Here is a 50,355-nt window from a genome sequence, read left to right as displayed (position 1 = left end):
TACCGGCCTAGGGGCCGCACCGCCACCATCAAACTCAACCCCAAGGCCAAATCGCCCACCAAGCACAACACACTTCGCGGTCAAAACCCCTCTGCGAGCCTGTTCTCGCTAACTGCGCAACAGGCCCACAAGGGGAGAAGGAAAACTGAAACAAACCACGCCAAAAACGAAACAATTCCGCCGTCGGCGCGGCATGCTGCCGACACAATCGGCGACCATAAAGCGCGTCAAAACAAGGGTTCGGGGACCATGACGACGGCTAACGACATTATCGAGAGCGGCACATCGGCCAGGCTGCGGCCTGCCGGCGGCTTTATGCTCAAGCCGGCCCAGCAGCCGGCCGGGCCATTCGAGGTCGCGGCCGAGGCGCGCAAGCCGACCGTGCGCGACGCGTTGGTGACTGGCCTGCTGGTGATCTACCCGGCCTTCGCAGCCGTGGCGGCGATCATTGCCGGGCTGTTCCTGGCCGGCGCCGGCAGCGTCTGACTTTCACTCAACGATCGGGGGATCATCATGCATCTGCAATTTGCGTGCGCGCTTGCCGGCGCGCTGGCTGTTGGCGCGACGAGCGCGGCCAACGCCTGCCAGGCGGGTGATGCCCGTCTTGCCGGCCATTATTACCTGAACGGCGTCATGGAGGTCGGTTCAGAACTGCTGTTGAAGAAAGACGGCAGCTTTGAATTCGCGCTCGCCTATGGCGCCAACGACCAGTACGGCAAAGGCTGCTGGGTGCGGAAGGGCTCGACTGTCGAGGTCATCCCGGCAGGCCGCAGCTCCGCCTCCACGCATCATACGCCCGACGACAGCGGCTTCAGCGGACTGGTGCTGACGGTGTCCGGCTCCAGTCTGGTCTGGGACATCAACGGCAGCGGCCATAAGGGCAGGTTCGAGAAGTAGCCTCTTCTCCTTCTCTCCCTGTGGGAGAAGGTGGATCGGCGCGTTAGCGCCGAGACTGATGAGGGGTGCTCCAGGGAAAGCCAGCGTCTCACTCCGCTGGAACACCCCTCATCCGGCCGCTTCGCGGCCACCTTCTCCCACAAGGGGAGAAGGAAGAAAGCACCCCTACTTCGGCCGCTTGAACGTCTTGCGCTCTTTCTCCACCTCTGCCCGGCAGTAGCAGCCTTCGAGATGGTCGTTGACCAGGCCCATCGCCTGCATGAAGGCATAGACCGTGGTCGGGCCGACAAAGCTCCAGCCGCGCTTCTTCAATTCCTTCGATATCCTGACCGACACCGCCGTCGTCGGGTTGGCGCGCAGATGCGCCAGGTCGACGATTTCGGGCCGCTCGCCCGGACCCGGCTCGAACTTCCAGAACCAGGCGGCAAGCGAGCCGAACTCGTCGACCATCTCGCGGGCGCGTTTGGCGTTGTTGATGGTCGACACGATCTTGCCGCGGTGGCGGATGATGCCGGCATTGCCGAGCAGACGCTCGACATCCGCGTCTGTGAACGCCGCCACCTTGTTGAAGTTGAAACCGGCGAAGGCCTCGCGGAAATTCTCGCGCTTGCGCAGGATGGTCAGCCACGACAAGCCCGATTGGAAGCCTTCGAGGCAGATCTTTTCGAACAGCCGGCGATCGTCCGTCACTGGCCGGCCCCATTCGTGATCGTGGTAGTGGAGGTAGTCCGGCAAATTGCCGTGCCAGAAGCAGCGCGCCCTGCCGTCCGGGCCATCGAGAATGCCGGTATTTTCAATCGCCATCGTCAGCAGATCCATTCGTTAATGCGCTTCAGCGCCGCTTTTACCGTGGCTTTACCAGATTCCTGAACCGGCCGGTAACCACACCAAAAGGTTTACTGACAAAGCGGCATTTTACGCATTCCGATTCATGTTTTGCTTGCCGCTCCGCGCCAAGGATCGCGAAACCGAGGGCGCCCTCGCCGCCCCGGATGAGTTCGATCAAGGTGCGTTCCCATGAAGACAGCGTTTTGTTCCCTGCTCGGCGCGGTGGCCATTCTTGCCGCCGGCGCCACGACTTCCCTTGCCAATGACCGCTATGCCGACGTGCCGCCGGTGATGGTAAGCCCCGACCTTTCGGCGCCCTGGGTGCTGCAGCTTGGCCACGCGCCGGGCATCGTGCGCCCGACGCGGCAGGCAACGCAGCAGCCGCTGCAGCGCCTGCTTCAGGCGCAGCCCGACCGGCAGAAGACGGCGGCCGTGCAGCAGCCGGCCAAGCGCATGGTGATGCGGCCGCAGATTAATCCGGTCTACCTGCCGCAGGAAGTCGCCTATGACGGCCCTGCGAAGCCCGGCACCATCGTGATCGATACGCACCAGAACTTCCTCTTCCTGATCGAGAAGAACGGCAAGGCGCGCCGCTACGGCGTCGGCACCGGCAAGCCCGGCTTCGAATGGTCGGGCACCCACAAGATCACCGACAAGAAGGTCTGGCCGGACTGGCGCCCGCCCGCGGAGATGATCAAGCGCGAGGCGGCCAAGGGCCGCTACCTGCCGACCTATCTTGCCGGCGGCATCGAGAACCCGCTCGGCGCGCGCGCGCTCTATCTCGGCACCACCGAATACCGCATACACGGCACCAACCAGCCCTGGACGATCGGCGGCGCGGTGTCTTCCGGCTGCATCCGCATGCGCAACGAAGATGTCGTCGACCTTTACGAGCGCGTGAATGTCGGAACGACGGTCGAGGTGATATAATCACAGCGAATCAGCTGGTTAGACGGCGCAGCACTTTTTGTCTGATGCTGTTGCAGCCAAGTCATAGTGCCATCCTGCGGGATGTGCTTTAACCAGCGAAGGGGTTTACGGGGGACGGGCCGTGTGGGGATACGGCCAGTCGCGAAAAGGCAGCGCAGGGAAACCGCGCTGCCTTTTTCGTTTTTGAGCCTTTCTTTTGATGCATGAGGCGGCAAGTCGCCCCGAAAGCAGGGCATTTCGTTTCCGGGGCTGATTTCCCGGCGCTCCTCTGCTATTGCAGTGCACAAATCTTGATAGTCACGCAATTCCGGACGGCAGTGCGCCTTTCCTTGAATTGCCTCAGAAGGCAGAGGTGCCAGCCATGACCCGGACCGACGACAGCCGCTACCTGAAAGGCGGCCCGGTCGCCCAGCGCATCATCGCTTCGGTGCGCGACGACGCAGCGATCGCCACGGCCGAAGGTTTTCCGCCGAAGCTGGTCTCGATCACCGTCGGCGATACCGCAGCGGTCGATGTCTATGTGCGCAACCAGCGCGCCAAGGCAGCCCTTGCCGGCATCTCCTTCGAGGAGCGGCGCTTTTCCGCCGACATCACCGCCGGCGAGCTGGAAGCGGCGATCCACGGCCTCAATGCCGACCCGCGCGTCACCGGCATCATCATCCAACGGCCGGTGCCGGCGCATATCCCGATCAAGACGCTGCAGGCGGCGGTGCATCCGCTGAAGGACGTCGAAGGCATGCATCCGGCCTCGATCGGCAACATCGTCTACAACCAGCTCGACCTGGCGCCCTGCACGGCGGCGGCCTCGGTCGAACTGCTGAAGGAGACCGGCCTCGAGCTCAAGGGGCTCGAAGTGGTCGTCGTCGGCCATTCCGAGATCGTCGGCAAGCCGATCGCCTTCCTGCTGATGAGCGAGGGCGCGACGGTGACGGTGTGCCACCACATGACGCGATCGCTGGCCGCCCATGCGCGCCGCGCCGATGCGCTGTTCGTCGCGGTCGGCAAGCCGCGGCTGATCAAAGCCGACATGGTGAAGCCGGGCGCTGCCGTCATCGACATCGGCATCAATTCCGAGGTCGGGCCCGACGGCGAAAGCCGCATCGTCGGCGACGTCGACACCGACAGCGTCAAGGAAGTGGCGTCCTGGATCACGCCGGTGCCCGGCGGCGTCGGCCCGCTCACGGTCGCGATCCTGTTGCGCAACACCATGGTGGCGCTCAACCGCCAGCGCGCACTTTATCGCGCGACCTATGGGGTAGCGGATCAGCTCGCGGCGGAGTAATTATTCGGCAGCGATCAAACCGCTGTCAGAAACACCTTCCGGCTTCGGGCCGCCATAGGCCCAGTCGAGCAGCTTGATCGTGTGCACGACCGGCAACTTCGCGGCGGACGCGATCTGGGTGATGCAGCCGATGTTGCCGGTGGCGACGACTGAAGCGCCAGTCGCCTCGATGTTTTTCACCTTGCGGTCGCGCAATTTGGCCGAAATCTCGGGTTGCAGGATGTTGTAGGTGCCGGCCGAGCCACAGCACAGATGCCCTTCGCGCGGCTCGCGCACGACGAAGCCGGCCTTGGCCAGCAGCTCCTTCGGCTGGCGCGTGATCTTCTGGCCATGCTGCATCGAGCATGCGGAGTGATACGCGACGACCGTGCCCGGTCTGCGCGCCGGCTCGGGAAGGTCGAGCGCGGCGAGGTATTCGGTGATGTCTTTGGCCAATGCCGAGACGCGCGCCGCCTTTTCGGCATAGGCGGGATCGAGGCGGAGCATGAAGCCATAATCCTTGATCGTCGTGCCGCAGCCGGATGCGGTGATGATAATGGCGTCGAGGCCGCCCTGCTCGATGGCGCGCATCCAGGCGTCGACATTCTGTCTGGCCGAGGCAAGAGCCTGATGCTCGCGGCCCATGTGATGGACGAGCGCGCCGCAGCAGCCCTCGCCCTGCGGCACCACGACCTCGACGCCGAGCCTGGTCAGCAAAGAGATGGTCGCCTCGTTGATCGCCGGATCGAGCACGGACTGCGCGCAGCCGGTGAGGATCGCGACGCGGCCGCGCCTTGTGCCTTTCCCGGCATGCGTGGCCGGCTTCGCCGTCGGCGATGCCGGCGGGATCGCCGATGGCGCGAGCTTCAGCATGGCCGCCACCGGCCTCAGCGCCGGCAGTTTCTCGAACAGGCCGATGAACGGCCGGCCGAACCCGGCGAGCTTCAGCGCGGCGCGGAAGCGGTTCGGGTAAGGCAGCACGAAGGCTAGCATGGCGCGCGTCAGCCGGTCGAGCAGCGGGCGCTTGTAGGTTTCCTGGATATGAGCGCGGGCATGGTCGACCAGATGCATGTAGTTCACGCCCGAGGGGCAGGTCGTCATGCAGGCAAGGCAAGACAGGCAGCGGTCGATATGGGTGACGATCTCCTTGTCGGCCGGCCGGCCGTTCTCCAGCATGTCCTTGATGAGGTAGATGCGGCCGCGCGGCGAATCGAGTTCGTTGCCCAACGTCACATAGGTCGGACAGGTGGCGGTGCAGAAGCCGCAATGCACGCATTTGCGCAGGATCTTTTCCGATTCCGCGACATGCGGGTCGGCAAGCTGTATGGAAGAAAAAGAGGTTTGCATTTAGTTCTTATTTGCGCGCGTATTTATTGACGAACTTGATCACGTCCACTCCCGATTGCGTCACCACCTCCGCACCGGCATCAATCAGTTGAGCCCTCTTTGATATGCCTCGCGGCCCCGCGAACACCAAAATCGGCACCTCTATGTTTCTATTTTTTACGATCCTAATAAGGTCGAGGCCAGCGCCAGGATTGTCAATCCCGTCCTCTTTTCTACCAAGGTCCGTTATTATCGCAAAAAAACTTTCGTTCTCCAGCCTCTTAACCGCGTCATCAGTGCTCAAGGAAAGAACCACATCCACACCTCCTTTCCTAAATTCATCAATCAAAAAAGCGTTATTTGAAGGAAAATCATCAACCCACAGCAATGGCTTTGATATTTCTTGGCTTGCATAAAACTCTATGTTTTCATTTCTTTCAAATATAGTCCTGCTGTCTAAATCACCATTACCTTCTATCTCTAAGATTCTCTTCTGTATATCCGATATACTTTTCCTTATGTCGTCGACAACTTGCTGGGAATTCAATTCAAACCCAGCAATTTTAACACTTACAGAATCTCTTTTAAGCAATCCATCTATTGTCGGCAAAAATTTATATAGAGCAAATAAGGCAATAATTGGCCAAGCCAAACTGGTAATAGCTGTCCAGAACTCATGCTGCGACAATAAATTTAACATCCTGAATTCCTCCCCAAGGACATTCACTGTAAGCCTGGAGTTGTAATTTTCAAGTTCTTCCTGGATTTAGGATGTTCTTCGGGTCGAACTCGGCCTTGAGCCGCGCCGAGAGCGCCGCCAGATGCGGCGGCTGCGGTTCGAACACCGGCAGCGCGGCGCGATGCGAGGGCGAGGCGCGCACCAGCGTCGCGTGGCCGCCGCCATGTTTGCGGATCAAGCCGCGCAGCAAATCAGCCTCCGGATCGTCCTCGCGCATCGACAGCCACACCAGACCGCCCTGCCAGTCGTAGAAGGCATCGACCGCCGCCTGCATGCGCAGCGCCATCACCATGTGGTGCGCCTCAGACGGCGCCATCGAGACACGCCAAACCGGTCGCGTGCCGCCATCGGCGAAAGGCACGCAGTCGCGAATGTCGCGCCAGATGGTTTTCGAGGCCTCGCCGGCGATCTCTTCCAGCGGCCCGGCCTTGCCGAGCAGCTGCTTCAGCGCTTCGATCCGATAGACGACCGAAGGGCCAAAACCTTCGACGCGCAACAGCGTCGCGGCGTCGCTGCCGTGCTTGCCGCCGGCGACCTTCGCGGCGATCCGCTCCGGCAGATGTGCGGCGCTCGACACTTCGGCGCTGGAGCCAAGTGCCAGCGCCATGGCGGCCACGGCGGCATCGTCGAGCAGGCCACGAATGGCCAAGGTCACCTCGGTTTCCGCGGCCGGCAGGACCTTGAAGGTGACGTCGGTCAGCACGGCGAGCGTGCCCCAGCTGTTGGCCATCAGCTTGGAGAGGTCATAGCCGGTGACGTTCTTGACCACGCGCCCGCCGGACTTGAAGGCTTCGCCGCGTCCGGAAATGCCGGCGACGCCGAGGATGTGGTCGCGCGCCGCACCTGCCTTGAGGCGGCGTGAGCCGGACAGGTTCGAAGCCAGCACGCCGCCAATGGTGCCGTTCTTGTCCCCTTGGCCCGGCTCGCCGCCGAGCAACGGGCCGTAGTCCATCGGCTCGAACGCGAATTGCTGGCCGTTTTCGGCAAGCAATTTTTCGATCTCGGCGAGTGGCGTGCCGGCACGGGCTGAGAGCACGAGTTCGGCCGGTTCGTAGAGGGTTACGCCGATGAGGTGCGACAAGTCGAGCGTATGCTCGGTCTGTAATGGGCGACCGATGCCGCGCTTCGAGCCATGGCCGAGGATTTCGAGCGGCGTTTCCTCGGCGGCTGCCCATTGGATGGTGGAGAGGGTTTCGGTGAGTGTGGAGGGGGTGAAGGTGGTCATGGTGCGTGGACCTGGTTCCTCGCCTCCGCAACGCGGGAGAGAGGTGGCTCCGGCGCAGCCCGAGACAGGCCGAGTTCCTTCGCGCCCCCCTCTGTCCTGCCGGACATCTCCCCCTCTAGGGGGGAGATTGGCAGCTTCTGGGGCCGCGCCTCACTTGCGACGTCGAAGGTTGGCGAAGGCCGCGATGACAGCTGATCTCCCCCCTTGAGGGGGAGATGTCCGGCAGGACAGAGAGGGGGGCGAAGGAACGCCGTCATGCGAAATTAGCCCCCATCAAAACCTCGGAATATCCGGAAACGCGACCTGCCCCCGATGCACATGCATCCTCCCAAGCTCCGCGCAGCGCCGCAGCTGCGGAAACACTTTTCCCGGGTTGAGCAGGTGGTTGGGGTCGAAGGCGCATTTCACCCGCATCTGCTGGTCGAGGTCGACCTGGTTGAACATTTCCGGCATCAGGTCGCGCTTCTCGACGCCGACGCCATGCTCGCCGGTCAAGACGCCGCCGACCTGGACGCAAAGGCGCAGGATGTCGGCGCCGAAGCTCTCGGCCTTGTCCAGCTCGCCCGGCACGTTGGCGTCGTAGAGGATCAACGGGTGCAGGTTGCCGTCGCCGGCGTGGAAGACATTGGCGACGCCGAGGCCGTATTTCTCGGAGAGATCACGCATGCCGGCAAGCACGCGCGGCAGTTCCTTGCGCGGGATGGTGCCGTCCATGCAGTAATAATCCGGCGAGATACGGCCGACCGCCGGAAAGGCCGCCTTTCGGCCGGCCCAGAAGCTCAGCCGCTCCTGCTCGGACTGCGAGATGCGGCAGGTGGTCGAGCCATTCTTGTAGGCGATCGCCTCGACGAGGCCGATCAGGTGGTCGACCTCGACACTCGGCCCATCGAGCTCGACGATGAGCAGCGCCTCGACGTCGAGCGGATAGCCGGCATGAACGAAATCCTCCGCCGCGTGGATCGCCGGGCGGTCCATCATCTCCATGCCGCCGGGGATGATGCCGGCACCGATGATGTCGGCGACGCACTGGCCGCCCTGTTCGCTGGTCGGGAAGCCGATCAAGAGTGCGCGCGCCGTCTCCGGCTTCTTCAGGATGCGCACCGTCACCTCGGTGACGACGCCGAGCAGGCCCTCGGAACCGGTCATGACGCCGAGCAGATCATAGCCTTCCTGATCAAGATGGCTGCCGCCGAGGCGCACCACCTCGCCGTTCATCAGCACCATCTCGATGCCCAGCACATTGTTGGCGGTGAGCCCGTATTTCAGGCAGTGCACACCGCCGGAATTCTCGGCGACATTGCCGCCGATCGAGCAGGCGATCTGGGAGGATGGATCGGGGGCGTAATAATAGCCCTCCTGCTCGACGGCGGTGGTGATGCCGAGATTGGTGACGCCCGGTTGGGCCATGACAACGCGATTGGGATAGTCGATTTGAAGAATGCGGTTGAAGCGGCTCATCACCAGCAGCACCGCATCCTCGAGCGGCAGCGCGCCGCCCGACAGCGAGGTGCCGGAGCCGCGCGGCACGACGCGGATGTTGCGCTCGTTGCAGTATTTCAGCACGCGCGAGACCTGGGCGACCGTTTGCGGCAACACCACGACCAGCGGCAGCTGCCGGTAGGCGGTCAGGCCGTCGCTCTCGAAGGCGCGCATTTCATTGGCCGCGTCGACGACGCCCTCGCCCGGCACGATGATGCGCATGTCGGCGACGATCTCGGCGCGCCGGCGCATCGTTTCGGCATCTGGCTTGGGCATGGCTAAGCCGGACATCGGGCAGCCTCATCCGCTCTTGACTGGTCAAAATCTTTTACCAGCCCGACGGTTTTGTTGCAAATGCTGCTTTGCTTGCATTCGGCCGCGAGCGTGACGCCAAGCTTCCGCAGCGGCAATCTGCCGCTGCGGACAGACCCGCGCATGAAGATGGTTGTCCGCTACTCGCCCGGATGCTTTGCCGGCTCGGAATGCATCTTCCGCACCCGGCGCACGCCCCACCAGACGAGCAGGATGGCGACCGGCACGGAGGCCGCGGTGATCACTTCGGGCGCGAAAGCGTGACCGAAGACCGAGGCGCCCTTGGCGACATAGCCGACGAGGCCGACGACATAATAGGATACGGCGGCGACCGACAGGCCTTCGACAGTCTGCTGCAGGCGCAGTTGCAGCCGGGCGCGGTTGTTCATCGAGGCCAGCAGGTCGCGGTTCTGCTTCTCGACATCGACATCCACCCAGGTGCGCAGCAGCGTCGTGGCGCGGGTGAGTTTTCGCGACAGGTTGGCCTGGCGCTCCTCGACCGAGCGGCAGGTACGCATGGCGGGCGCCATGCGCCGCAAGAGAAAGCCCGCCCAGGTGTCGTAGCCTTGCACCGGCTCTTCATCCAGCGCTTCCAGCCTCGCGGTGACGATGCCGTCATAGGCGCGGCTGGCGCCGAAGCGATAGAGGCTGGACGCGGCGTCGGCCTCGAGCTCGGCGGCGAGTTCGGTGAGGTCGGCGAGCAAGGTCTGGCTGTCGCGGGTCTCGACCGCTTTCATTTCCAGCGTGGTCTGCGCCAGGCGGTCCTCGATGCGACGGGCGCGGCCTGACAGCGTCAATGCCATCGGCAGGCCAAGCATGGCCAGCGTCCGATAGGTCTCGATGTCGATCAGCCGCTGCGACAGGGCGCCGGTGCTGGCCGGCGTCAGGCCGCGATCGAGCACCAGCATGCGGGTCAGGCCGTCGCCGTCCTGGCGGAAATCGGTGACGATGGCGGCAGCGCCCCGCTCGACCAGCGAATAGCACAGGCTGGTCGGGTCGAAGCCGGCGATCAGCCTTTCGCTCGCCTGCGTCCATTTGCGGATTTCCAGACGGATGCCGGAAATCACGGTGCCGGGCGGCGAGAAGCCATTGCCGAAGGGCGAATCCTCTTGCCCCCGGCCGTTTTCGGCCAGCGGCCCTTCCCAGAGATAGGTCGAGAATTCCGTATGGCGCTCCCAGCGCAGCGTGCCCTTGCCCCATTTCATCGCATGATGGCGGGCATTGCGCTCGGGCGCGGCGATGCCCAGCCGCCGCGATAGTTCCGACAGCACGGCATGATCGACCGCGGTGCCGCCCTCGGTCATGAAGGAGAGCTGGACGAGCACGCGCGGTTTCTCGATCAGCGGATGCGGGCGGGCGTGTACCTCGCCCAGCGCGCCGGGCCGTCCCTCATGCGCCGGAAAGCCCATCACGCTGCCTTGGGCGCGCGGTTGGAATTCGAGACTGGACATCTCGTCGGACACGGTTGGTCCCCCTGGTTTCGACCTTCGTGCAAACCCTGCCGTCTTGCGGCAATCGGCGGGACGCGTAAACAGCAAATATCCGCATCCAGGCCCGGCGGCACGCGGCCGGCAATGCGACGGGCTGGACGAATTGGATAAATAATTTGACCAGTTGGCGACAGAGGCTTTAATCTGCGCCACATCCGTCCCGCTTCCCAGGCACCCTTCCGTTGAGCGACATCTTCTCCAGGATCGAGCATTCGCGCACCGCCGACGAGGTGGTGCAGCAGATCGAGAGCCTGATCCTCGAAGGCGTGCTGCGCACCGGCGACCGGTTGCCCGGCGAGCGCGAGCTGGCGCGCCAGTTCGACGTGTCGCGGCCGATCCTGCGCGACGCGCTGAAGGCGCTGGAAGGCCGCGGGTTGCTGACGACCAAGGCCGGCGGCGGCACGCATGTCGCAGACGTCATCGGCCAGCTCTTCACCAAGCCGGTGACCGATCTCATTAGCACGCACCGCAAGGCGGTGACCGACTATCTGGAATACCGGCGCGAGATCGAGGCTGTGGCGGCCGAATACGCGGCGCGCCGCGCCACGCCGGAGGACCTCGCCCTGCTCGACCGCATCATGGCACGCATGGACGAGGCGCACCGGACCGGCGATTTCGACGATGAGGCGGAAATCGACGTCGAGTTCCACCACGCCGTCTGCGAATGCGCGCACAACATCATCCTTTTGCACACGCTGCGTTCCTGCTACCGGCTGCTGTCGGAAGGCGTGTTCCAGAACAGGCTTCTGGTGTTCGGCGTGCCCGGCGCGCGCGAGGCGCTGCTCGAGCAGCACAGGGCGATCCACGCCGCGATCAAAGCGGCAGACCCAATCGCGGCGCGCAAGGCTGCGATGGACCACATCACCTATGTCGAGCGCTCGATGGCTGAAGCCGAGCGCAGTGGCGACTGGCAGCGCGTATCCAGGCTGCGCCTCAGACAGCGCTCGGACGCCGGCGACATTGAACCCACACGAAAACGCTCCTAAGCAGCGGGGACAACCATGAGCGAAATCCTCACCATCGCCGACCTCAAGGACCTGGCACGCCGCAAGGTGCCGAAGATGTTCTTCGACTATGCCGATTCCGGCGCCTGGACGGAGAGCACCTACCGGGCCAACGAAGAGGATTTCGGCAAGATAAAGTTCCGCCAGCGCGTGCTGGTCGACATGAGCAACCGTTCGCTGGAATCGACCATGGTCGGCGAGAAGGTAGCGATGCCGGTGGCGCTCGCGCCGACCGGGCTTACCGGCATGCAGCATGCCGACGGCGAGATGCTGGCGGCGCAGGCGGCAGAAGCGTTCGGGGTGCCGTTCACCCTGTCCACCATGAGCATCTGCTCGATCGAAGATGTCGCCTCGGTGACCAAAAAGCCGTTCTGGTTCCAGCTCTATGTGCTGCGCGACAAGGACTTCGTGCTTAATCTGATCGACAGGGCCAAGGCGGCGAAATGCTCGGCGCTGGTGCTGACGCTCGATCTGCAGGTCTTGGGTCAGCGCCACAAGGATGTGCGCAACGGTCTCTCGGCGCCACCCAAGATGACGCTCGCCAACATCGTCGACCTTGCGCTGAAGCCGCGCTGGTGCCTGGGGATCGCGGGTACCAAGCGCCGCACCTTCCGCAACATCGTTGGCCACGCCAAGGGTGTCGGCGACGTCTCTTCGCTGTCGTCCTGGACGAACGAGCAGTTCGATCCGCATCTGTCGTGGAAGGACGTCGCCTGGATCAAGGACCGTTGGGGCGGCAAGCTCATCCTGAAAGGCATCCTCGATAAGGAGGACGCGCTTATGGCGGCTGAGACTGGCGCCGATGCGATCGTGGTCTCCAATCACGGCGGACGGCAGCTCGACGGCGCGCCGTCCTCGATCTCGGTGCTGGAAGAAATCGCCGATGCGGTCGGCGACAGGATCGAAGTCCATATGGACGGCGGCATCCGCTCCGGCCAGGACGTGCTCAAGGCGCTCTGCCTCGGCGCCAAGGGCACCTATATCGGCCGACCCTTCCTCTACGGCCTCGGTGCGATGGGCAAGGACGGCGTCACCAAGGCGCTCGAAATCATCCGCAAGGAAATGGACATCACGCTGGCGCTGTGCGGTAAGCGTTTGGTAACCGACATGGGCAAGGACCAGTTGCGGCGCTAGGCCTTATTCACCGATCCGCCCTAGTTTCCCGTGGTGAACCTCACGGGAAAGACGTACGCCTTGACCGAATCTGGCATCCATTATCTCGACGCGCGCGGGCCGGACGGCATGCGGCTTTACGCGATCGGCGACGTGCACGGACGCCACGACCTGCTCGCCGCCATGCATCGGCGCATCGAGAGCGAACTGGAACATGCGCCCGCCTCCGACTGGCGCATCATCCATCTCGGCGACTATGTCGACCGCGGACCGGATTCCAGAAGCGTCATCGATTTCCTGATCGAGACGCGCAAGCGCGATCCGCGCAACATCATGCTCGCCGGCAACCACGACATCGGCATGCTCGAATTCCTGGCCGAGGCAGAGCCGGACGGCCTGTTCGTGAATTACGGCGGCGTGCAGACGGCGCAGTCCTATGGCGTCGATCTTCTTGGCGACGGCCACTGGTACGGCAAGGCGCAAGCGATCGCCCGGGGACATATGGCCCTGGTGAAAGCGGTGCCGCACAGCCACATCGATTTCCTGCAATCGCTGACGTTTTGGGCGACCTTCGGCGACTTCTTCTTCTGCCACGCGGGGATAAGACCGGGTGTGCCGCTCGACCGTCAGAACCAGCAGGATCTGATCTGGATCCGTGACGCCTTCCATGACCATCCAGGGCTTTTTTCCAAGGTGATCGTCCACGGGCACACGCCCGTCCCGGAAGCCGAGGTGAAGGCCAACCGCGTCAATGTCGACACGCTCGCCTGGAAATCCGGAACGCTGAGCGCGCTGGCCCTCAATGGCGGCGACAAACGCATCCTCGCCATGCAGGGGAAAGCGTTTTAGGCGCGATCCCGGCGCAGGCCTGCTTGCGATTTTGATTGTGGCCTAGTTCAGCGAGGCGGTGACGCCATAGCCGTCGACCGCGCGGTGGTTGGTCGCTGCGTCGGCGGCATAAATGCCCAGGCCGCAGAGCACGATGGCAGACAGCATGACAAAAGACAGGAGAGCTGCTTTCACGGACGTCATCTCTGGTTAAGCTTTCTGCATCTGGGCACAAGGCGGTTACCAATGCGTTGAAACGATAAAATGCGTCTCAATGTTTCGACGATTTCGCGCTTCTAAGCAGATTCTGTTTCGCCGGTGTGTCGGCTGGATCACACAAAAGGTTCATGGCGGTTGCATCGACGATACAAAGCGCGCCCTCTTAGAAGAGCGGCCGGACACAAACCAAGAAAGAAGAATGTTGTCCCCAGACGGAAGCGCTGAGGCGTGCCAATTATGCCACGCTTCGCCCGATCGGGGTGGATGTTCAGATCGTCGCAACCCAGGCGCGGGCTATCGCCAGACCGGCGCTATCGGCGTCGGCGCCATTGCGGGCCAGTTCGTCGTCGAGACGATCGTTCCAGTCGGGATGACGCTCGGCGATCATAGCGGCGAAGGAGGTGCTCCAGTCGCGCACCATCGGCGTATCCGCCTCGAAGTGGAACTGGAAGCCATAGACGGCGCGGCCGAGGCGGAAGGCCTGGTTTTCGGCGATCGCGCTGCCGGCGAGCCGCACGGCGTTTTCCGGCAGGCCGAACGTGTCGTCATGCCATTCGAAGATCGGGAATTTCTCGGGCAGCGCCGCCATGACCGGATCCGATTTGGCGGCCGGCGTCAGCGACACCTTATGCCAGCCGAACTCGGTGGCCCCGCCGATCTGGTTGGTGCCGCCGAAAGCCCGCGCCAGAAGCTGACCGCCGAGACAGATGCCGAGAACCGAGCGATCCTTGTCGGCGAAATCGCGTGCCAGGTCGAGCAATGCGGGGAAATAGGGACAGATCTCGTCGTCGAGCGCGTTCTGGGCGCCGCCAAGCACCACGATGGCATCGTGCCCGGTGCTGTCGCCGGGCAGAGTTTCACCGCGATAGGGCTTGCGCAGGTCGATATCGGCGCCGGCTTCCACAAGGGCAGCGCCAATCTGGCCAAGGCCCTCATTGTCGAAATTCTGGACGACCAAAACCCGCATCGAAAACCTGCTGACATGAAAACGCTGGGGCGAGCGATATCATGCGGCCCGTGTTTCAGCCAAGATGCGTGCCGGAGAGAAAGCTATGCCACTGCAGAACCGGGTCGACCCTTTCGGCGCCATTCACGCCGTGCCGGAACGCGGCCTGTTCACCGGCAATCGCGGCATCATCCATGACCCCGAGACGAAGACGCTGCTGAGGAAGCGCTGGGCCTTGCCGGCCTGGATCATCTGCGTCTGCGAATTCGGCCACGTGCGGCGCGAGCCGATGGGCCGCAACAGGCCTGGCGGAAAGGCAGGTTGGACGGAGCTGTTCTTCCTAGATGAGGTGACGGCGCTGGCCGCCGGCCATCGGCCCTGTTTCTTCTGCCGGCGTGAACGGGCGACCGACTTCATCAGCCGTTTCGGCAAGGCGTTCGGGATTGAAGAGCCGCGCGCGCCGATGGTCGACAAACGGCTGCACAAGGAGCGGCTGGCTTCCGGCGGACGGCCGCCTCTCGTGACCGCGCCGGAGCTTAGCGGCTTGCCGGATGGAACCATGATCGCGTACGGCGACACCGCCTATGCGCTGCGCGGCGGCAAGGCACGCAAATGGTCGTTCGCGGGCTATTCGAGTCTCATCGCCTTCGATCGCCTCACCGGCGGGTCGCTGCGCCTGCTGACGCCGGCGACCACCATCGCGGTGCTGCAGCAAGGCTTTGCACCGGTCTGGCATCCAACCGCCGATGCTTGACGCCGCAGCCGGCCTCGCTCATCGCCAAGCAGATATCCGTGGGATGTCCCACGATTATCTGCTTAGATTCCCTTGTTTTTCGCAGGTTCTGATCGCAAAACCGCGGGACACTTTTGCGGAACCTGTTTGAGCCATGCGCGCCAATTACAAAATGCAGCGGCTGTTTGTGCCTGACGATCTCGGACCCGGCCTCGAATTCGACGCCGGACAGCAGCAGAGCCATTATCTCGCCCATGTGCTGCGGCTCGGCGAAGGCGCCGAGGTGCTGCTTTTCAACGGCCGCGACGGCGAATGGTCGGCGTCGGTCGCTGCAAAGTCCAAGAAGGCGGTCCGGCTGAAGGTGCTGGAACTGCAGCGGCCGCAGCCGCCGCTGCCGGACCTCGTCTATTGCTTTGCGCCGCTGAAGCAGGGCCGGCTCGATTACCTTGTGCAGAAAGCGGTCGAGATGGGCGCAGGCATACTGCAGCCTGTCATCACCCAGCACACGCAGGTGGCGAAGCCCGGCATCGAACGGCTGCGCGCTAATGTCGTCGAGGCGGCCGAGCAATGCGGCATCCTGGCAGTGCCTGAGGTGCGCGAAGCGGAGAAGCTGGAACGGCTGCTCGCCAGTTGGGACCAGGAGCGGCGGCTGATCTTCTGCGACGAGGATGCCTCGACCAACAATCCGCTGCCGGCCCTGCAGGCGGTAAACGAGAAGAAACTTGCGCTTCTGGTCGGACCTGAGGGCGGGTTTTCCGAGGACGAGCGCAAGATGCTGAGGGCCCTGCCATTCGTCACCGCCATCCCGCTCGGGCCGCGCATCCTGCGCGCCGACACCGCGGCGGTGGCGGCATTGGCCGTGACCCAGGCAACGATCGGCGACTGGTAGGACGTTGCCTTCTTCCCTTTTGCGAGAAGGTGTCGCCGAAGGCGACTGATGAGGGGTGTTCCAGAAGACACCCGCCTCTCACTCCGCTGGAACACCCCTCATCCGTCTCGGCGCTACGCGCCGATCCACCTTCTCCCACAAGGGGGAGAAGGGAAGGTAAGCCATGCAGATCAAATCCAGTTGAGCTGTGGCTCAGGATTTTTCGCTTGATCGGCTACTGACATTTCGTCCATCTAGCGCCCGGCGGCCAGTTGATGGCTGCGGAGGGCTTTTTAATGGCGCGCGACACAACCGATACCCAGCTCATCGAAGGCGTCGACGAACTTGTCGGCTATCTGGCCGACGGCAACAAGCCGCGCGACAAATGGCGCATCGGCACCGAGCATGAGAAGTTCCCCTTCTATGTCGACGGCAACGCGCCGGTGCCCTATGGCGGCGAGCGCGGCATCCGCGCCATCCTCGAGGGAATGCGCGAAAAACTCGGCTGGGATCCGATCATGGATGCCGGCCGTATCATCGGCCTGGTCGAGCCGACCGGCCAGGGCGCGATCTCGCTGGAGCCCGGCGGCCAGTTCGAGCTTTCCGGTGCGCCGTTGGAATCGATCCACCAGACCTGCCGCGAGGGCAATGCGCATCTGGCGCAGGTGCGCGAGATCGCCGAGCCGCTCGGCATCCGCTTCCTCGGCCTCGGCGGCAGCCCGAAATGGTCGCTGGCCGATACGCCGAAAATGCCGAAGTCGCGCTACGAGATCATGACGCGCTACATGCCGAAGGTCGGCACCAAGGGCCTCGACATGATGTACCGCACCTGCACGATCCAGGTGAATCTCGACTTCGAGAGCGAAGCCGACATGCGCCGCAAGATGCAGGTGTCGCTGAAGCTGCAGCCGCTGTCGACGGCGCTGTTTGCCAACTCGCCCTTCACCGAGAGCCGGCCGAACGGCCTGCAGAGCTGGCGCGGCGACATCTGGCGCGACACCGACAACCAGCGCTCCGGCATGCTCGAATTCTGCTTCTCGCCCGATTTCGGCTTCGCCGACTATGTCGAATGGGCACTCGACGTGCCGATGTATTTCGTCATCCGCGACGGCCACTATCACGACATGACGCGCTATACGTTCCGACAGTTCATGGCGGGCGCTGCCCGCAATGAACTCCCTGACGGCCTGCCGACGATGGGCGACTGGGCAAATCATCTCTCGACCCTGTTCCCCGACGTGCGCCTGAAGCGTTTCCTCGAAATGCGCGGCGCCGACGGCGGGCCATGGCGGCGCATCTGCGCCCTGCCCGCCTTCTGGGTCGGGCTGCTTTACGACGAGCAGGCGCTTGACGCCGCCGAGACGCTGACCGCGAGCTGGACCTACGAGGAAGCGCTGGCGATGCGCAACGCCGTGCCGGAACAAGGCATCGCGGCGCCGTTCCGCAACGCCACCTTGCGCGACGTCGCCCGCGACGTGCTCGCCATCTCGCGCATGGGCCTGAAGAATCGGGCCAAGAAGAACCGCGACGGCTATGACGAGACGTCGTTTCTCAATACACTCGACGAAGTGGTCGCCCGCGGCACCACCAGCGCCGAGGAGATGCTGTCGGCCTACCACACGCGCTGGGGCGGCTCGATCGAGCCGGTGTTCATGGAATATGCGTATTAACCGTCCGGCATGCGCCGAGCGGTTGGGCGCCAAAAGCCGCTTCAATCGGTGATGGAAACGAACTAGGCTCTCCGATGAGGATATTCTCGGAGGAGAACCCAAATGCCTTCCCTGTTCGACATTTTCGCCCAGGCCCAGAACGGCGCCGGCATGCAGGCGCTGGCACAGCAATATGGGCTTTCGATGCAGCAGACGCAGGCCGCGGTGCAGGCGCTGCTGCCGGCATTCTCGCAAGGGCTGCAGCGCAACACCGCCGATCCCTACGGGATGGGCGCGTTCATGACGGCAATGGCGAGCGGCCAGCACGCCAAGTATTTCGAGGACGCCACGAGGGCCTTTTCGCCGCAAGGCATCGATGAGGGCAACGGCATTCTCGGCCATCTGTTCGGCTCGAAGGATTTGTCGCGCGCCGTGGCAGCCCAGGCCGCGCAGGCGACGGGCTTGAGCCAGCAGGTGCTGCAGCAGATGCTGCCGGCCATGGCTTCGATGATGATGGGCGGGCTGTTCAAACAGACCAACAATCAATTGAGTGGGGGGCAGATGCAGGCCGCCGGCTTCGGCGGCAGCGGCAATCCGCTTGGCGAGATCATCGAGCAGATGATGCGCCAGGGCGGCCTCACGCCGGCACCGCAGCCGGCGCCCTATGGCGAGAACCCGCTCGGCAAGGTGCTGCAGGACATGTTCGGCGGCGGCACGCAGCTGCCGCAAAGTCAGCCCCAGCAGGCCCCCAGTCCGTACGGCGAAAACCCGCTCGGGAAGGTGCTGCAGGATATGTTCGGCGGCGGCGCGACGCAGCAGCCGCAGCAGACTCAACCACAGCAGCCGCAAAGTCCCTATGGCGACAACCCGCTGGGCAAGATCTTCGAGGAGATGCTGCGCCAGGGCGGCGGCGGTTTCGGCATGCCTGGGGGACAACCGGCGCCGCAGCCGCAGCAGAGCGCGCCGCAACAGCCGCAAACCAATCCGAGCGGCCGGCCGCGAAACCCGTTCGACGACATCTTCGGCAAGATGTTCGAGACCGGTGCCCGGCAGCGCGACGAATATGAGAAGAGCGTCGGGACGATCTTCGACCAGTTCAAGCGCGACATGGACCGGCGGTGAGTTATCGAACGCCCCCGGAACGACTTTCGTGAGCAAGAGACTCGAACAAATGCGCCGCAATCCCCGCGGCGACTGGTCGATGCGAGATGTTAAGGCAGTTTGCGACGAGGCCGGCATTCAATGCGTGCCGCCGAGATCGGGCGGTTCGCATTACAAAATCTACCACACGGCAATGGCTGACATTTTGACGGTGCCTTTCAAACGCCCGATCAAGCCCGTATATATTCGAAAACTCGTGTCCTTTATCGACGAGGCAAAAAAGCATGACGGACAAGCTTGAATATCCTGTCGTCATCGCACCACTCTCGATTGAGGACGGTGGCGGGTTCTCCGCTTATGTCCCGGATCTTCCCGGCTGCATGAGCGATGGCGAAACTCCCGAAGAGGCCATCGCGAATGTTCAGGAGGCCATCGCGGCTTGGATAGAAGCTGCGCATGAACTTGGCCGGTCAGTGCCAAGACCGTCGAGAAAATTGGCTTTCGCCTGATCCCCTGAGACGCCTCCCAGAGAGAGGCGCGGTCAAAAAAATGCCCGGTCCTGGGGGAGGAACCGGGCAATGTGCAGGCTGGCCGGCGGGGAACCGGCAGGGAGTGTGGGAGCCTGCATGAAACTTGGTCGCGCCGAGCCGTGAAAAGGTTCAACGCGACCGGAAATTCCGGGCAATGCGGCCGTTCAGGCCACCCGACGAGCAAGATCCTCGATCGTGTCGGCGCGCTCGCTGGCGATGGCGCGCAGCTTCACCGTCGGATCGCGCCCGAAGGGCACGGCGACGGCGACATGAAGGTCGGAGCGCGTCAGGCCGATATCGGCAAGCTCGGCGTCCGACATCTCGCCCAGGCGATAGAAGGCACGGCGGTTTTTCCAGGCGACATAGGCGTTGGCGAGAGCATTGAGCACGCGCGTCGCAACGGCCGGACGCGTGGTGATGCGCGGGGTCTCGGAAGCGAATTCAATCGTGGTCATGTCAGTCTCTCCTTCCAGGAGTCGAGCGGACGAAACCAGGCGATCGGCGCCTTGGGAGAAGCGCCGTTCCGGTTTCCATTCACATGCTGTCATGTGGACAATGCCAATTTGCCATCGCGAGATTGATTAATCCAACGAATGTTTTTAATCTGTAGCATCAACATCAATGATAGGTTGGACCGATGAAAGCGCCGCTCGACCTCGATCAGTTGCAAACCTTCATCTCGATCGCCGACACCGGCAGCTTCACCCGCGCGGCCGAGGAGGTGCATCGGACACAGTCGGCAGTGTCGATGCAGATGCGGCGGCTGGAGGAGCGGATCGGCAAGCCGTTGTTCGAAAAGGACGGCCGCACCAACAAGCTGACCGAGGAGGGCGAAAGGCTGCTTGCCTACGCGCGGCGGCTGATCCATCTCAACCGCGAGACTTTGGCCGCCTTCGACGACCAGCGGCTCGAAGGCACGATCCGTATCGGCACGCCGGACGATTATGCCGATCGCTTCCTGCCCGAGATCATGGCGCGTTTCTCGCGCTCCAACCCGCGCGTCGAACTGACGGTCGTCTGCGAGCCGACGCCGGGGCTGGTCGAGCACATCAAGCGCGGCAATCTCGACCTGGCGCTGGTGACGCATAACGATACGCGCGGCCAGTCGGAAGTGGTACGGCGCGAGCCGCTTTTGTGGGTGACGTCCGCCAACCATGCCACTCACGAACAGGAAACCCTGCCGATGGCGTTCGGCCGGCCGAACTGCATCTGGCGGCGCGCGGCGGTCGACGTGCTCGACCGGCAGAACCGCGAGTATCGCGTGCTGTTCTCCAGCTTCTCGGCCACGGTGATCACCGCGGCCGTGCTTTCCGGCCTGGCGGTCTCGGTGCTGCCGGAATGCGCGCTGCGGCCAGGCATGCGCGTGCTCGGCGAGGCCGACGGCTTCGGCCAGTTGCCGGACTGCCGCATCGGCATCATGCGCGGCCAGACCTCGCAGCCGGAGATCGTCGACGCGTTGGCCCGCCACATCGCCGAAAGCCTCGACAACATTTCCGTGCCCCTCAGCGAGGAGGCGGGAAGCTTGGACTTCGCCGCCCTCGCCTTCGCCAAGATGAAGCGGGTCAAGGCGAACCAGATCATGCCAGGCTGGTAGAGTCAGGCGCGAGCGGCGGAACGTTCCCGGTCGGCAGGTGAAACACCCGGCAGCGCAAGCAATTGGCCGGGCTCCAGCGGTGGCGACAGCAGATAGCCCTGCAACTGGCGGCAGCCCATGCCGACCAGCAAGGCCTTTTGTGCATCGGTCTCGACGCCTTCCGCGGTTACCTCGACCTTGAGCGCCTGCGCCAGCTCGATCAGTGTCTTGGCGATTGCGCGCGCGCTTTCGTCCTCGTCGAGCAGATGCACGAAAGAGCGGTCGATCTTCAACTTGTCGATCGCCTGGCGGCGCAGATAGCTCAGCGAGGAATAGCCGGTGCCGAAATCGTCGAGCACGATGCAGATGCCGGATTGACGCAGCGCGGCAATCACCGTGCCGATCGTATCATTGTGCTCGAGCAGCACGCTTTCGGTGGTCTCAAGCTGCAGGCGACAGGGATCGAGCCCGGTTTCGCTCAGGATATCGGCGACCTGTCCGGCAAAGCCGATGTCACGCAGCTGCATCGGCGAGATGTTGACCGCGATCCAGGGCAATTCGGTCCCGGCGGCAAAGCGGCAGGCTTCGCCCAGCGCCCATTTGCCCAAATCGCCGATGAGGCCGCGCTCTTCGGCGATGGCGATGAATTGCGCCGCCGGCAAAGCGCCGTGCACTTCATGGCCCCAGCGGATCAGCGCTTCGGCCCCCAGTATCGCGCGGCCGTCGGCCGCGAAAACCGGCTGATATGCGAGCTTGATGCCACCTTCGCCCTCAAGCGCCTTGCGGAGTTCCGATTCGACCTTGCGCTTGCGCAACAAGAGATCGTCCATGTCGCCGGCAAACAGCTCGTAACAGCCACGACCGTTCTTCTTGGCCTCGTAAAGCGCGATGTCGGCCTTGCGCAACAGCTCGTCCGCATCGGTGTCCGATCCAGACGACAGCGCGATGCCGACGCTCGCGCTGACGAAGACCTGGTCGTCGATCAGCCGGAACGGCTCACGCAGCTTCAAGAGCAGCCTTTCGGCGATGTCCTCGGCGCTTCCGACGTCGGGAACGTCAAGCAGGATGACGGCGAATTCGTCACCGCCGAGCCGCGCGACGGTATCGACTTCGCGGATCGTATGCTTGAGCCGCGCCGCCGTCTGGCGCACGAGCTCGTCACCGGCCGGATGGCCGAGCGTGTCGTTGATATGCTTGAAGCGGTCGAGGTCGAGATAGAGCAGCGCGACGCGCGTCTTGTCCCTGCTGGCGAACAGCAGCGTGCGCCGCAAGCGGTCCTCGAACAGCGCCCGGTTGGGGAGGCCGGTGAGCGTGTCGTGGAAGGCGAGATATTGCGCCTGGTCCTGGCTGGTCTGCAGCGCCGTCGAGGCCCGACGCAACCTGCTCAACAGGAATACCAGCACGCCGCCCGCCAACAGCAGCGCGATCGCCAAGGCAGGAGCGATCTCGCGCACCAGAGCAAGGCCGGGCCGTAGCTGGTCCCAGCCGATATAGCCGAGGATGACGCCGCGCGAATCGACCAGCGGCACCGCGGCTGGGCCAGCCGGCTGTGACAAAGGCACCAGCCGCGCGCCATCAAGCAGGTACTTTCCGGCGATCTTGCCGATCACCGCGTTATTGATGAATTCGACCGACACATGCAGATATTCGGTGCCTTGCGCCTGGCTGATCCTGTCCGAGCTCGGCAGGAGCGGCGCGACGCTGACGATCGCTGGCGCGCCATCGAGGGACACCAGATCCTCGGCCACCATCTTCGCAGGCTGGCCGTACGCATCGGTCTGCGGCGGCCCAGCCAGCATGCGACGCAGTTTTTCGATGATTGGAAGAAGCGTGGGCTGGTCCTCGCCATAGGCGGAAGCGTCGACCACCTTGCCCTCGCGCATGGCGTGGATCGCATGATTGGCGGCGTCGAGAATATAGACCCGGTTGTGACCATAATAGGTGTACATCCAGACACTGAGATTCTCTTCGATCCAGGTCTGGTTGCCTGCCCTCACATTGATGATCGCGTCATCCCAGACCGAAACGCTTTCCTGCTCCCGCTGAACAGACGCAATCTGGTCCTTCAAACCATCGGCGATGAACATCTTTTGTCGTACGAGCGAGGCATCATCGGCCTGGCTGGTCGCGTAGAAGCCGAAGCCCACGACGATGGCTAAAGCGAAAGTGGCGAGCGTCAGCACGGTCAGCGTGACCTGACGGGTCAACGGGCTGCTGTTTTGGCGTGCGCTCATCAGGTCCCCGGCCGGCTCTTCTGGGCCTGTCAAAGCAAATCGGGCTTAAGATCGCGTTATGATATTGGCGCGGTTTCGCCGCGCTTGACGCGGGCCGATAAGCGTTCCCCAATCGCGCAATGAGTGAAACAGCAACCGAATCACGCAGCAACGCCACCGAATATACGGTGAGCGAGATTTCCGGCGCGCTGAAGCGCACTGTCGAAGACGCCTTCGGCAATGTGCGGGTGCGTGGCGAGATTTCCGGCTATCGCGGCCCGCATTCGTCCGGCCACGCTTACTTCGCGTTGAAGGACGACCGCGCGCGGATCGATGCGGTGGTCTGGAAGACCACCATGGCGCGGCTGAAGTTCCGCCCCGAGGAAGGCATGGAGGTGATCGCCAGTGGCAAGCTGACCACCTATCCCGGCAAATCCAACTACCAGATCGTTATCGACAATCTGGAGCCGGCAGGCGCCGGCGCGCTGATGGCGCTGCTCGAAGAGCGCAAGCGCCGGCTGCAGGCCGAGGGCCTGTTCGATGCCGGCCGCAAGCGGCGGCTGCCCTTCATGCCTCAGGTCATCGGCGTCGTCACCTCGCCGACCGGCTCGGTGATCCGCGACATCATCCATCGCATCAAGGACCGGTTTCCGCTTCATGTGCTGGTGTGGCCGGTGAGGGTCCAGGGCGAGACGACGGCCAGGGAGGTGACCGCGGCCGTCAACGGCTTCAGTGCGCTGACATGGGACGGACCCATCCGCCAACCCGATCTGTTGATCGTGGCACGCGGCGGCGGCAGCCTTGAGGACCTCTGGGGCTTCAACGACGAAGGGCTGGCGCGTGCCGTTGCGGCGTCCTCCATCCCGGTGATCTCGGCCGTCGGCCATGAGACTGATACGACGCTGATCGACTTCGTCGCCGACATGCGCGCGCCGACGCCGACGGGCGCGGCCGAGATCGCCGTGCCGGTCAGGGCGGATCTGGAGGCTACCTTGGCCAGTCTTGCCGCGCGGCTCAACGCCTGCGCCTCGCGGCATTTGGAACGCAAGCGCCAGGCCGTGCGCGCCGCGGCGCGCGCGCTCCCCTCGCCCGACCAGTTGCTAGCGCTGCCGCGCCGCCGTTTCGACGATGCGACCAGCCGCCTCGGTCGCGGGCTGACGGTGAATATCGAACGCAAGCGGGCGACGCTGGAGCGGCAAAGGCTGACGCCGGCAACCCTGTCGCGGCGCCTCAATGAAGCGCGCACGCTGACCGGCCGCGATATTGCGCGGGCGCGAGCCGCGTTCTTCGCCATCGTGCGCGAAAGGCGCACGCGGTTCAAACGCACGGCAGCAAGGCTGTCGCCGGCGCCGATCGTGCGGCGCCAGAAGCAACAGGCCGACACGCTGGCAGCGCTGTCGCGCAGGCAAGATCAGGCGACGGCGCGGCGCCTCGACCGGCTGCGCGCGGCTCTTACCCAGGCGGACCGGCTGCTTTCAACATTGTCGCACAAGGCCGTGCTGGCGCGCGGCTTCGCGCTGGTCAAGGATGCCGAAGGCGCCGTCATCAAGCGGGTCGCGGAGCTGGCGCCGGGCGCGGCGCTGCAGCTGGAATTCGCCGACGGCACTGCCGAGGCCATCGCAACCTCCGGCGGGGCGCGGCCGAAGCTGGCCGGAAAATCGCCCGCCAAGGCCAAGGAGCCGGGCAATCAGGGTTCGTTGTTCTGAGGTCTGAATGAGCGACCACGACCCGCATCTTCGCACCCCGTCGGGCAAGCCGCGCCTGCGCTCGTTCGGTATCGCGCTCGATGGCACGCCGGGCCTTTTCAACGCCATCACCGACGTGCCGGGCGTGTCGGTGGGCTACACGACGCTCATTTCAGGCGACGGCCCGCTGCAGGTCGGAAACGGTCCGGTGCGCACCGGCGTGACCGCGATCCTGCCAAGGCCAGCTCAGGAACTCGCGACGCCGGTGTTCGCCGGCGTGTTCAGCCAGAACGGTAATGGCGAGTTGACCGGAACGCATATCATCGAGGAAACCGGTGCCTTCAATTTCCCGGTCACCATCACCAACACGCATTCCTGCGGCGTGACCCGCGATGCCACCTTGCGCTGGATGCATCGCGTCTTGCCGGCTGCGCTCGATAGCGGCTGGGGCCTGCCGGTGGCGGCAGAGACCTATGACGGCTTCCTCAACGACATCAACGGCCATCATGTGAGCGTCGACCATGTGACCACGGCACTCGACAGCGCCAGCGGCGGCGCCATCGAGGAAGGCAGCGTCGGTGGCGGAACCGGCATGATAAGCTTCGGCTTCAAGGCCGGATCCGGCACCGCCTCGCGCATCGTCGGATGGCGGGACCGGCGCTACACGCTTGGTGTTTTCGTGCAGGCGAATTTCGGCAAAAGGCACAATTTCACCATTCGCGGCCGGCGTGTCGGCCCGGAATTGGCCCAACCGGCCATCCGCGAGGGCACGCCGCGCGCCGAAAAGGGTTCCATCATTGCCGTCATCGCCACCGACGCGCCGTTGCTGCCGCATCAGATGAAGCGGCTCGCCCGGCGCGTGCCGCTCGGCATTGCCGTGACCGGGGGCTATGGCTATCACAGTTCTGGCGATATTTTTCTCGCCTTCTCGACCGCCAATGCCGAGGCCGCGCTTGCGCCTTCAGGCCGCATCGCCCGCGCGGAATTCATCCCGGACGTCGACATCGACCCGTTCTTCGACGCGGTCGTGCAAGGCGTGGAGGAAGCGATCCTCAACGCATTGGTTTCCAATGCGGATATGACGGGGCGCGACGGCAATTTCGTGCCGGCGCTGCCGAAGGAATGGCTGGAGGAAAAATTCGGCTGAGAAACGGCGCCGCCGGCCCGTGGCAGGCCGGTGTTTATTCCGGTTTGTCCGGGTTGACTTCGCTGCTGCCCTCTTCAACGGCTTCCTCGAGGCGCGACGCGATCAATTCCTGGATGTCGCCGACCTCTTCCTGGATGTCCTCCAGCAGAATGCCTGCCTCGGCGGCCTTGGCGCAGCATTCCTTCGCAAGGGTCTCGGCCTGCTTGTCGATCTTGATCGGCAAATGCTGGCATTGGACTTTCTCGCCAATCCATCCGCGCAAGAACTCGATCGCATGTTCACTCATACTGCTTTTTTCCCTAGCGGCAAAGCCGGTTGGTCGTCATGAACGTCCGCATCCCTGCAAAGGATGCATGCTCCATTCGAGCCGAGTCGGCCTCGACCGGCAAGACACCTTGTCCATGGGACAATATATCTCGCCCTAGAGACAAGAGAGCTTGCCCATGGTCCGCGGAGCCGAAGGAATGGAAGGGTTCAAGGTGCACGTTCAGATCATCGAGAGTGATGGTACCGTTGGCTGGGATCGAACCAGCGACCTCCGGATCCACAATCCGGCGCTCTAACCAGCTGAGCTACAACGGCCTGCCTGCCTGAGCTGGATCGAGGTGAAAGCTTCATTCTCCGTGATCCGCTCTGTCGTTCGGCGATGCGTCAAATACGGGCTATCGGATTCTAATTCAAGGGCCTTGATAAGGTAAACGATTGGTTTCCTCATTCGCCTTTCGTCAAGGCAAAAGAAAAGGCCGGCGGGAGGAGGTGCCGGCCTTTTCCTGTTACGAGCCAGCGGGAGGAGGTGCTGGCTGGTCACCCCGGAAATGGAGGGAGGAGGTTCCATTTCCGGGTATCTGATTGCTCAACCTATCGCACGACTATTTGTCTGACGAAATGCGACGTTTTGATGCATCGCAAGGTTGTGCGCTGAAATCAGGCGGCCTTGACGTCCTTCATCGCCTTCTCGAAGGCGCTCTTGACCGGCTTGGAGACGTCCTCGACCGCCTTGGTGGCAACGGTCTGGAACTCCTTGGCCTGCTCAACGGCCATTTCGACGCGCTTGCGCAGGAAGGAGGTCTGCAGCTCGACGACTTCCGAAAGGGTCTTCGCGCCGACCAGGGCTTCGAGGTGCGAGAAGCTGGCCTCGGCATTGGCGCGCAGCGCGGCGATGGTCTTCAGCGAAACGTCGCTGGAAACGGTCTTGGCGGTCTCGTAGGTCGACTCCAGAACCTTCTGGGTCTCCTCGGCGCCGGTCTTCAGCTTGGCATAGGCTTCCTTCGACTGCTCGACGCCCTTCTCGGCGAAGGCGCGGATCTGGTCGGTGGCCTTGGAAGCATCAAAGCTCGGGAATTCGACGTTTTCGATGGTCTCGGCGGACTTGGCAGTGGTCTTGGACATTTTCCAACCTTTCGCGGCAGCGGCTTTGACAGAAAGCCGTCTCGTTCATGTATGATGGCAATATAACGGATTTTTTGTGCATTGCAATATCTTTGCTGCACCGCACCATAAAATCTTTCCCCTGCGTCAGCCACGAGAGCCGTTAACCAAGAGCCCAGAGATTTCGACCGATGCAAGCTTAGGCTTGTGGACCTCCGGGCCGCGGGCTTTTATTAACAAAGCGTTAACTGAAAAATGCCCGCTCCGGAGGGTTGGCCAGCGCATGCCGCCTGAAAACTACTCCTTCCTCGACGTTGCCGTGCTCGACGCGGTGCGCCAGCGCTTTGCCGCGGGTGATGCTTTGGCCATTTTGTCGGTCGACCTCGAACAGGTGATCTGGGCGAACGGTCCGGGGGCGTCGGCCTTCGGCTATCCGAATATCGAGGCCATCATCGGCGCCTCGGCGCGGCTGCCGCTGATCGCCCGCCGGCAGATCATGGCGACCAGCGGTTTTCCCGACATCGGCAGCGACCGCGCCGTCACGGTGAGGCTGGCCACCGGCATGGAAAGCCGCGCCGTCGGCTTTCTGGCCAGCGCAGTGACGATGCCGGACGGCGAGGCGGCAATCATGCTGGCGGTGCCGGCGGCACAGACCACTTCGCGCAGCGCCGTCGAGATCGCCAGGCGCGCCATCGGCGGCTTTACCGAGGCCGGACATTTCATTGCCTTTGTCGACGCGCAAGGCGGGGTCGAGGCATCCTCGGACGGCTTTGCGGCGCTCGGTATCGAGCCGCGGACGTTGGCTGCCCTGGTTGCGGATGTGGCAAGCAGCGGCGACCGTATCGTCAAACGCCTCGTGCCGGGCACCGACACCGCCTACCCGGCCGGTTTTGCGCGGCTCACCGATACGCGGCATCTGCTGGTGGTGATCGACGAGGCGCAGCTCGACGACTCCGATGGCGGCCAGGACGATCGGCCGGCCGCCGGCCAAGGCGATCGGACCGGCGATCAGGGAATCGCGGCGCCAGAGGCGGTCAGCGCCCCGCCCCAAGGTGAAAGCGCGGCAATCGAGCCCGAGTCTCGGCCTGTCCAGGACAATCCAGTGCCTACCGTGGCGGCTGGCAAAGAGGACGAGCCGGCGCCAGAGGCTCCCGACGGCGACGCACAGCCCGACGCGGAGGGCCGGACCTTGGCCGGCCAGCGGCCTACCCGGACAGACCATCAGGCCGATGCCGCCGGCGCCGGCCAGCACGACCATTGGTATTTCAATGCCGGCGACGATGGCGCCGGGCATGCTCAACCGGCAGCGCCGGCGAAGGACGAGCCGGAAGGTGCCGCCGCAGCCGAAGGCCAAGATGCTGGCGACGCTGCACGCGAGACTACCAAATCAGCCCAGCCGGGCCTGCCGCGCGACATCGACCGGTCGGCGGCCCCATTGCGCTTCGTCTGGCGCACCGACGCCGAAGGTCGGTTCAGCGCGCTGTCGCCCGAATTCGCCGACATCGTCGGCCAGCCTGCCGCCGATGTGATCGGTCGCCGCTTCAAGGATGTCGCCGCCACTTTCGGCCTCGACGCCTCGGGCGAGATCGCCGGCCTGCTCGACCGGCGCGATACCTGGTCCGGCCGCTCGGTACTGTGGCCGGTAGCCGGAACGGGTCTGAAGATCCCCGTCGATCTGGCGGCCCTGCCCGTCTATGGCCGCAGCCGCGCCTTCGAGGGTTTTCGCGGCTTTGGCGTCGCGCGCAGCGCCGACGCCGTGGTTGATCCGGAAGCGCTTGGCATGGCTCTGGTGCCGAATGCCGCTCCTGCCGGGGCCACCTCCGGCGGGGCCGACGCGTCGGGCGATCAGCCGGCAGAGCAGACGCCTCTGGAAAAGCCAAGGCCCGAAGACCCCTTCCGGGGCGAAGTGCCGGCGCTGACCATCGTGCCGAAGCCGGAGCGACGCTTTGCCGACAAGGTGATAAGGCTGGCCGAGCATCGCCAGCCGGCCAACGACAAGCAACCGGGAAGCGACACGCCGGCAAATCACAAGGGCCTGTCGATCCTCGAGCGCAGCGCCTTCCGCGAGATCGGCGAGCGGCTGCGCAAGGACAGTTCCGCCCCTGCCGAGGAACGCGTCCCCGAAGCCGACAAGCGGCCCGATGCCGCTGTTGCCAGCGAGGACACGGCAACGGTTAAGGAAGCGGCCAGCCAAACAAGGGGCGACGCAAGCCAGCCGCTTCCACCCGATGCGGCGGAGCACGACGATTCCGCCCAGGGCGCGACCTTGTCCACGCCCTCGGAAGCCGACGACGCAAAGGCCGCGGAAGCGGAGACCGAGGCGGAAGACCAGGACGATCTGGCGCGGCTCGACGGCATCGATGGCGCCGCCGAGGTAGACGACGCTGGCCCGGCCGAGACCTCGGCCGGTTCCGGCTCGCTGCTCAACTTTGCCGATGGCGAGAAACCCATGGAAGACGCCGGCGTCGCGCCGGTTTCCCAGAACGAGCAAGCAGAGGGCGCCCGGGAGGCCGCCGAACCTGCTGCCGCTAAGCCGCAGCGGCCCGTCGAAGAGCCTACGGCGCAGCCGGTCGCGGCCGGGCAGCCCGCCTCCGATGCGACGGCCGACGACGGCATGACCGCCGACGACTTCCGCGATGCGCAGGACAATGAGGACTGGGCAGGCTCCGATACAGATGCCGCCAAGGCCGCGGAAGAACAGCCGGAAGAACTGGACGCGACAGCCGCGACGCGGCGACGCCTCGACGTGCCGCCGCTTAAACTTTCCGGTTTTGTGCCGTCCGCGTTTTCGACCGGAGAGGAAGCCAAGGCACCCGACACATCCATCCTGGCCAGGCTGCCGGTGCCGCTGCTCATCCATTCGGGCGACATGCTGCATTATGCCAATGACGCCTTCCTCGAACTCACCGGCTATGATGCGCTGGACGACCTCGCGGATGCAGGCGGCCTGGGCGCGCTCTTCGCCGATTCCTATGCCGAGGACACCGCGACGGACGAAAGCGACCACTCGCTGAAGCTCAAGACCCGCCAGGGCATGGAATTCCCGATCGACGCGCTGCTGCGCTCGGTGCCGTGGCGCGGCGGCAAGGCGCTGATGCTGGTGGTGCGGCGTTCCGGCGAGGACGATGCGGCGCACTTCACCGCCGCGAATGACGAGCCGGCGCTGCAGCCGGACGTGCCGGAACTGAAATCGCGCATCGCGGAGATGCGCACCATCATCGATACCGCTACGGACGGCGTCGTGCTGATCGGCCGCGACGGCAACATCCGCTCGATCAGCCGGCCGGCGGAAGCGCTGTTCGGTTTCGACAGCGACGAGGTCGCGGGCAAGCCCTTTGTCTCGCTGTTTGCCATAGAAAGCCAGCGCGCGGCGCGCGACTATCTGGCCGGGCTTTCGGAGCCGGGTGTCGCGAGCGTCTTGAATGACGGCCGCGAGGTCATCGGCCGCGAGGCGCAGGGGCGTTTCATCCCGCTGTTCATGACCATCGGCAGGCTGCCCAACGACAGCGGCTTCTGCGCCGTCGTGCGCGACATCACGCAATGGAAGCGGGCCGAGGAAGACCTGACGCAGGCACGCGCAGTGGCCGAGCGCGCCTCCTCGCAGAAGACGGATTTCCTGGCCCGCATCAGCCACGAGATCCGCACTCCGCTCAATGCCATCATCGGCTTTTCCGAACTGATGGTAGACGAGAAATTCGGTCCGATCACCAACGACCGCTATCGCGACTACCTGCGCGACATCAACCGCTCGGGCAACCATGTGCTCGACCTCGTCAACGACCTGCTCGACATCTCCAAGATCGAGGCAGGCCAGCAGGAGATGGATTACGAGGCGGTGTCGCTCAACGACACGCTGGCCGAGACGGTGGCGATGATGCAGCCGCAGGCCAATCGCGAACGGGTCATCATCCGCTCCAGCTTCGCCTCGCGGCTGCCGGAAGTGGTGGCGGATCTGAGAAGCGTACGCCAGATCGCCCTCAACATCCTGTCCAACGCCATTCGCTACACCCAGGCCGGCGGCCAGGTGATCGTCTCGACCGCCTACGAAGCCTCGGGCGACGTCGTCATGCGCGTGCGCGACACCGGCATTGGCATGACCCAGGCCGAGATCGAGCAGGCGCTGAAACCGTTCAAGCAGATCAATGCGCTGAAGCGCGGACGCGGCGACGGCACCGGCCTCGGCCTGCCCCTCACCAAGGCCATGGTGGAGGCGAACCGCGCCCGCTTCGCCATCACCTCGACGCCAGGCGAAGGAACCCTAGTCGAGGTCGGCTTCCCCTCCACGCGCGTGCTCGCCGAATAACATTGCAGGCGACAGCGACGGCCAAAGAAAAAGGCGTCCAAGAGGACGCCTTGAGAAATGGGATGCTGTCACAACGGGGGCTTGAGCAGAACCTCAGGGGACGAGGAACGGGATTTCTCCCTCAAGTTACACGCGACTATCAGCGTCGTCTCTTAACAAGTCCTTACCTGGCCGCGAAAAAATTTACGAATGTGTACCACCCGTGAAATCTAGGTAAATTCGCCGGACAGATTTCGTTAACCACATCGGTCAGCTTGCCAGCTGCGGCAGGTCGCGGAACAGCTCCAGCGCCTCGGGATTGGCGAGCGCTTCCTTGTTCTTCACGGCGCGGCCGTGGACCACGTCGCGCACGGCGAGCTCGGTGATCTTGCCGGACTTGGTGCGCGGGATGTCGGCGACGGCGACGACCCTGGCCGGCACGTGGCGCGGGCTGGCGCCGGTGCGGATCCTGGCGCGAATGCGCTTTTCCAGATCCTCGTCCAAGGTCACGCCGGGGGCGAGCCGCACGAACAGCACGACACGCACATCATTGTCGAAATCCTGGCCGATGCAGAGCGCCTCGAGTATCTCCGGCATCTGCTCGACCTGGTTGTAGATCTCGGCCGTGCCGATCCTCACGCCGCCCGGATTGAGCGTGGCATCGGAGCGGCCGTGGATGATCATGCCGCCATGTTCCGTCCATTCGGCGAAGTCGCCGTGGCACCAGACATTGTCGAAACGCTCGAAATAGGCGGCGTGATATTTCATGCCTTCGGGGTCGTTCCAGAAGCCGATCGGCATCGACGGGAAGGCCTTGGTGCAGACCAGCTCGCCCTTCTCCTGCCGGACAGGCTTGCCTTCGTCGTCCCAGACGTCGACCGCCAGGCCGAGGCCAGGACCCTGGATCTCCCCGGTCCAGACCGGCTCGGTCGGCACGCCGAGCACGAAGCAGGAGACGATGTCGGTGCCGCCCGAGATCGAGGCCAGGTGCACGTCCTTCTTGATGCCGTCATAGACGAAGCGGAAATCCTCCGGCGACAGCGGCGAGCCGGTGGAGGAGATGGTGCGCACGCTCGACAGATCGTGGCTCGCGATCGGCTTCAGACCGGCCTTGCGAACCGAATCGATGAATTTGGCCGAAGTGCCGAAATAGGTCATCTTCTCGGCATCGGCGAAATCGAACAGCGCATTGCCGTCCGGGTAGAAAGGCGAGCCGTCATAGAGCAGCAGCGTCGCGCCGGAGGCGAGGCCCGAGACCAGCCAGTTCCACATCATCCAGCCGCAGGTGGTGAAATAGAACAGGCGATCGCCGTCGAGCAGGCCGGCATGCAGCCGGTGCTCCTTGACGTGCTGGATCAGCGTGCCGCCGGCCGAATGCACGATGCATTTCGGAATGCCGGTCGTGCCCGAGGAAAACAGGATGTAGAGCGGATGCGCGAAGGGCAGCCGCTCGAAGCTCATGGGCTTTGCGGCAAAGGGCGAGAGCTCGTCTTCGAGCGCGGCTGCCTTGTCGATGGTTGCGGCGACGTCGCTCGAGGTGCCGAGATAGTCGACGATCAGCACCTTGCTCAGGCTTGCCAGCTTGTCGGCGACAGCGCGGATCTTGTCGGCCACCTCGATCGCCTTGCCGTTGTACCAATAGCCGTCCGGCGCGATGAAGACGACCGGCTCGATCTGGCCGAAGCGGTCGAGCACGCCCTGCTCGCCGAAATCGGGAGAGCATGACGACCAGACCGCGCCGATCGAGCTTGCCGCCAGCATCGCGGCGATGGTTTCGGGCATATTCGGCATCATGGCGGCGACGCGGTCGCCGGCCTTGACGCCGAGCGACAGAAAGAGCTGCTGCAGGCGCGAGGTCAGCGCGTGGAGCTCGTTCCAGGAGAGCCGCCGCTCGACCTTGTCCTCGCCGCGAAAGACGATCGCCTCGCCGGCGCCGGTTTTCTGCAAAAGGTTCTCGGCGAAATTGAGCCTGGCGTCGGGAAAGAAAGCTGCGCCGGGCATCCGCTCGCCCTCGACGAGGCGCCGTTCGCCCTTGTCGCCGACAAGCGCGCAGAAATCCCAGACCAGGTCCCAGAAGGCTTCGCGGTCGTCGATCGACCAGCGATGCAGTTCGGCATAGCCGGAGAAAGAACGCGCAGCCTTTGCCTCCGCGGCCTTCATGAACGCGGTCATCGGCGCTGCGTCGATCCGCTCCTGCGTCGGGGTCCACAAAGGTGTGTCGGCGGCCATGATCGCTCCTCCCAAAGCGTCGCGTTCGAGCCAGTTAAGCCCAACGTCGCATATGCCATCGTCCCAGAAACGGCGTGCGATTGCGGATCGGGATCGTGCAGACCGCTTATGCATATTGCGGCGCAGCAGAGCAAGATTTTGTTCGGGCGACCCATGGCGGCCGCTGTGCAAATGCCATCGCAAGGCCATAAAGACTTGAAAAGCGTCGGCGCTCGGTTACACCCGTCGGGCGATTTGTCGGCAACGAAAGCATACGGGGCGAAATGCGATCATCTCTGATCCGGCGCGGGGTGTGGGCGATCGGCGTTGCCGTGCTCGTCATCGCGCTCGCGGTCGCGGCGCTGCCGCTGATTGCCTCGACCCGCATCGTGCGCGACCGCATCGCCTGGGAATTGAGTGCCTGGAGCGGCTTCAGAGTCACGATCGACGGCTCGCCGCGCATTGAGGTGTGGCCGAAATTCCGGGCCATCCTCAGCGACGTGACGCTGTCGCAATGGACCGAGACCGAAGCGCCGCCGGTGGTCGAGGCCGATCGCGTGGAAGTCGATCTCTCCGCCATGGCGGCCTTGCAGGGCAACGTCGCCTTCTCGACCGCCAGGCTGGTGCGCCCGACGATCAGGGTGCAGCGCACCGCCAGCGGCTTCTATCTGCCGCCGCTTCCGACCGGCGGGCGCATCACGCGCTCGATCGACGCCGCGCGCGGCGTGGTCACCGCCAACCCGCAGAAGCCGGATCTCGGCAAATTGCCATCCGATCCGTTCGGCACCGTAGAATTCCGCGATGGTCGCGTGGTGACTTCGGTTGACGGCAAGGACATCGAAATCCTGAGCAGCCTCAGCGGCCAGGTGAACTGGGAAGCGATGAACAGCGAGGCGTCGCTGACCGCGAGCGGAATCTGGCGCGGCGAAAGCTTGCAGCTCGATTTCTCCTCGGCGAAACCGCTGGTGCTGTTTGGCGGAGGGGCGGCGCCCGTCACCCTCTCCTTCAAGGCCGCGCCCGCGACATTCTCCTTCGACGGAACGGCCTCGATGTCCGACAACGCCTATCTGGACGGCCAGGCGAAGTTCGCCGCCCCGTCGCTGCGGCGCGTGCTGGAGTGGTCGCAGGCAGGGATCGCGCCGGGTGCCGCGATCGGTGCGGTCTCGATCGCCAGCAAGGTGAACGCCTCGGCAGGGCGCGCGAAATTCGAAAACACCACGGTCACGTTCAACAACAACCCGGGCATGGGCGCGCTGGATTTCTCCGTCGCCGAGGGGAGCCCGGTGATTGCCGGCACGCTCGCCTTCGACACGCTGGATCTCAGATCTTTCCTGTCGGCTTTCATCCCTATCGCGCCGACCGGCGAGTCCGGCCCCGGCGATATCGACACCAGTTTCGCCGACCGCATCAATCTCGACCTCAGGCTGTCGGCGGCGCATGCCATGGCGGGGCCGGTCCAGCTCGCCGACGTCGCGGCAACCGCGCAGGTCAAGAACGGTCTTGCCGTCTTCGACATATCCGACGCGTCGGCCTTCAACGGCAACATCCAGAGCAGCCTGCGCTTCGACCGCAAGCCGGAAGGCACGCAGGTCGAGATGCGGCTCCTGGCATCGGACGTAGATACGGGAGCCTTTGCCACGGCGGCGGGAATGACGCGGCTGGTGCCGGCCAGCACCGGGACCGTTTCGGTCATCCTCAAGGGACCGGGCAAGGCCTGGAATTCCATCTTTGAGAATGCCGACGGATCGTTCTCGGCGACGTTCGGTCCGGGCACTATCAACGGGCTCGACCTGCCGGCCTTCCTCAAGCGCAACCAGCAGGGCGGTTTCTTCGCGCTCGACGACGTCGCCAATGGATCGCTGCCGATCGACGGCGCCGAGATCAAGGCCAGCATTTCGAAGGGCGTGGCGCGCCTGGACAAGGCCGAGATCAATTCGCAGAAATACAAGATCTGGCTGTCCGGCATCGCCTCCTATGTCGGCCGCGGGCTGGCGCTCTCGGGCGGAGTGGTGCCCAACGGACAGCCGGCGCAGCAGCCCCAGCAGGCCAACAGTCAGGCGGCCAGCCCGGCTCCCGCGCCGCCGAGCCAGCCGCTGTTCTTCGTCGGCGGCAACTGGAGCGCGCCGTTCATATCGCCGATCGCTCCCGGCGTTTCAGGCCAGTAAATGCGAGGGACGCAAGCGTCCCCGCTTCTCGTCACGCTCAACCGCGCTGCGCGGCCTGCTCGTCGAGCTGGCGCTGGATCTCGCGCCGCTTGTTGGCGATCGAGGCGATGATGACGCCGACCGCCACCACCGCGATCAGGATGGTGCAGGCGGCGTTGATCTCGGGCGTCACGCCGAGGCGCACCTGGCTGTAGATCTTCATCGGCAACGTGGTGGCGCCGGGACCCGAGGTGAAGCTCGCGATGACCAGATCGTCCAGCGAGAGCGTGAACGCCAGCATCCAGCCGGAGATGATCGCCGGCAGGATGACCGGCAAGGTGATCTGGAAGAAGGTCTTCACCGGCGGCGCGCCGAGATCCATCGCCGCCTCCTCCAGCGAGCGGTCGAACGTGACCAGCCGCGACTGCACGACGACGGCGACGAAGCACATGGTGAAGGTGATGTGGGCGAGCGTCACCGTGACGAAACCGCGGTCGAGCCCGACGGCGACGAAGAGCAAGAGCAGCGAGAGGCCGGTTATGACTTCCGGCATGACCAGCGGCGCGAAGACCATGCCCGAGAAGAGCACACGTCCCTTGAAGCGCGTGTAGCGCGTCAGCGTGAGGGCGGCGAGCGTGCCCAGCACGGTGGCGACGGTTGCGGAGATGACGCCGACGCGCGCCGTCACCCAGGTGGCGTCCATCAGGCCCTGATTGTGGAACAGCGACACGTACCATTTGGTCGAAAAGCCGCCCCAGACGGTGACGAGCTTGGATTCGTTGAAGGAAAAGACGATCAGAAGCACGATCGGCAGATAGAGGAAGGCAAAGCCCAGCACGATCGAGGTGATGTTGAAGCGGCTCCAGGTGGAGTTCATCTGCCCTGCTCCTGTGCCTTGGCCTGAGCCTGCTGGAAGAACATGATCGGGATGGTCAGCACCAGCAGCAGGATGACGGCCACCGCCGACGAGACCGGCCAGTCGCGGTTGGAGAAGAACTCGTTCCAGAGCGTCTTGCCGATCATCAGCGTCTGCGAGCCGCCGAGAAGGTCGGGGATGACGAACTCGCCGACGGCCGGGATGAACACCAGCAGGCAGCCGGCGACAACGCCTGGCAGCGACAGCGGGAAGGTGATCTTCCAGAAGGCGCCGGTCGGCGGACAGCCGAGGTCCTGCGCGGCCTCGATCAGCGAATAGTCCATCTTCTCCAGCGAGGAATAGAGCGGCAGCACCATGAAGGGCAGGTAGGAATAGACGATACCAATAAAGATGGCTGTGTAGGTGTTGAGGATGACCAGCGGCTGGCTGATCAAGCCGGTGGCGAGCAGAACCTGATTGAGCAGGCCCTCGGGTTTCAGGATGCCGATCCAGGCATAGACGCGGATCAGGAACGAGGTCCAGAAGGGCAGGATCACCAGCATCAGCAAGGTCGGGCGGATCGTGGCTGGCGCCCGCGCCATGCCATAGGCGATCGGATAGCCGACTATCAGGGTGAGTATCGTCGAGATTCCCGCGATGACCAGACTCGTCACATAGGCGTTGAAATAGAGCGCGTCCTGGGTGAGCCAAGTATAGTTATCGAAATTGAGCTCGCGGACGCCGGCGAAAAATCCCGAAATGCCGTCCTTGAAGCCGAGCACCGGAGTATAGGGGGGCATCGAGATCGCCGTTTGCGACAGCGAAATCTTGAACACGATGATGAAGGGAACAAGGAAGAAGAACAGCAGCCAAAGATAAGGGACAATGATGACGAGGCGGTTGACGAAGCCTGTCGCCAGCCTCGCCGGCAGTGTTGCGGTTTCGGTCGATGGGGCGGCGGTCGCTGCGATATCCGTCATCTCAGCCTCCTACCTGGTCAACACGACGCCGGCATCGGGCCGGAAGGAGACCCAGGCGCGATCGTTCCAGGTGAGCGGATCCTCCGTGATGCGCGAGGCGTTCAACGCGCTTGCCCGCACCATCTGGCCGTCGTCAAGCTTGATATGATAGACGGTCATGTCGCCGAGATAGGCGACGTCGTAGACCTCGCCTTCGAGCGCGTTGACGGCATCGGCCGGCTTTTTCGAGGAGACCTTGATCTTCTCCGGCCGGATCGCGAAGACGATGTCGGAGCCGGCAGCGGCGTTGCTGCCATTGTCGACGACGATCTGCGCTCCTGTCGCGCCGGTTATGCGCGTGGTGCTTGTCATATGTTCGGCAACCTTGCCTTCGAACATGTTCACATTGCCGACGAAATGCGCAACGAAGCGCGAGGCCGGCGCCTCGTAGATCTCGGCAGGCGTCGCGACCTGCATCACCTCGCCCTTGTCCATGATGGCGATGCGGTCGGCCATGGTCATGGCCTCCTCCTGGTCGTGGGTGACGACGACGAAGGTGAGGCCGAGCTCCTGCTGCAGGTCCATCAGCTCGAACTGCGTTTCCTCGCGCAGCTTCTTGTCCAAAGCGCCGAGCGGCTCGTCGAGGAGCAGAACCTTCGGGCGCTTGGCGACCGAGCGGGCAAGCGCCACGCGCTGGCGCTGGCCGCCCGAGAGCTGGTGCGGCTTGCGCTTGGCGAACTGCTCGAGCTTGACAAGCTTCAGCATCTCGGCGACGCGCTTTTCGATATCGGGTCCAGGCATGCCCTCCTGCTTGAGGCCGAAGGCGATGTTCTTTTCCACCGTCATATGCGGGAACAGCGCGTAGGACTGGAACATCATGTTGACCGGCCGCTTGTAGGGCGGGATGCCGCGCAAATCCTGCCCGTCGAGCAGGATGCGGCCCGCCGACGGCTCCTCGAAGCCGGCGAGCATCCTGAGCAGGGTCGACTTTCCGCAGCCGGACGCGCCGAGCAGGGCGAAGAACTCGCGCTCGAAGATGGTCAGTGACAGGTTGTTGACGGCGGTGAAATCGCCGAACTTCTTGGTCACCTTGTCAAACTGAATATAAGGCTTGGCGTTCGGGTCGTTCCAAGGCGAGAAATCCCTGCGGATGCTGCCAAGCGATTTCATGGTCCCCACTCCGTTACTTTCTTAAATTCCCCAAAAGAATACGACCCCGGCAGTTGGCTGCCGGGGTCGTGTCTCTATGCTTACTGGCCGGTGACGATCTCGGTCCAGGTGCGCGTGATGATGCGCTGTGTCTTGGGATCGTATGGCGCAACCGTGTACAGCTTCTTCATCGTCTCTTCGTCCGGATAGACCGCAGGATCCTCCAGAATCGCCTTGTCGATGAACTGCTGCGAAGCCTTGTTGCCGTTGGCGTAGAGCACGTAATTCGACGATTTGGCGATGACTTCGGGCGTCATCATGTAGTTGATGAACTCGAGCCCCTCGGCGACATGCGGGGCGTCAGCGGGGATCGCCATCTGGTCGAACCACATCTGGGCGCCTTCCTTGGGCACAGAATAGGCAATTTCGACGCCCTGCTTGGCTTCCTCGGCGCGGTTGCGCGCCTGGAAGACGTCGCCCGACCAGCCGATCGCCAGGCAGATGTCGCCATTGGCCAAGGCGTTGATGTATTCGGACGAATGGAACTTGCGGACATAGGGCCGGACCTTCAGCAAGGCCTCCTCGGCCTTGGCAATGTCATCGGGCGAGGTGCTGTTGGGGTCGAGGCCGAGATATTTCAGCGCCGCCGGAATGACGTCGGTGGGAGAGTCCAGCACATAGACGCCGCAATCCTTCAGCTTGGCCAGCTTGTCCGGATTGAAAAAGACGTCCCAGCTGTCGATCTTGTCGGTGCCGAGCGCGGCCTCAACCTTCTTGACGTTGTAGCCGAGGCCGACTGTGCCCCACATGTAGTTGACCGAATATTCGTTGCCCGGATCGTATTTGGCGGTACGCTCGGAAACGACATCCCACATGTTGGAGATGTTGGGCAGCTTCGACTTGTCGAGCTTCTGGAACACGCCTGCCTGGATCTGACGCGCCAGGAAATGAGCGCTCGGCACGACGACGTCATAACCGCTGCCGCCGGCAAGCAGTTTCGTCTCCAGGATCTCGTTGGAATCGAAGGTGTCGTAGACGACTTTGATGCCGGTCTTCTTGGTGAAGTCGTCGATGATCGAGCTATCGATATAGTCCGACCAATTGTAGACGTTGACGACACGGTCTTCGGCGTGGCCGCTTATTGTGAAAAGCGTCAGAAATGCCGACGTCGCCGAAAGCCAAAGCGCTTTGCGGATCATGGTGTTCTCCTTTGGTGAGTGTTCCCTCGCCGGCTCGTCGCGATATGGCGGCGCGGCGTTGGTTTCAGACTATTGAGCTTTCCGGAGAGCGACAAGCGTGAACTGCCCACGCCAAGGTCGATCAAGGCATCGAGGTTCGAGGCGTCCCACCCTCCCAGGCGAGGCACCCGGGCGGCGTCAACGGCATTCACCGTGGCGTAAGCAGAGCTATGACGATGCAGTCCGGTCCCGAGCAGGCCGGCGGAGTCACTTGGCAAGATACGCCTGTGTTGTTGTTGCCGTGATCGCAGCCTGCCCGCCCGGCAACTGGGTTGTCAATGGGGGAGGCTGCCTAAAGCGCGTCACGCTGAAAGGGATTCAGGCGAAGCGCTTTAAGTCTTTGTTTTGATGCATGTCGCTCTCCCAAAACCGCTGCGCACTTTTGGGCGACATGCATTAACGTCAATTGGGCGACGGCAGGCCGGTTACGCCGGGACGTGCAGGCCGCGCCTGTCGCTTGAACTCCAGACCGATGTGGACGAGCAGTGCCGTGACGACGACCGCACCGCCGATGATGGTGCGCACCGACGGCACTTCGGAATGGACAAGCCAGACCCAGATCGGCCCAAGGATCGGCTCGAAGGTGCCGAGCAGCGCCGCGATCGCCGCCGGCACCAGCCGCGCGCCCATGGCGAAAAAGGCGAGGCCGACGCCAAGGTTGATGACGCCAAAGGCAAAGAGGAAGCCCATGTCGCGCCCCGACACCGCGAATGCCGAGGCCTGGGAAGCGGCGAACGCACCGGCGAGCAACGCGCCGAGACAGGTGGCCGGCACCATGCGCACATGGGCAAAGCGCCGGGTGATCACGGTCGCGAGCGAAAACATCACCGCGATCAGCAGCGCCAGGCCGTCGCCGATCGGCGAGACGGCGCCGCCCAGGGATTCGGAAACCATGATGGCGACGCCGGCGATGACGGCGGCGATCGCGATCCAGGTGGCCGGAGCGACCCGTTCGCGAAACAGCAGCCAGGCAAGGAGCGCCGCAAGCAGCGGCACGCCGGCCTGCATCAGGAGGATGTTGGCGACCGTGGTGTAGGCAAGCGCCACCACGAAGCTGGTCGAGGCGGTGGCGAAGCAGAAGGCGACGCCAAGGCCGGGCAGTCCCATGTGCCGAAAGAGCTTCAGGGTGCCGCGCCAGCCGTCGCGCCACAGCATGAAGGCGATCAAAAAGGCCACGGCCCACAGCGAACGCCAAAGCACCACGGTCCAGCTGTCGCCGACATGGATGAAACGGGCGATGGCGCCACCGAAGCTCCACATAAGCGCCGAAAGGAAGACCAGGAGCATACCGATCCGCTCCTCCCGCGGCGAGACGGCCGGCAAGGCAGTGGAGGACGGGGCGCCGGGTGAGGCGGTATCGGTCATGGACATGACTGTCAGCGGGTTGCGTTCGATGCAGCAAGGACAACAAGACTTGTGTCTTAGACGACAGAACTGTGCCCCAGAAAGAATTATGCCTCAATCGCGTAGCGCAAAGACGCCGGCCCGGCGTGATCCAGCACCCGGCGAGACTTAGGACACATCCGCCGATGTCATCCTTGAAAATCGAAGGCGCTGAGGCCCGTCACCATCTCGTCGAGGCCGAGCGGGCGCGTCACCGGCGGCTCGGCGCGCGCCAGGCAGCCGACGCGCTCGCAAAGCCTGCAGGCGGGGCCTACCGGCGTAGCGAAGCCTTGACCGGGCTTGCCGGCGGCTGCGGCCGGCAGCGCCGCGCCATAGACGATATCGTCGCGAAAGCCGATATCGCAGCCGAGCAGTAGCGCGGTGCGGCGCGGCCGTTCGGAGAAGGCGCCCTGCGGACCTTCCAGCGTGCGGGCGATGCAGAGGAATTCGGCGCCGTCCGGCATCTCGACCGCTTCGACGAGGATCTGGCCGGGCTGCGAGAACGCCGCATGGACGGGAAGCTTGGGGCAGCCGCCGCCGAAGCGGCTCTGCGGATAGCCCCGGCTGCCGGCCTTGCGGAAGCGGTTGCCGGCATTGTCGACTTCCAGCATGAAGAACGGCACGCCCGCCGCGCCCGGCCGCTGCAGCATGGTCAGTCGATTGGCCGCCTGCTCGAAGGAAACGCCGAAACGGGAACGCAGGACGTCGATGTCGTAACGGCCGCGAACGGCGGCGGCATGGAAAGCCTGATAGGGCATCATCAGCGCATGCGCGGCATAGCGGCCGAGCTCGAAGCGAGCGAGCCGGCGGGCCTCGTCGGTACCGAGCTTCAGCGCCTGGATCTCAGCCGCGATGGCTACCGACATGCGTATGAGGCTCGCCTCCATCGCGACTTCGCGCAATTGGTCGAAAGGCGACAGCCGCTCGGACAGGAAGAGACGCTGCGAATGGCGATCGTAGCGGCGGCGCCAGTTGGGCATGGTGGCGACCGGCAGCACCTTGACGACGATGCCGTGCTCGCGCCTCAGCCAGGCTTTGAGCGCGCCGAACAGATCATCACCGGGGTCAAGGACCGATGTGAAAGCCTCCGCCTCCTCTTCCAGCGAAGCGAAGTGGTTCGGCCGGCGCTCAAACACGTCATGGACTTCGTCGGAAGGCATGCGGGTGCCGGACAGCGCGGTTGCCCTGCCCTCCTTCGCCAGAAGCTGGTTGAGATCGGACAGGCGCTCGGCCTGCTCGCGATAGGCGCGAAAGAGTTTCACCATCGCCGCCGAAGCGTTCGGCGCTGTTTCGGCGAGGTCGATCAGTTCCTGATCGCCGGGCAGTTCGCCGGCAAGAAGCGGATCGCTGAAGGCCTCGCGCAAGGCCGCGATCGAGCCTTTTGTCTCGCCCTGCAATTCATGTGGATCGACCTTGTAGACGGAGGCAAGCTTGAGGATGAGCTGCACCGTCAGCGGTCGCTGATTGCGCTCGATCAGGTTGAGATAGGATGGCGAGATGCCCAGCCCCTCGGCCATCGCCGTCTGGGTCAGGCTCCTGGCGTTGCGCAGCCGGCGCAGCCGCGGCCCGGCGAAGATCTTCTGGTCGGCCATCCCTGCCATCCTTGACAAGAATTTACATGAACGTCGAGTGCGGTGCGCGCTTCGCCGCTTTTACAATCGTGACAAATTTACAGAGGTGGACTGTCAATGGCAACACAGCTTTTCCTTTATTTTCCGCGGGAGTTGCCAGTTTTTCTAGGTGCCTTTCGCGCTGCAATGTAAAGAATGTCATACGCAGGGCGTCGCAGAACATGCCTTTGCGATGCAGCGCTGACGCAGTTTCCAAACGATCCGGAGTGACCAATGACCGATTTTTACAACCTCGTCCCTTCCGCGCCGGAAGGCCGTTTCGACGGCATCGAGCGCCCCTACTCGCCGGAGGATGTGAAGCGGTTGCGCGGCTCCGTGCAGATTCGCCAGACGCTGGCCGAGATGGGTGCGAACCGGCTGTGGAAGCTCATCCACGAGGAGGATTTCGTCAATGCGCTGGGCGCGATGTCGGGCAACCAGGCCATGCAGCAGGTTCGGGCCGGCCTGAAGGCGATCTATCTCTCGGGCTGGCAGGTGGCGGCCGATGCCAACACCGCCTCGGCGATGTACCCAGACCAGTCGCTTTACCCGGCCAATGCGGCGCCGGAACTGGTCAAGCGCATCAATCGCACTTTGCAGCGCGCCGACCAGATCGAGACGTCCGAGGGCAAGGGGCTGTCGGTCGAGACCTGGTTCGCGCCGATCGTGGCCGACGCGGAAGCCGGCTTCGGCGGCCCGCTCAACGCCTTCGAGATCATGAAGGCGTTCATCGAGGCGGGCGCCGCGGGCGTCCACTATGAGGACCAGCTGGCGTCGGAAAAGAAGTGCGGCCATCTCGGCGGCAAGGTTCTGATCCCGACCGCGGCGCATATCCGCAACCTCAACGCGGCGCGCCTTGCAGCCGACGTGATGGGCACGCCGACGCTGGTCGTGGCGCGCACGGACGCAGAGGCGGCGAAGCTTTTGACCTCCGATATCGACGAGCGCGACAGACCTTTCGTCGACTACGACGCCGGCCGAACGGTCGAGGGCTTCTACAATGTCAGGAACGGCATCGAGCCTTGCATCGCGCGCGCCGTGGCCTATGCGCCGCATGCCGACCTGATCTGGTGCGAGACCTCGAAGCCAGATCTGGCGCAAGCCAGGAAATTCGCCGAGGGCGTGCATAGGCACCATCCGGGCAAGCTGCTCGCCTATAATTGCTCGCCGTCCTTCAACTGGAAGAAGAACCTCGACGACGCGACGATCGCGAAATTCCAGAAGGAGCTCGGCGCGATGGGCTACAAGTTCCAGTTCATCACGCTCGCCGGCTTCCACCAGTTGAACTTCGGCATGTTCGAGCTGGCGCGCGGCTACAAGGATCGCCAGATGGCCGCCTATTCGGAACTCCAGGAGGCCGAGTTCGAGGCCGAGGCCCACGGCTATACGGCGACCAAGCACCAGCGCGAGGTCGGTACCGGCTATTTCGACGCCGTGTCGATGGCGATCAGCGGCGGCCAGTCCTCGACCACCGCCATGCATGAATCGACCGAGCACGCCCAATTCAGGCCGGCGGCCGAGTAACGGATAACAACCAGAGGAAACGCCCGCAGGGCATCTACATCGAGGAGAAGAGCGATGGCATCGATAAGCCGCGTCAAGGAAAGGGCAGAAGAGCAATCGAGCGCGATGAGCGTCGACCAGCAGGCGACGATCCGCATGCTCGCCAACGATCTGCACAGGCTAAACCAGTCGGTCATGAAGGCAGTCGAGGCCGGCGTCTCGGTGGAGCTGGTGCGTTCGGCCAGGCACCATGGCGGCGACGGCAACTGGGGAGACCTTTTGATCCCGGTGATCGTTACCCAGCAGAGTCATACTTGACGTAACGTCAACAGTCTCGGCGATAGTCTTCCGCGCGCTATACGTCCGGGAGACTGTCGCATTTTTTCGATTTGCCTTCGTCGCCAGGAGGTACGACTTGCGCTGAATTCCGGAATTTCTTGCTATATTTTCGACCTCGATCGTTTCAGCTTGACACCGGCCGCGATCTCACCCAATTGTGCCTCAGGTTTCAACCCTGCATTGAACCAGAGTGCCTGCCCGCCGATGTGTCCCGCCAACCGTGACGACCACTCCGAAAAACATCCGAAACCGGCAGCCTGGACCGGCGCGATCGAGGCGAATTTTTCCAAGGTGCTCGTTGTCGGAAAATCGTCGATCAACCGAGTCGTGGTATCGAAAATCGTCGAGAAATCGGGATTGAAACCGATCTCGGAAACGCCCGAAACCGCCGAGAAGACGCTCACCGGCCAGTTGCCCTGTGCCGTCATCCTGGACGGCGGCCCAGACAACAAGGATTGCGACCGGCTGATGTCGGCAATCGACGCGCTGCGGCGCGCCTCCGGCAAGCCGCTGCCGGCGGTGATACTGCTTTCAACCAGGAATGGCACGCCGGAGAGCCTTGGCCTGTCGAGCGTGATCGATGCGGTGGTCGCCAAACCGATCACGCCCGAGAGACTGCAACCGGTGGTGGATCGCCTGGTCGGGCGCGGCTAAGGCTCGAGCGTTCACTCGGCCTTTGCGATAGCCTCGACAAGGCTCGGCAACTCGCCAAGATCTGCAATCTGACGGAAGCGCGGCGCCGCGACAGGCGCCTCGGCCTGTTCGATCGCCCAGGTCAATTCGTGCGGCACATGGATGCCCCAACTGCCGGCCTCGATGGCGGGAATCACGTCGGACTTGAGGGAATTGCCAACCATCATGCTGTTCTGCGGACCACGGCCATAGCGGCTGAAGATGCGGGCATAGGTGGCGGTGCTCTTGTCGCTGACGATCTCAACTGCGTCGAAAAGGTCACCCATTCCCGACTGCGCAAGCTTGCGCTCCTGATCGAAGAGGTCGCCCTTGGTGATCAGCACCAGATGGTAGGAACCCGCCAGCTTCTCGATCGTCTCGCGCGCGTGCGGCAGCGGCTCGATCGGGTGGCTGAGCATCTCGCGGCCGGCAGCCAGTATCTCGCCGATGATCGAACCAGGTACCTCCCCGCCGGTAACCTCGACCGCTGTCTCGATCATCGACAAGGTAAAGCCCTTGATGCCGAAGCCGTAGAGGGCGAGATTGCGCCTTTCCGCCTCGAGCAGTCTTGCCGCGATTTGGTCGTGGTCTCCGTGCTCCGCCAGCATTGCGGCAAAGCGCTTCTCAGTCATGCGGAAGAACTGCTCGTTCTGCCACAACGTGTCGTCGGCATCGAAACCGATCGTGGTAAGAGCGGATATTGTCACGTCATCCTCCTTCGGAACGCGGTGTAGACGCGTTCGCCGGGCACTGCTAGCTCTAGCCGGAGATCGGCAAAGCGGGGGTGCATGCTGAATTCGTGGAAAGACGAGCTGGAAGGCTTCATGGCAAGCGCTCGTGAGCGCACGCCAACGGAACTGATCAACGGAATCCGCGATATTGGCGTCGCCATGGGCCATGATACCGGCGAAGCGCTGCTCGACAGCCACCCGGAACTGTTTGCCTACCGGCCCATGCTTACGCGAGCCTTCATCGAAATGGTTCATGCGCAAGACGTCGCCGAAATAAGGCAGATGCTGGAGCTGAAGCATCCAACCTCGTTCGGGCAGATAGCGGCGGAGGAAACGACCATCGGCGTCATGTCCTCGAAAGACGCCTACAAGCGCCTGGATGAGGTCTTCGAGCATGTCGACTTCAGCCGGTGCACACGTGCCGTGATGGTCGGCTGCGGCGGCCGCCCGTTCACGATGTTCCGTATCTGCGACCAGACACCGGTTCCCGAGATCGTCGGGCTGGATATTGTGCCGGAAGCGGTCGAGACAGCGAATATTCTAGCAGCCAAACTCGGCTACATCCGAATGCGCGCCGAATTCCGCAACGGGCGCGACTATGACTATCGCGGCGCCCAGCTTGTCTATATCGCCAGCATGGTCTCGCCCAAAGCAGCTGTCGTGTCGCGCGTCGCAGACACGGCCCCACCCGATCTCCAGCTCGTTCTATGGGAACCGTATTCGTTGGCCCGCTTGTGGTCGGAGCGCGCGGAAGAGACGCTCGACCCGCGGCTGGAAGTGGTCGGCCGCACCCACGTATCGCGCAACATGACCCGCGATGTGTTCGTCCGCTTCCGGCCTGGCGCCGCGGGGCGCGGAAGCGCAGGCTGATGGCAGCGGGCATGGCCGATCGCGCGGTCCTGGCCGCAACCTTGGCCTGGTGCCTGCTTCGCCATCCGCTGATCTGGAAAAGAACCTATGATCACAGCGGCGTCTTTCCCGACCCGGCCAGGCCGAGGTCTTACGTCGACAAGTTCTTGTGGCGGAAGATCTTCGACCATAATCCCGTCTATGCCACGGCATGCGACAAGCTGGCGTCCAAGGACTACGCCCTGTCAACATGCCCGGAACTCAAAACCGCGAAAGTGTTGTGGAGCGGCCGCGACGCCACGCAGATCCCGCCGGCGCTGCTTGCCGGAAATGTCGTGGTGAAGGCCAATCATGGCTGCCGCTGGAACATGATGATCCGCAACGGCGAGGTGGACAGGCCGAAGCTGCGGCGGCGAACGGCGCGCTGGATGCGCAATCGCTACGGCAGGAAATTCGGTGAATGGGCCTACAAGGGCGCGAGACGGCTCATCTTCGTTGAGGAGATGCTTCTCGAGGACGATGTGCCGGTCCCGCTGGAGTATAAATTTCATATCTCGAACGGGAAGACGGCTTACGTCTACGCCGCACGGCGGGACAGATGGGGCAACGAGTTGAAAAGTCATTTCGACCGCGACGGCAATCACGCACCCGTGCCGCCGGGCAGCGGCAGCCAATGGGTGAAGATCGATCTGCCGCCATCGTTTCTGCGGATGCGCGAGATAGCGGAGCGGCTGACGGCACCGTTCGATCACATGCGCTGCGACTTCTACGAGATCGACGGCGAAATCTATTTTTCCGAGTTCTCGGTCTACCCGCTGTCAGGAAAAGGCATCATCAACACCAAGCTGCGCGATCTGGCCTGCGATAGCTGGGACATACGCCAGGCCTGGTTCCTATCGACGCCCCAGCGAGGTTGGCGCAAAGTCTATGCGGCGGCGCTGTTGCGATGGCTCGACGCAAACGACCGGCAGAGGCTGCAGCCCGGTTCGCAAAGAGCGGCTCCCTGAGCAAGCCGTCCGGCGCCTCCCCTTCCCTTTCCCCGTTGCGCCCGGCTATAGTTCGAAATCCGCAACACAATCTGGTGAATGATGCCGCCTGAAAAAAAGGAAGTCCGTCCGTCGAGCCGGGGGGGACGCGCCCGCACGCCTGCATTCCTGAAAAACGAACGCGGCGTGAAGAACTGGAAGGAAGCCAGCGCCTGGCTCGAATGGCGCGGCATCGAGGACATCGAGTGCATCACGCCCGACCAGGCGGGCGTCGCCCGCGGCAAGATGATGCCGTCGAAGAAATTCACCTCCAACACCTCGCTGGCGCTGCCTTCGGCCGTGTTCATGACGACGATCTCGGGCGGCTATCCCGAGGACGGCAACGGCTTCCACTATCCCGAGGACGACGGCGACCTAAAGCTTTTGCCCGATCTTTCAACGCTGACGGCTGTGCCCTGGGAAGAAGATCCGACGGCGGCAGTGATTTGCGACCTCGTCCACCAGGACGGCCGCTCGGTCGAGTTCACGCCGCGCAACGTGCTGAAGCGCGTGCTTGCCGCCTATGACGAGCGCGGCCTGAAGCCGGTGGTGGCGCCCGAGATCGAATTCTATCTGGTGCGCAAGAATCCCGACCCGGACTATCCGCTGACGCCGCCGGTCGGGCGCTCGGGCCGGCCGATCGGCGGCGGCGCCGGCTATTCGATCGCCGGCGTCAACGAGTTCGACGAACTGATCGACGACATCTACCATTTCTCGGAACGTCAGGGCCTGGAGATCGACACGCTGATCCATGAGGAAGGCGCCGGCCAGCTCGAGATCAATCTGCGACACGGCAATCCGATCGAGCTCGCCGACCAGGTTTTCATGTTCAAGCGCACCATTCGCGAGGCGGCGCTGAAGCATGAGATCTACGCCACCTTCATGGCCAAGCCGATCCAGGGGCAGCCGGGCTCGGCCATGCATATCCACCAGTCGGTCATCGACAAGAAGACCGGCAAGAACATCTTCTCGGCCGAGGACGGCTCCGAGACGGACGCCTTCTTCCATTTCATCGGCGGCATGCAGAAGCACGTGCCGAACGCGCTGGTGATGTTCGCGCCCTACGTCAATTCCTACCGCCGGCTGACGCAGCAGGCCTCGGCCCCGGTCAACAACAAATGGGGCTACGACAACCGCACCACAGCCTTCCGCGTGCCGCGCTCCGATCCGGCAGCACGGCGCGTCGAAAACCGGATCCCGTCTTCCGACGCCAACCCTTATCTGGCGCTTGCCGCGTCGCTTGCCTGCGGGCTGATCGGCATGATCAGAAAGATCAAAGCTGAACCGCCGGTTCTGACCACGGCCAATGCCGACGAGATCGACCTGCCGCGCAGCTTGCTGGAAGCGGTCGATTTGTTCGAGGCCGACAAGGAGCTCGGCATTATCCTCGGCACATCCTTCGCCGCCACTTACGCAGCGATCAAGCGGGCCGAGTTCGAAACCTTCATGGAAGTGATCAGCCCGTGGGAGCGGGAGTATTTGTTGCTGAATGTTTAGGGGAGTAAGGCAGTAGGGGAGTAGGGCAGTAGGGCAGTAGGGGACGATGGCGAAGATCGAGTCGTACAGAGATTTGGTCGTCTGGCAGCAGGCTATGGACCTCGCAGTTTCGATTTATGAAACGACAAGGGCGTGGTCGAAAGAAGAGGTCTATGGATTGACAACTCAGCTACCCAAGGCAGCCGCTTCCGTGCCGGCTAACATTGCAGAAGGCTATGGACGAGAAAGCCGGGCTTCCTATCAACAGTTTCTTAGAGTTGCCCAAGGGTCACTCCAAAGAGTTGGAAACTCACTTACTAATCGCGCAGCGCGTCGGAATCACTTCGAGCGAAGCAGCCCAACAATTGATGATACGTAGTGAGAGCGTGGGAACACTCTTGCGGCTTCTGATCCGTAAATTGTCACCCGAATAGCTGCCCTACTCCCCTACTCCCCTACTCCCCTAC

Annotated in this window: 44 protein-coding genes, 1 tRNA gene and 1 pseudogene; 25 read left to right on the top strand and 21 right to left on the bottom strand. The window is 63.5% G+C overall.

The genetic code is table 11. From position 1 onward, the window contains the following. Positions 1 to 249 precede the first annotated feature (249 nt). Complete coding sequence (locus tag CK219_RS28985; RefSeq protein WP_095769977.1) at positions 250 to 486, top strand: hypothetical protein; 237 nt, start codon at positions 250 to 252, stop codon at positions 484 to 486. Between the two features lie 27 nt (positions 487 to 513). Further along, positions 514 to 897: a hypothetical protein gene (locus tag CK219_RS28980; protein ID WP_095769976.1), complete on the top strand. Its 384-nt coding sequence runs from the start codon at positions 514 to 516 to the stop codon at positions 895 to 897. 165 nt (positions 898 to 1,062) lie between these two features. Here CK219_RS28980 and CK219_RS28975 read toward each other — a convergent pair whose 3' ends face one another. Continuing rightward, positions 1,063 to 1,701, bottom strand: coding sequence for a DNA-3-methyladenine glycosylase I (locus tag CK219_RS28975; protein WP_095769980.1), 639 nt, complete (start codon positions 1,699 to 1,701; stop codon positions 1,063 to 1,065). 213 nt (positions 1,702 to 1,914) lie between these two features. Here CK219_RS28975 and CK219_RS28970 point away from each other — a divergent pair, with 213 nt between their 5' ends. Both CK219_RS28970 and CK219_RS28965 read left to right on the top strand, forming a co-directional pair. After that, positions 1,915 to 2,655, top strand: coding sequence for a L,D-transpeptidase (locus CK219_RS28970; protein WP_095769975.1), 741 nt, complete (start codon positions 1,915 to 1,917; stop codon positions 2,653 to 2,655). Between the two features lie 361 nt (positions 2,656 to 3,016). Then, a complete protein-coding gene (locus tag CK219_RS28965; RefSeq protein ID WP_095769974.1) occupies positions 3,017 to 3,937 on the top strand; it encodes a bifunctional 5,10-methylenetetrahydrofolate dehydrogenase/5,10-methenyltetrahydrofolate cyclohydrolase in 921 nt (306 codons plus the stop codon). On the opposite strand, the gene glcF is transcribed toward CK219_RS28965, so the two are convergent. The 5 genes from glcF to CK219_RS28935 all read right to left on the bottom strand — a co-directional run bounded on the left by glcF (position 3,938) and on the right by CK219_RS28935 (position 10,460). Further along, positions 3,938 to 5,263, bottom strand: coding sequence for a glycolate oxidase subunit GlcF (gene glcF / locus CK219_RS28960; protein WP_095769973.1), 1,326 nt, complete (start codon positions 5,261 to 5,263; stop codon positions 3,938 to 3,940). Positions 5,264 to 5,270: 7 nt separating this feature from the next. After that, positions 5,271 to 5,942: a response regulator gene (locus tag CK219_RS28955; protein WP_141245425.1), complete on the bottom strand. Its 672-nt coding sequence runs from the start codon at positions 5,940 to 5,942 to the stop codon at positions 5,271 to 5,273. Between the two features lie 49 nt (positions 5,943 to 5,991). After that, positions 5,992 to 7,206, bottom strand: a complete 1,215-nt coding sequence (locus CK219_RS28950; protein WP_095769971.1) for an FAD-binding protein — start codon at positions 7,204 to 7,206, stop codon at positions 5,992 to 5,994. 273 nt (positions 7,207 to 7,479) lie between these two features. Beyond that, entirely contained in the window at positions 7,480 to 8,976 is a 1,497-nt protein-coding gene (locus CK219_RS28940) for an FAD-linked oxidase C-terminal domain-containing protein (RefSeq protein ID WP_095769970.1), read from the bottom strand. A gap of 161 nt (positions 8,977 to 9,137) precedes the next feature. Next, positions 9,138 to 10,460 (bottom strand): DUF3422 family protein, encoded by a 1,323-nt coding sequence (locus CK219_RS28935; RefSeq protein WP_095769969.1) that lies wholly within the window; start codon positions 10,458 to 10,460, stop codon positions 9,138 to 9,140. A gap of 209 nt (positions 10,461 to 10,669) precedes the next feature. Here CK219_RS28935 and CK219_RS28930 point away from each other — a divergent pair, with 209 nt between their 5' ends. From CK219_RS28930 to CK219_RS28920, 3 genes are read left to right on the top strand one after another with little or no spacing between them, the layout of a single operon-like run. Continuing rightward, the gene (locus tag CK219_RS28930) at positions 10,670 to 11,473 is read left to right on the top strand and encodes an FCD domain-containing protein (RefSeq protein WP_095769968.1); all 804 of its coding nucleotides are present in this window, start codon (positions 10,670 to 10,672) and stop codon (positions 11,471 to 11,473) included. Between the two features lie 15 nt (positions 11,474 to 11,488). Continuing rightward, the gene (locus CK219_RS28925) at positions 11,489 to 12,625 is read left to right on the top strand and encodes an alpha-hydroxy acid oxidase (protein WP_095769967.1); all 1,137 of its coding nucleotides are present in this window, start codon (positions 11,489 to 11,491) and stop codon (positions 12,623 to 12,625) included. A gap of 60 nt (positions 12,626 to 12,685) precedes the next feature. Continuing rightward, entirely contained in the window at positions 12,686 to 13,453 is a 768-nt protein-coding gene (locus tag CK219_RS28920) for a metallophosphoesterase (protein ID WP_095769966.1), read from the top strand. A 42-nt stretch (positions 13,454 to 13,495) separates the two neighbouring features. Here the strand turns inward: CK219_RS28920 and CK219_RS32675 are convergent, their stop codons facing one another. After that, positions 13,496 to 13,627 carry a hypothetical protein gene (locus CK219_RS32675; RefSeq protein WP_263481599.1) on the bottom strand — a complete coding sequence of 44 codons (132 nt, stop codon included), beginning with the start codon at positions 13,625 to 13,627 and terminating at the stop codon, positions 13,496 to 13,498. Positions 13,628 to 13,919: 292 nt separating this feature from the next. Next, positions 13,920 to 14,618 (bottom strand): type 1 glutamine amidotransferase, encoded by a 699-nt coding sequence (locus CK219_RS28910; protein ID WP_095769964.1) that lies wholly within the window; start codon positions 14,616 to 14,618, stop codon positions 13,920 to 13,922. An 85-nt stretch (positions 14,619 to 14,703) separates the two neighbouring features. Between CK219_RS28910 and CK219_RS28905 the strand changes: the two genes are divergently transcribed. The 6 genes from CK219_RS28905 (at position 14,704) to CK219_RS28880 (ending at position 19,457) form a co-directional block, all read left to right on the top strand. Continuing rightward, complete coding sequence (locus CK219_RS28905; protein ID WP_095769963.1) at positions 14,704 to 15,351, top strand: hypothetical protein; 648 nt, start codon at positions 14,704 to 14,706, stop codon at positions 15,349 to 15,351. Positions 15,352 to 15,484: 133 nt separating this feature from the next. Next, positions 15,485 to 16,219: a 16S rRNA (uracil(1498)-N(3))-methyltransferase gene (locus tag CK219_RS28900; protein WP_095769962.1), complete on the top strand. Its 735-nt coding sequence runs from the start codon at positions 15,485 to 15,487 to the stop codon at positions 16,217 to 16,219. 275 nt (positions 16,220 to 16,494) lie between these two features. After that, positions 16,495 to 17,868 (top strand): glutamate--cysteine ligase, encoded by a 1,374-nt coding sequence (locus CK219_RS28895; protein ID WP_095769961.1) that lies wholly within the window; start codon positions 16,495 to 16,497, stop codon positions 17,866 to 17,868. 102 nt (positions 17,869 to 17,970) lie between these two features. Further along, positions 17,971 to 18,969 (top strand): DUF937 domain-containing protein, encoded by a 999-nt coding sequence (locus CK219_RS28890; protein WP_095769960.1) that lies wholly within the window; start codon positions 17,971 to 17,973, stop codon positions 18,967 to 18,969. A gap of 28 nt (positions 18,970 to 18,997) precedes the next feature. After that, complete coding sequence (locus tag CK219_RS28885; protein WP_095769959.1) at positions 18,998 to 19,249, top strand: hypothetical protein; 252 nt, start codon at positions 18,998 to 19,000, stop codon at positions 19,247 to 19,249. After that, the gene (locus CK219_RS28880; RefSeq protein WP_095769958.1) at positions 19,233 to 19,457 is read left to right on the top strand and encodes a type II toxin-antitoxin system HicB family antitoxin; all 225 of its coding nucleotides are present in this window, start codon (positions 19,233 to 19,235) and stop codon (positions 19,455 to 19,457) included. Before CK219_RS28885 ends, CK219_RS28880 begins: the two co-directional genes overlap by 17 nt. Positions 19,458 to 19,642: 185 nt before the next feature. Here CK219_RS28880 and CK219_RS28875 read toward each other — a convergent pair whose 3' ends face one another. Continuing rightward, positions 19,643 to 19,933 (bottom strand): DUF1127 domain-containing protein, encoded by a 291-nt coding sequence (locus CK219_RS28875; protein WP_095769957.1) that lies wholly within the window; start codon positions 19,931 to 19,933, stop codon positions 19,643 to 19,645. Between the two features lie 182 nt (positions 19,934 to 20,115). On the opposite strand from CK219_RS28875, the gene CK219_RS28870 reads away from it, so the two are divergent. Beyond that, positions 20,116 to 21,072 (top strand): LysR substrate-binding domain-containing protein, encoded by a 957-nt coding sequence (locus tag CK219_RS28870; protein ID WP_095769956.1) that lies wholly within the window; start codon positions 20,116 to 20,118, stop codon positions 21,070 to 21,072. A gap of 2 nt (positions 21,073 to 21,074) precedes the next feature. Here CK219_RS28870 and CK219_RS28865 read toward each other — a convergent pair whose 3' ends face one another. Continuing rightward, a complete protein-coding gene (locus tag CK219_RS28865; RefSeq protein WP_095769955.1) occupies positions 21,075 to 23,285 on the bottom strand; it encodes an EAL domain-containing protein in 2,211 nt (736 codons plus the stop codon). 119 nt (positions 23,286 to 23,404) lie between these two features. Here CK219_RS28865 and xseA point away from each other — a divergent pair, with 119 nt between their 5' ends. Together xseA and CK219_RS28855 are read left to right on the top strand one after the other, a co-directional pair. Next, positions 23,405 to 24,970, top strand: a complete 1,566-nt coding sequence (xseA, locus tag CK219_RS28860) for an exodeoxyribonuclease VII large subunit (RefSeq protein WP_095769954.1) — start codon at positions 23,405 to 23,407, stop codon at positions 24,968 to 24,970. 7 nt (positions 24,971 to 24,977) lie between these two features. Next, positions 24,978 to 26,096 (top strand): P1 family peptidase, encoded by a 1,119-nt coding sequence (locus CK219_RS28855; RefSeq protein ID WP_095769953.1) that lies wholly within the window; start codon positions 24,978 to 24,980, stop codon positions 26,094 to 26,096. A gap of 34 nt (positions 26,097 to 26,130) precedes the next feature. On the opposite strand, the gene CK219_RS28850 is transcribed toward CK219_RS28855, so the two are convergent. From CK219_RS28850 to CK219_RS28840, 3 genes are all read right to left on the bottom strand, one after another. Next, positions 26,131 to 26,382 carry a DUF768 domain-containing protein gene (locus CK219_RS28850; RefSeq protein WP_095769952.1) on the bottom strand — a complete coding sequence of 84 codons (252 nt, stop codon included), beginning with the start codon at positions 26,380 to 26,382 and terminating at the stop codon, positions 26,131 to 26,133. A gap of 219 nt (positions 26,383 to 26,601) precedes the next feature. Further along, a tRNA-His gene (locus CK219_RS28845) sits at positions 26,602 to 26,678 on the bottom strand. A gap of 342 nt (positions 26,679 to 27,020) precedes the next feature. Next, positions 27,021 to 27,485: a phasin gene (locus tag CK219_RS28840; RefSeq protein WP_095769951.1), complete on the bottom strand. Its 465-nt coding sequence runs from the start codon at positions 27,483 to 27,485 to the stop codon at positions 27,021 to 27,023. Between the two features lie 262 nt (positions 27,486 to 27,747). Between CK219_RS28840 and CK219_RS28835 the strand changes: the two genes are divergently transcribed. Continuing rightward, positions 27,748 to 31,767 (top strand): PAS domain S-box protein, encoded by a 4,020-nt coding sequence (locus CK219_RS28835; RefSeq protein ID WP_095769950.1) that lies wholly within the window; start codon positions 27,748 to 27,750, stop codon positions 31,765 to 31,767. 249 nt (positions 31,768 to 32,016) lie between these two features. Here the strand turns inward: CK219_RS28835 and CK219_RS28830 are convergent, their stop codons facing one another. Further along, positions 32,017 to 33,975: an acetoacetate--CoA ligase gene (locus CK219_RS28830; protein WP_095769949.1), complete on the bottom strand. Its 1,959-nt coding sequence runs from the start codon at positions 33,973 to 33,975 to the stop codon at positions 32,017 to 32,019. A 263-nt stretch (positions 33,976 to 34,238) separates the two neighbouring features. On the opposite strand from CK219_RS28830, the gene CK219_RS28825 reads away from it, so the two are divergent. Further along, a complete protein-coding gene (locus CK219_RS28825; RefSeq protein WP_095769948.1) occupies positions 34,239 to 36,119 on the top strand; it encodes an AsmA family protein in 1,881 nt (626 codons plus the stop codon). 37 nt (positions 36,120 to 36,156) lie between these two features. On the opposite strand, the gene CK219_RS28820 is transcribed toward CK219_RS28825, so the two are convergent. From CK219_RS28820 to CK219_RS28795, 6 genes are all read right to left on the bottom strand, one after another. Further along, positions 36,157 to 36,975, bottom strand: a complete 819-nt coding sequence (locus tag CK219_RS28820; RefSeq protein WP_095769947.1) for an ABC transporter permease subunit — start codon at positions 36,973 to 36,975, stop codon at positions 36,157 to 36,159. Then, a complete protein-coding gene (locus CK219_RS28815; RefSeq protein ID WP_095769946.1) occupies positions 36,972 to 37,934 on the bottom strand; it encodes an ABC transporter permease subunit in 963 nt (320 codons plus the stop codon). The genes CK219_RS28820 and CK219_RS28815 overlap by 4 nt, the downstream gene beginning before the upstream one ends. Before the next feature lie 9 nt (positions 37,935 to 37,943). Further along, a complete protein-coding gene (locus CK219_RS28810) occupies positions 37,944 to 39,083 on the bottom strand; it encodes an ABC transporter ATP-binding protein (protein ID WP_095769945.1) in 1,140 nt (379 codons plus the stop codon). An 80-nt stretch (positions 39,084 to 39,163) separates the two neighbouring features. Continuing rightward, complete coding sequence (locus CK219_RS28805) at positions 39,164 to 40,261, bottom strand: polyamine ABC transporter substrate-binding protein (RefSeq protein WP_095769944.1); 1,098 nt, start codon at positions 40,259 to 40,261, stop codon at positions 39,164 to 39,166. Between the two features lie 441 nt (positions 40,262 to 40,702). Continuing rightward, positions 40,703 to 41,665: a DMT family transporter gene (locus tag CK219_RS28800; RefSeq protein ID WP_095769979.1), complete on the bottom strand. Its 963-nt coding sequence runs from the start codon at positions 41,663 to 41,665 to the stop codon at positions 40,703 to 40,705. A gap of 167 nt (positions 41,666 to 41,832) precedes the next feature. After that, entirely contained in the window at positions 41,833 to 43,275 is a 1,443-nt protein-coding gene (locus CK219_RS28795) for an XRE family transcriptional regulator (protein WP_095769943.1), read from the bottom strand. A gap of 252 nt (positions 43,276 to 43,527) precedes the next feature. On the opposite strand from CK219_RS28795, the gene aceA reads away from it, so the two are divergent. From aceA to CK219_RS28780, 3 genes are all read left to right on the top strand, one after another. Continuing rightward, positions 43,528 to 44,817: an isocitrate lyase gene (gene aceA / locus CK219_RS28790; protein ID WP_095769942.1), complete on the top strand. Its 1,290-nt coding sequence runs from the start codon at positions 43,528 to 43,530 to the stop codon at positions 44,815 to 44,817. 54 nt (positions 44,818 to 44,871) lie between these two features. Then, positions 44,872 to 45,114 (top strand): hypothetical protein, encoded by a 243-nt coding sequence (locus CK219_RS28785; RefSeq protein WP_027168360.1) that lies wholly within the window; start codon positions 44,872 to 44,874, stop codon positions 45,112 to 45,114. A gap of 225 nt (positions 45,115 to 45,339) precedes the next feature. Then, complete coding sequence (locus CK219_RS28780) at positions 45,340 to 45,789, top strand: response regulator (protein ID WP_095769941.1); 450 nt, start codon at positions 45,340 to 45,342, stop codon at positions 45,787 to 45,789. 11 nt (positions 45,790 to 45,800) lie between these two features. Here CK219_RS28780 and CK219_RS28775 read toward each other — a convergent pair whose 3' ends face one another. Beyond that, positions 45,801 to 46,508 carry an HAD family hydrolase gene (locus tag CK219_RS28775; protein ID WP_176477188.1) on the bottom strand — a complete coding sequence of 236 codons (708 nt, stop codon included), beginning with the start codon at positions 46,506 to 46,508 and terminating at the stop codon, positions 45,801 to 45,803. 87 nt (positions 46,509 to 46,595) lie between these two features. On the opposite strand from CK219_RS28775, the gene CK219_RS31895 reads away from it, so the two are divergent. The 4 genes and pseudogenes from CK219_RS31895 to CK219_RS28760 all read left to right on the top strand — a co-directional run bounded on the left by CK219_RS31895 (position 46,596) and on the right by CK219_RS28760 (position 50,322). Beyond that, the gene (locus CK219_RS31895) at positions 46,596 to 47,408 is read left to right on the top strand and encodes a hypothetical protein (RefSeq protein ID WP_176477187.1); all 813 of its coding nucleotides are present in this window, start codon (positions 46,596 to 46,598) and stop codon (positions 47,406 to 47,408) included. Further along, positions 47,408 to 48,394, top strand: a complete 987-nt coding sequence (locus tag CK219_RS28770) for an ATP-grasp fold amidoligase family protein (RefSeq protein WP_176477186.1) — start codon at positions 47,408 to 47,410, stop codon at positions 48,392 to 48,394. Before CK219_RS31895 ends, CK219_RS28770 begins: the two co-directional genes overlap by 1 nt. Positions 48,395 to 48,475: 81 nt before the next feature. Continuing rightward, complete coding sequence (locus CK219_RS28765) at positions 48,476 to 49,909, top strand: glutamine synthetase family protein (protein WP_095769978.1); 1,434 nt, start codon at positions 48,476 to 48,478, stop codon at positions 49,907 to 49,909. A gap of 46 nt (positions 49,910 to 49,955) precedes the next feature. Beyond that, positions 49,956 to 50,322 (top strand): annotated as a pseudogene (locus tag CK219_RS28760) (four helix bundle protein). The last annotated feature ends 33 nt before the right edge of the window (positions 50,323 to 50,355 follow it).

The sequence above is a fragment of the Mesorhizobium sp. WSM4313 genome (assembly GCF_002294725.1).
Taxonomy (GTDB): domain Bacteria; phylum Pseudomonadota; class Alphaproteobacteria; order Rhizobiales; family Rhizobiaceae; genus Mesorhizobium.
The sequence above is the reverse complement of the archived record's forward strand: the minus strand, read 5'-3'. Positions and strand labels throughout refer to the sequence as shown.

What these genes read in the sequence shown, in the direction of transcription:
- CK219_RS28985 (WP_095769977.1), top strand. Translation starts at nt 250, where the DNA reads ATGACGACGGCTAACGACATTATCGAGAGCGGCACATCGGCCAGGCTG.
- CK219_RS28980 (WP_095769976.1), top strand. Translation starts at nt 514, where the DNA reads ATGCATCTGCAATTTGCGTGCGCGCTTGCCGGCGCGCTGGCTGTTGGC.
- CK219_RS28975 (WP_095769980.1), bottom strand. Translation starts at nt 1,701, where the DNA reads ATGGCGATTGAAAATACCGGCATTCTCGATGGCCCGGACGGCAGGGCG.
- CK219_RS28970 (WP_095769975.1), top strand. Translation starts at nt 1,915, where the DNA reads ATGAAGACAGCGTTTTGTTCCCTGCTCGGCGCGGTGGCCATTCTTGCC.
- CK219_RS28965 (WP_095769974.1), top strand. Translation starts at nt 3,017, where the DNA reads ATGACCCGGACCGACGACAGCCGCTACCTGAAAGGCGGCCCGGTCGCC.
- glcF (WP_095769973.1), bottom strand. Translation starts at nt 5,263, where the DNA reads ATGCAAACCTCTTTTTCTTCCATACAGCTTGCCGACCCGCATGTCGCG.
- CK219_RS28955 (WP_141245425.1), bottom strand. Translation starts at nt 5,942, where the DNA reads ATGTTAAATTTATTGTCGCAGCATGAGTTCTGGACAGCTATTACCAGT.
- CK219_RS28950 (WP_095769971.1), bottom strand. Translation starts at nt 7,206, where the DNA reads ATGACCACCTTCACCCCCTCCACACTCACCGAAACCCTCTCCACCATC.
- CK219_RS28940 (WP_095769970.1), bottom strand. Translation starts at nt 8,976, where the DNA reads ATGTCCGGCTTAGCCATGCCCAAGCCAGATGCCGAAACGATGCGCCGG.
- CK219_RS28925 (WP_095769967.1), top strand. Translation starts at nt 11,489, where the DNA reads ATGAGCGAAATCCTCACCATCGCCGACCTCAAGGACCTGGCACGCCGC.
- CK219_RS28910 (WP_095769964.1), bottom strand. Translation starts at nt 14,618, where the DNA reads ATGCGGGTTTTGGTCGTCCAGAATTTCGACAATGAGGGCCTTGGCCAG.
- CK219_RS28905 (WP_095769963.1), top strand. Translation starts at nt 14,704, where the DNA reads ATGCCACTGCAGAACCGGGTCGACCCTTTCGGCGCCATTCACGCCGTG.
- CK219_RS28900 (WP_095769962.1), top strand. Translation starts at nt 15,485, where the DNA reads ATGCGCGCCAATTACAAAATGCAGCGGCTGTTTGTGCCTGACGATCTC.
- CK219_RS28895 (WP_095769961.1), top strand. Translation starts at nt 16,495, where the DNA reads ATGGCGCGCGACACAACCGATACCCAGCTCATCGAAGGCGTCGACGAA.
- CK219_RS28890 (WP_095769960.1), top strand. Translation starts at nt 17,971, where the DNA reads ATGCCTTCCCTGTTCGACATTTTCGCCCAGGCCCAGAACGGCGCCGGC.
- CK219_RS28880 (WP_095769958.1), top strand. Translation starts at nt 19,233, where the DNA reads ATGACGGACAAGCTTGAATATCCTGTCGTCATCGCACCACTCTCGATT.
- CK219_RS28875 (WP_095769957.1), bottom strand. Translation starts at nt 19,933, where the DNA reads ATGACCACGATTGAATTCGCTTCCGAGACCCCGCGCATCACCACGCGT.
- CK219_RS28870 (WP_095769956.1), top strand. Translation starts at nt 20,116, where the DNA reads ATGAAAGCGCCGCTCGACCTCGATCAGTTGCAAACCTTCATCTCGATC.
- CK219_RS28865 (WP_095769955.1), bottom strand. Translation starts at nt 23,285, where the DNA reads ATGAGCGCACGCCAAAACAGCAGCCCGTTGACCCGTCAGGTCACGCTG.
- xseA (WP_095769954.1), top strand. Translation starts at nt 23,405, where the DNA reads ATGAGTGAAACAGCAACCGAATCACGCAGCAACGCCACCGAATATACG.
- CK219_RS28855 (WP_095769953.1), top strand. Translation starts at nt 24,978, where the DNA reads ATGAGCGACCACGACCCGCATCTTCGCACCCCGTCGGGCAAGCCGCGC.
- CK219_RS28850 (WP_095769952.1), bottom strand. Translation starts at nt 26,382, where the DNA reads ATGAGTGAACATGCGATCGAGTTCTTGCGCGGATGGATTGGCGAGAAA.
- CK219_RS28840 (WP_095769951.1), bottom strand. Translation starts at nt 27,485, where the DNA reads ATGTCCAAGACCACTGCCAAGTCCGCCGAGACCATCGAAAACGTCGAA.
- CK219_RS28835 (WP_095769950.1), top strand. Translation starts at nt 27,748, where the DNA reads ATGCCGCCTGAAAACTACTCCTTCCTCGACGTTGCCGTGCTCGACGCG.
- CK219_RS28830 (WP_095769949.1), bottom strand. Translation starts at nt 33,975, where the DNA reads ATGGCCGCCGACACACCTTTGTGGACCCCGACGCAGGAGCGGATCGAC.
- CK219_RS28825 (WP_095769948.1), top strand. Translation starts at nt 34,239, where the DNA reads ATGCGATCATCTCTGATCCGGCGCGGGGTGTGGGCGATCGGCGTTGCC.
- CK219_RS28820 (WP_095769947.1), bottom strand. Translation starts at nt 36,975, where the DNA reads ATGAACTCCACCTGGAGCCGCTTCAACATCACCTCGATCGTGCTGGGC.
- CK219_RS28815 (WP_095769946.1), bottom strand. Translation starts at nt 37,934, where the DNA reads ATGACGGATATCGCAGCGACCGCCGCCCCATCGACCGAAACCGCAACA.
- CK219_RS28810 (WP_095769945.1), bottom strand. Translation starts at nt 39,083, where the DNA reads ATGAAATCGCTTGGCAGCATCCGCAGGGATTTCTCGCCTTGGAACGAC.
- CK219_RS28805 (WP_095769944.1), bottom strand. Translation starts at nt 40,261, where the DNA reads ATGATCCGCAAAGCGCTTTGGCTTTCGGCGACGTCGGCATTTCTGACG.
- CK219_RS28800 (WP_095769979.1), bottom strand. Translation starts at nt 41,665, where the DNA reads ATGACCGATACCGCCTCACCCGGCGCCCCGTCCTCCACTGCCTTGCCG.
- CK219_RS28795 (WP_095769943.1), bottom strand. Translation starts at nt 43,275, where the DNA reads ATGGCCGACCAGAAGATCTTCGCCGGGCCGCGGCTGCGCCGGCTGCGC.
- aceA (WP_095769942.1), top strand. Translation starts at nt 43,528, where the DNA reads ATGACCGATTTTTACAACCTCGTCCCTTCCGCGCCGGAAGGCCGTTTC.
- CK219_RS28785 (WP_027168360.1), top strand. Translation starts at nt 44,872, where the DNA reads ATGGCATCGATAAGCCGCGTCAAGGAAAGGGCAGAAGAGCAATCGAGC.
- CK219_RS28780 (WP_095769941.1), top strand. Translation starts at nt 45,340, where the DNA reads ATGTGTCCCGCCAACCGTGACGACCACTCCGAAAAACATCCGAAACCG.
- CK219_RS31895 (WP_176477187.1), top strand. Translation starts at nt 46,596, where the DNA reads ATGCTGAATTCGTGGAAAGACGAGCTGGAAGGCTTCATGGCAAGCGCT.
- CK219_RS28770 (WP_176477186.1), top strand. Translation starts at nt 47,408, where the DNA reads ATGGCAGCGGGCATGGCCGATCGCGCGGTCCTGGCCGCAACCTTGGCC.
- CK219_RS28765 (WP_095769978.1), top strand. Translation starts at nt 48,476, where the DNA reads ATGCCGCCTGAAAAAAAGGAAGTCCGTCCGTCGAGCCGGGGGGGACGC.